We start from the raw sequence: 57671 nt of genomic DNA on the forward strand, positions 1-57671 counted from the left end.
CGGTGTAGATGTAATTACAATCCCAAAAACAGATTACGCCTTTAATGCGGCGCAATTGATTTATGAAAACGTAATGCTTTCTGTTCCAATGAAGAAAATTTCACCTGATATTTCTGAAGAAAACTTAAGAATATTAGAGCAGTTTACTCCAAAAGAAGAAATAAAAGAAGAACCGAAGAGTGATCCCCGGTGGGATGCACTGAAGAATTTAAAAGATAAAAATTAAAATAGTTTAAAATGATGAGATTTGAGCAATCAAAAACTCATCGCTCATCAACAAAATTATAACAAAATGGCACATCCTAAAAGAAGACAATCCTCAACAAGAAGAGATAAAAGAAGAACACACTATAAAGCGGTAGTTCCTCAATTGGCAAAAGATGCAACTTCAGGTGAAATGCATTTGTACCACAGAGCACACTGGTCTGAAGGCAAAATGTATTACAGAGGAAAAGTAGTAATGGAAAAAGCAGTAGAAGCTACCGAAGAAATCTAAAGACTTTCTTTAGAAAAACTTCAATTTTATACCAAAACCACTCAGAATTTACAATTTTGAGTGGTTTTTTGTTATTTTTTAGTGATTTTTAGTATCTTTGACATAATAAATAAATACCCTAATATATGGACATTAAAGACATACAGAACCTCATAAAATTTGTGTCTAAGGCAGAAGTTTCCGAAGTAAAGTATAAAACAAAAGATTTTGAAATCACAATCAAAACTCCACTTGGTGGAAGCGAGATGAATTACGGTCAGCCTACAGTTTACCACACCGCTCCACAGCAGATGTCTGCTCCAGCAGCTCAGACTTCTGCACCAGCAACTGCACCCGCAGTAGAAGAAGCGTCAGATGACAGCAGATATGTAACCATAAAATCTCCAATGATCGGTACTTTTTACAGAAAACCATCACCAGACAAAGAAACTTTTATCAATGTCGGAGATGAGGTAACCGTTGGTAAAGTGGTTTGTGTAATAGAAGCAATGAAGTTATTCAACCAAATAGAATCAGAGGTTTCTGGAAAAATTGTAAAGATTCTTGCAGATGATTCTACACCAGTAGAGTATGATCAACCTTTATTTTTAGTAGACCCTTCTTAGGAATTTTAAATGATAGATTATAAATTTTAGATGAGATTTCTTCATTTAAAATGATTTAAAATTCAGAATTTAAAATTTAAAATTACCTAAATAGATGTTCAAAAAAATATTAATAGCCAACAGAGGCGAAATTGCAATGCGTATTTTACGTACCTGCAAAGAAATGGGAATTAAAACCGTAGCGGTTTATTCTACTGCAGATAAAGACAGCTTGCACGTGCGTTTTGCGGATGAAGCGGTTTGTATCGGTCCACCAATGAGTAAAGATTCTTATTTGAAGATTTCAAGCATTATTGCAGCGGCAGAAATTACCAATGCAGATGCAATTCACCCCGGATATGGTTTTCTTTCAGAAAATTCTAATTTTTCAAGAATTTGTCAAGAAAATGGTATCAAATTTATTGGCGCCACTCCTGATCAGATTGATAGAATGGGAGATAAAGCAAATGCGAAGGCGACCATGAAAGAAGCGGGCGTTCCTTGTGTTCCTGGATCCGAAGGTCTTATTGATGGCTACGAAAGAGCCGCCGTTTTAGCAGAAGAAGTTGGTTATCCCGTGATGATTAAAGCAACTGCTGGAGGTGGTGGAAAAGGAATGAGAGCCGTTTGGAAAGCTGAAGATCTACATGAACTATGGGATTCTGCGGTTCAGGAAGCTACAGCAGCTTTCGGGAATGGTGGAATGTACATGGAAAAGTTAATTGTAGAACCACGTCATATTGAAATTCAGATTGCAGGAGACCAATATGGTAAAGCCTGTCACCTTTCTGAAAGAGATTGCTCTATCCAAAGAAGAAATCAAAAACTTACCGAAGAAACACCGTCGCCATTTATGACGGATCAACTTCGAAAAGATATGGGTGAAGCTGCAGTGAAAGCTGCAGAATATATTGGATATGAAGGAGTAGGGACCATCGAGTTTTTGGTAGACAAAAACAGACGCTTTTATTTTATGGAGATGAATACCAGAATCCAAGTGGAGCATCCGATTACAGAACAAGTAATTGACTATGATTTAATCCGGGAGCAGATTTTATTAGCTGCAGGAGTACCAATTTCTGGAGCCAATCATTATCCAAAACTTCATTCTATAGAATGTAGAATTAATGCAGAAGATCCTTTAAATGATTTTCGTCCTTCACCAGGAAAAATTACGGGGTTAAACATTCCCGGTGGACATGGAATCCGTGTAGACACTCACGTTTATTCAGGTTATACCATTCCTTCTAATTATGATTCTATGATTGCGAAGTTAATCACCACTGCACAATCTAGAGAAGAAGCCATTGCTAAAATGAAGCGTGCTTTAGAAGAATTTTATGTTGAAGGTATTAAGACAACCATTCCATTCCATCGTCAGTTAATGGAAAATGAAGATTACATTGCTGGTAACTACACCACCGCATTTATGGATAGTTTTGTGATGGATAAAAATTTCGATAATTAAAAATAGACCTATAGAAAGAAGATACTGATTTGAAAAAATCAGTATTTTTTTTGTGAAAACTTTCTACTTATTTTAAATTCTGTTCCATCATAAATTGTGGCTTAAGTTGGAAGTATATATTTATTTTAAATCATATCGAACTATTTAAAAGCGTAATGGTTTAAATTTGTCAAATTGATAATTCTTGTTTAAATTTACTGAGGATAATAATTAAAATTGAGGTAAATAGAAATATTGTGATCATATTTTTACGTTAAATTCAGCGGTTGAAATTTTAGACAATTTTACACTAATTAAAAACAACCAAATCAAAAGATAATTTGTTATGAAAAAATTACTATTTCTTTCTGTTTTATTTTTTGGAAATATATTATTTCAAGCTCAAACGAAGCAGCAAACCGTTGATTCTATGGAGTCTCTTTTTAAAAATTCTTATAAACTAGATGATTTTCGAGTTGTGAAATTAGCACTAGATGGAAATACTTTGGTGGCAACATATTCCGATGGCGAAATAAGAAAGAAGGATATTATGCAAGCGGGACCTTTAATTGTTGCAAAGCGCTCAAATAGATTTGAAGTCAAATTTCAGCCTTCAGATTTAATTGTGTTTGGAGTTTTAGAAACAGAATCGGATGCGAATCGTTTAAAAAATTCTTTGGAATATTTGATAAGGTTACTAAAATCTAGTGATGGAGTTGCCTCAAGTAAAATCGCAATCACTTCCTTTAAAAATCAGAAACTCGCTATCATTCAAGATATATTTTTCAATACTACGAGAAATACGGTTGCATCTTTTTTGAAGGAAAAGGGATTTGGCGATGTAAAAATTGAGAAAGAAAGGACTAGTGAAATTTTAATTTTCGAAGCAAAATATTTGGCTTTGGAGATTGAATATCTGCAAAATGGCAGCATTGCAAACATTTTCTGTAATTATTCTGGAGCCCTGAATAATGTTTTTATAGAATCGGAACTGGAGGACGATGGTTTTAAATCTACCACAGAAAAAGTAAAGGCAAGTGACGGATCCGTTTTTGAAATGAAGACTTGGACTAAATCTGGGTCAAAATATTATTATACTTCATCTGCCTTTGAGGAAGATAAAATGGGAGTTTTAGCTTTTGGGATATCAGAATAATTAAGAGGGTAACTTCAAGCGAGTCTAATTTTAATCTCAAGATTCCACCAGAATTATGAAATATATAATTGTACTTTTTACGCTTCTCGGATTTCAAAATTTGATATTTTCACAGGAAAAAAAGATTTTGAAAATTTTGAATGGCCAATTGAAGAAAGAAGTGAGAAATCAATTTCGGTCCCCAAATTTTAATGGCGATACAATTTCCATAGTCAAACCGTATACTATTAGTACAAACAAAATATTATCTTTCGAAATAAAAAAAGCGAGTTCATCTTCTAACGGTGTACAGCTTGTAAAGCAAGAAGTTCCTTTAAAAATGATTCGAAAAATTGGAAAAGATATCAATGTGATTTTTGAAACCGAACATGATGCAGTGACAACAACTTACAGTAATCAAGCGAACGGTGGGAAAGTTGACAAAGTATTGGGATATTTATTTTTCCTCTATTTATCCAGTGACAGACACAATGAAACGGTAGGGATCGAACTTCAAAAAGCTTTCAAAACCGCAGGTTACATCGTAGGAAAGGAATATTGGTATGATTAATAGAATTGGATTAATTTTAAGAAATACATATTCAATCGAACAGTTTTAGTCTCAGTTATTATCATTAAATTTGTAAAAAAGTAAGTTATGTCAGACGTTTTAGTTCAAAAAAACTCCCAAAAGTATATCGATTTAGAAAATGAGCATGGCGCTCACAATTACCATCCACTACCTGTGGTATTAGAAAAAGGGGAAGGCGTTTACGTTTGGGATGTAGAAGGAAAAAGATATTTTGATTTTCTCTCAGCGTATTCGGCAGTCAATCAGGGACATTCTCATCCGAAAATTATAGAAGCATTAATTGCTCAAGCACAAACTTTAGCTCTAACTTCCCGTGCGTTTTATAATAATGTGTTGGGTCCTTATGAAAGATATGTGACTGAATATTTTGGTTTCGACAAAGTTTTACCAATGAATACGGGAGCAGAAGCCGTAGAAACAGCCATTAAATTATGCCGGAAATGGGCGTATGAAAAAAAAGGAATTGCAGAAAACGAAGCGGTAATTGTGGTGTGCAAAGGTAATTTCCACGGAAGAACCACCACTATTATTTCTTTCTCTGATGATGACAATGCGCGTGATAATTTTGGTCCCTACACCAGTGGTTTTATAAGCATTCCTTATGATGATATCAGCGCTTTGGAAGAAGTAGCGAAACAAAAAAATGTTATCGGATTTTTAGTAGAACCTATTCAGGGTGAAGCTGGAGTTTATACGCCGTCTGAAGATTTTATGGCGAAGGCGCAAGCAGTTTGCCATGCAAATGGTATGTTGTTTATCGCAGATGAAGTTCAAACCGGAATCGCTCGCACAGGGAGTCTTTTGGCAGTTTGTGGGAATTGCTCTTGCGAAAATACATGCGAAAAGCAGGCTACTTATACCAAACCAGATATTTTAATTTTGGGTAAAGCTCTTTCTGGAGGCGCTTATCCTGTTTCTGCAGTTTTAGCAGATGATCATGTTATGGAAGTCATTAAACCTGGTCAACATGGTTCTACTTTTGGTGGAAATCCTATTGCAGCCAAAGTTGCTATCGCAGCTTTAGACGTAGTTACTGAAGAACATTTAATTCAAAATGCTCGACGTTTGGGTAATATTTTCCGCGAGGAAATCAATCGAATCATTTCAAAGACAGATTTGATTGTAAAAGTACGTGGAAAAGGATTGTTAAACGCAATTATTATCAATGATACGCCGGAAAGTGATACTGCGTGGAATCTTTGCGTGCAGTTGAAAGAAAACGGATTGCTGGCGAAACCTACACATGGAAATATTATCCGTCTAGCGCCACCTTTGGTGATTACACAGGAACAAATGATGGAGTGTGTTGCTATTATTGAGAAGACAATTATGGAGTTTAAGAAGTAGATTTATTCAAAATCTCTTCATAAAAGTTTAAATAATTATTGGACATTACTTTATAATCATATTGTTTTGTCCAATTTTTTATTTTTGCGGAAAGTTCAGGCTTATTTTCCTCGTAATATTTTATTTTCAGCGTAAAAAATTCTGCCATTTTTTTAGGTTCAAAATTTTCGAAATAAAAAGCTGCATCACCACCAATTTCTGGCAAGCTTGTAAATGTTGAAAGGAAAACAGGCTTCCCGAAAGCCATCGCTTCAATCGGTGGAATGCCGAATCCTTCAGCAATACTCGGATGGCACATGGCACTACAATTTTGGATGAGTGCGTATTTTTCCTCCTCTGTAATATTTTTCAAAATATGAACGCGTTCTTCTAATTGCAGGTCTTTTATTCTTTTTCTAAAATTCTCTGCGTAAGGATTTTTCTCGTCTGAAGCGATCAAAACCAAATCGTCATCGATGAACGGAAGCATTTCTACTAAGGAAAGCTGATTTTTTTTCTCAAAGAGAACTCCAATATTGAGAATGTATTTTTTTTGATTCAAAAACGAAAATTTTCCTAAATCATAGGTTTTATCTGCTGGAAGTTCAATTCCATTATGGATGACCACAATTTCCTTTAATTTTTTAAAAGTGAAAAGATTTCTATTTTCTAAAATATCTTTTTTAGCATATTCCGAGATGCATACTAAGTAATCTGTATTTTTTAGATTATTGTTTACTTTGCGCAGCATCTTTTTTCGCTTTTTTTCCGAAAGATTTTCATGCAGAAAATTGAGATCGTGCAGGGTGACAATTTTAGTAGAATTTCTATAATTTTTCTGAAAATAAGAGGAAAGCTGATGACTTACATGAATAATATCAAATTTAGAACTAAAATTTTCATAAAATTTAAACCATTTTTTCCACTCAATCTTCTTTGAAATTTTAAAATCTAGGGTAGAAAAATCGCCAAAATAAGTAACGTCCAAATTCTTGTTTTCCTCATGAAATCCTTTGGCCAAATTCCGAAAAACATTAGCTATTCCCGAGTAAGGATAGCGTAATCTTTCCAAGTCAAGGAGTATTTTTTTCTTCATTTGAAAATAGTATTCAGTAGTTCTAACTCTAATTCTGGATCGTGATTATTTTTGAAATAAGAAATTGCTTCTCCTTTTGTTTTCGTGTAAAATTCTTCATTTTGGAGAAGGTGCATCATCTTTTCTGCAAATTTTTTCGGATCATCTGTTACGATGCAGCCATTTTCTGTTTTATTAATCAATCCATCTACACCTCTTTTGTTTGTAACCACAGGAATTCCATAAGAAAGTGCTTCTACTACTTTTATTTTAATTCCAGTGCCACTCAACATGGGACAAATTGCAATTTTTGCGCTCCGGTACATTGCAGTTAAATCGTCTACCAATCCATGTTTAATTACATTGTCATAATCGTCAATTTCTTTGCAAATATTTCCCACAATGTGAATTTTCACATCTTGTAAATGAGGTAAAACTTCTTTTAAGAACCATTTAATTCCTGCAATATTATGTGGATTATTACTGGCCACATAAATTACATCATATACAAATGATTTGTCAGTACTTTCAAAATTTAAAGGAAAAGAAACAGGAATTAAAGTTATTTTTCGATCTGTGAACTGTTCAAAAATGTATTGCTCTTCTACTGAATAGGTCCAGATCTCATCGAAGCTTCTTAAAATTTCCATTTCATCTTGAAATAGTTTTCCTATTGAATTATGCTTGTTTTTGCGTTGTCCAGTAATAAAATCATGAGTGTCTAGGATTTTATACGTTTCATAAGGTATTTCATCAATCAGTTTTCCCCATAAGGCGTAGCTTATTACAACTGCATCAAATTTCGTTGCTTTTATAATTTTATTAAAATCTCTTCTGAGAATGAGACTAGTAATATCAATTTTGTTAGACTTAAATAGGTAAGGAATTTTATAGAGAAATAAATATTTTAAAAATGTGCTTTTATACTTTTTATTAAGCAATTGAATTCTTACATTGTTATAGGTTTTTTTAAACGATTTTAAATGCTCATCTGTCCAATTACCCCAATCTTTCAGGGATACAAATTGAACAGAAATATTTTCATTCTCATTAAAATAAGAAAGCATTTGATTTAGCCTTGTAGTATTGCCAGCTTTGCCAGTCATGGGATTATCCGGCATGAAATAGAGTATATTCTTTTTCAATGGTTTAAGTTTCAGAATTAAGAATATGTTTATAAATAGTAAGATGCGTATTTACCGTTTTTTCCCATGAGAACTGTTTTGCCCTTTTTAATGATTTTTCAGATAATTCTCTTCTTAAAGCTTCATTTTGATAAAGATCAAGCATGGTTTTTCTAAGCCCAAATTCGTCTTTTGCATCTAATAATATTCCACTGTCACCTACTACTTCTGGTAGTGATGAATTGTCTGAAACAACTACCGGAACTCCACACTGCATAGCTTCTAAAACCGGTAAGCCAAAACCCTCGTAAAATGACATGTAAAAAAAAGCCTCCGCATTACTATAAACAGTAGCTAATTCATCATCAGGAATTCTTCCGGTGAAGATAATCTTACACTTTAGCTTTTCGCAATTTTCATAGGCTTTAAAAATATTGTCATAATCCCATCCGTTTGACCCCACTAATACTAAACTTAAATCGTCAATATTATTTTCTGTAATGGTTTGCACGAATGATTTTATTACATGATCTATGTTTTTTCTAGGTTCCAATGTGCTAAGTCCTAAAAAGTATCTTTCGGGCAAATTATATTTAAGTTGCAGTTTCTTCAAGTTGGCTTCGTCTTCACAAACGAAAAATTTTTCAGCAGATGCGGCAAGAAGACTAACATAAACATGTGCAGGGTTTATAAAGGGTACAAGTTTTAATAAATCTTTTTTAGTACTCTCCGAAACACAGATTACAAAACCATCTGACCCAATACTTTCGAAAATTTCCTCCATTAAATTTTTATCAGAATTAAGGTGGGGAAAAAGAAATGGGATCAGGTCATGTACGGTAACAACTTTCTTAAGCTCGGTGTGTTTTTGTAATTTTTCTGGAATTGGGAAATAAGGTGAGTGGTAAATTTGCGCATCTTTCAATTCGCAATTATCTACGATTTTGTAGTTTGTAATGCCAAATTGTTTATAAATAAATTTAAAGAGTTTTTCTTTCCGAAAAGGTAAGAAAGCAATCCGTTTTCTCGTATTTACTCCCTTTAGAATACTTCCTTTTTCTTTCAGTATTGCTTCAATGTCTGGTGTACTCGTCTTGCTGCTGGAATGGGCATAAAGAGAATAGCGTAAATCCATATCGGGGTTTTTGGTGAATCTTTTTAATAATTCATCAGCTACTCTATAAAGTCCTGCTTGCGAATGGTGCAAATCGCCGATTAGTCCAATTTCAAATACAATTTTAATTTTCATTATTTTTCAAACGTAAATTTATAATGTAAATTTTTCAATTTTATCGACATTATTATTTTTATAAGATATTTTAGCAGCTAAATAAAGCAATTACAATTGAGAATTTTCTACTATTTTCGTTCGTAATCATCATCTAACCGCACAATATCATCTTCTCCGAAATAAGTTCCGGTCTGAACCTCTACAAACACAACCAATTCTGAACTTCTATTTTCAATTCTATGCTTTGCTCCGAGTGGAATATGAATGCTTTCGCCGTATTTAAGGTAATTTTCGATTTCATCTAAAATTACAACGGCTTCTCCCTGTATAATCGTCCAAAATTCTTGGCGATGATGATGAAATTGGTAAGAAAGTCTTTGACCGGGATCAACTTCAATTCTCTTTAGTTTGTAGTGTGGCTCATCTGCCAAAACAAAGTATTTTCCCCAAGGTCTTTCGCCGATCTCTAACATAGTTTCTTTATTTAGATACAAAAATAAGTATTTTTCTGAAACACGCTTATGACATTTCTTTAACTCTTACATTATTACTTCACTTTAGTATCAACTTATAGGCGAAAACAATAGGAATTAAAAGGCGAGTGGGGGATTTTTTCTTTAAATTTGCACCTTAAAATTTTAAGAAAAATGAGCAAAGTAAGAGTGCGTTTCGCACCAAGTCCAACCGGACCTTTACATTTAGGAGGAGTAAGAACAGCTCTCTATGATTATCTTTTTGCGAAGAATCATGGAGGTGATTTTGTTTTAAGAATTGAAGATACAGATACCGCACGTTTTGTAGAAGGTGCAGAAGAATATATTATGGAAGCATTGGAATGGTGTGGTATTATTCCAGATGAAAGTCCAAAACACGGTGGAAAATTTGCGCCATACCGCCAATCAGAAAGACGTGATATTTATGACAGACATTTAGTTGAATTATTGAAAACTGATTACGCCTACATCGCTTTTGATACTCCAGAAGAATTGGATGAAATTCGAAATGAATTTGAGAAAAATGGGGAAGTATTCGCCTACAATTATATTACAAGAAATCGACTTAAAAATTCTTTAACTTTATCAAAAGAAGAAGTAGAGCAACTTAAGAAAGATAATGTTCCTTATGTTGTTCGGTTTAAAATGCCTATTGATCGAGTTTTAAATCTTGAAGATATTATTCGTGGCAATTCTGCCGTAAATACCAATACCTTAGATGACAAGGTTTTAATCAAAAATGATGGAATGCCAACTTATCATTTTGCCAATGTTGTAGATGATCATGAGATGGAAATTTCCCATGTGATCCGCGGTGAAGAATGGCTTCCTTCTCTTGGTTTGCATTATTTATTATACGAAGCAATGGGCTGGGAAAAACCCGAATTCGCTCATTTATCTTTGATTTTAAAGCCAGAAGGAAAAGGAAAATTAAGCAAAAGAGATGGTGATAAATTTGGATTCCCTGTTTTTCCTTTAGATTTTAAAGATCAGGAAACCGGAGCAATTTCCAAAGGATATCGAGAATCAGGTTATTTTCCGGAAGCTTTTTTAAACATGGTAGCGCTTTTAGGTTGGAGTCCTGCAAATGATCGGGAACTATTAACTTTAAAGGAAATGATTCAAGAATTTGATTTGTACAAAGTTCATAAAGCCGGTGCACGTTTTAGCAAAGACAAGGCAGAATGGTTTAATCAGGAATATTTAAAACTGAAAAGTCCGGAAGAAGTACTTATTATTTTAAAAGAATTGGGAGGCGATAAATTCCAGAATTATTCAGATGAAAAATTACTGAAGATTATTTCTTTGATGAAAGAGCGCGCAACTTTCGTTCAAGACATCTATACCCAAGGGTTGTTTTTCTTCCGAAGTCCAACTGATTATGAAGAAAAAGCCGTAAAAAAAGCTTGGAATGAAAGCGCTGCGGAAATAATTTCTGAGCTTTGTGCACATTTGGACAAAGTTGAAAAATTTGAAGCTGAAGATTTGAAAAATTCAATCCACCATTTCGCCGAAAGTAAATCATTAGGAATGGGAAAAGTGATGATGCCACTGCGTTTAGCCTTAGTTGGTGAATTGAAAGGACCAGATGTTCCGGATATTTTAGAAATTCTGGGAAAAGAAGTAAGCCTTGCTCGTTTACAAAATGCAGTGAATAATATCTCTTAATTTCCTTTATTTTTTAGTAAATTTGAACCTAAATCTGAATTGAAAAAATGGAGTATTTAAATTTTGAACTTCCTGTAAAAGACTTGATGGACCAGTACCAAACCTGTTCTTTAGTGGGAGAAGAAAGTGGGGTAGATGTGAAGTTGGCTTGCTCCCAAATCGAGGATAAAATTATTGAAAAAAAGAAAGAAATATACTTAAACCTTACGCCGTGGCAAAGAGTTCAATTATCGCGTCATCCAGACCGACCCTATACTTTAGATTTTATTAAAGGATTGGTAGATAAAGATAGTTTTCTAGAACTTCATGGAGATCGTAACTTTGCAGATGATCCAGCAATGATTGGTGGATTAGCAACTATTGATGGGGAAAGAGTAATGTTAATAGGCACCCAAAAAGGAAGAACAACTAAAGAAAGACAGCACAGAAGATTTGGGATGAGTAATCCTGAAGGCTATAGAAAAGCTTTGCGGTTAATGAAACTTGCAGAGAAATTTAAGATTCCGGTAATTACTCTAATTGATACTCCAGGAGCGTATCCGGGATTAGAAGCAGAAGAGCGTGGCCAAGGTGAAGCAATTGCCCGTAATATTTTCGAAATGACCATGCTTAAAACTCCAATTTTTTGTTACATCATAGGAGAAGGAGCAAGCGGTGGAGCGTTAGGAATTGGCGTTGGAAATAAAGTTTACATGCTAGAAAACACTTGGTATACCGTAATTGCACCCGAAAGTTGTTCTTCTATACTATGGAGGAATTGGGATCATAAAGAAGATGCAGCTAATGCATTAAAATTAACACCTGATGACGCCTTGAGAGAAAAATTTATTGATGGAATTATTCCTGAACCTTTAGGCGGCGCGCATTATGCACCTAAAGTGGCTTTTGAAAATTTAAAACATTCAATTTTGCAAAATATTAAAGCCTTTTCCAAATTTACCGGAAAAGAATTAGAAACTCAACGGCAAGAAAAATTTATTGCCATGGGTCAATTCAAAGGGTAAGAATTAAAGAGCTTAAAAAGGAAAATCCTGTAAATAATTACAGGATTTCTTATTTTTAAACAACAGCATTTTGAACTATTCGAAAAGCTCTGCAGTGTCCAATACGGTCACTTTACCGTCTTCGCAACGGATTGCTTCCCCAGGAAAGTTTTGGATCATATGGTAATCATGCGTTGCCATCACCACCGCGGAGCCGTTTTCAAAAGCAACCTGTTTTAGCAAAGTCATAATCTCATTCGAGGTTTCTGGATCTAAATTTCCGGTTGGCTCATCTGCTAATATTAATTCGGGATGATTAAGCAATGCTCTTGCAATGGCAATTCTTTGTTGCTCACCGCCTGAAAGCTCATGAGGCATTTTGTGTTTTTTGGATTTCATACCTACACTTGCCAGAACTTCATTGATACGATCATCTATTTTTATTTTTTCTGTCCAACCCGTGGCTTCCAAAACAAATTTCAAGTTTTTCTCCACCGTTCGGTCTGGCAAAAGTTGAAAATCTTGGAACACAATTCCTAATTTTCTTCTAAGATTCGGAATGTCAGACATACTTAAACTTTCTAATTGATATCCAGCAACACTTCCATTACCAGCGGTAAGGGGAATGTGTCCGTAAAGGGTTTTTAGAAGTGAACTCTTTCCAGAACCGGTTTTACCGATGAGGTAGCAGAATCTTCCTTTCTTTATATTGAGATTTACATCATTTAAAACGGTGAAGTTTTTCTGCGCAATCTTGGCATTTTTTAATTGAATAACATCTTGACCTTCATGGGAGGAATGTGGCATACTAGATTGTAATTTTTTGATGAATGATAAGAATCAAATTTACCTTTCAAAAGTAGATAAAAGATTCTTTTTCTAAGACACTTTAGGAAAATTTAACAAACAAAAAATGCCTGAAAATAATTTTCCAAGCATAATTGTATATGATAGATTAGAGATTATCTTTTCGCTCTTTGGCTACTGATTGTTAAGCTCTTTCTGCCTTTCGCTCTTCTCGCAGCTAGAATTCTTCTACCGTTTGGTGTTGACATTCTTAAACGGAAACCGTGCTTGTTTCTTTTCTTTCTTTCAGATGGTTGAAATGTTCTTTTTGGCATTGCGATTATTTTTAGTAAAAACTATATCTTATTTTTCAGATTGCAAAGATAGGAAACTTTTTATTCACTGCAAACAAATTGTTAATTATTTCTCTAAAAAAATCGTCCACTTGGCTAGCCAAATGGACGATTGAGTATTTATGTATTTATCAGTTTTTGATAAATTTATCTTGGTGTACTTTCCCAGCTTTGTCTTTCATTTGAAGGATGTAACTGCCTTTCTGCAATTCTTCTACATTAATTTCATTTTTTGTAGTTTTAATAGCAATTAATTTCCCACTCACATCATAGACATTGGCGTCTTCTACTATCATTCCGTTTACATAAAGCACTTTTTTAACGGGATTTGGATAAATGCTAATCTTATTTATACTGTTATCTATGGCTTTAAGAATACTTGCACAATTTGCGGAAATTACATTGATGGTGAAGTCAGCAGTAAATACAGTATTTGCAGTAGGTTCCATAGCGATAAGGACGATTGTAGTATTGGCTGGAATGGTAATGGCCATTGTTTCAACTTTACCAGTTACAGAACTGTTAACGATATCTCCTAAGTAGTTTTGCGATAAATTAGCTGGGTTAAAACTACCTGTATTGGCGATTAGGTGAACTTGCTTCAATGGATCTGGATCTGTATTTTTTAAAGTCAGAGTTACACAATCTGGAGAGGCGGAAGTGTTTTGAACCGTATAAGTTTTGTAATGGAAATTTCCCCTTCCAAAATTTCCAGAATAAGCTTTCGCGATTCCACAGATAGGATGAACGCCACCTCTTGTAATTCTTGGGGAATGTGTAGAATCCGTAGTCAATATTCTTCCGGTTATTGTTTTACATGGATTTGTTTCGATTCCATCAATAGTGAGAATTAAATCTTTCACTTGCGCAGGTAAGCAGATGGAAGCGGTTTTTCAACCAGTATTGCAACTTGTTGCAAACCCATTCCCTGGATTGATCCAGGCATAAGGTGCATCTAAAGTTCCTGCATCGTCATATGTTCTCCAGAACCATTGACCACCACTTAAATCTAGAACTGCTTGAATGGAAACCTAGTAGGTACCTTCAGTCAAGACAAGAGTTGTTGCTAGAGGTATTGAGGGGCTTTCCGATCCAGCTGCAAGTACTATGTTTTCTGTTCGAATTACAGTTCCGGGTAAATTTGAGAGCTTATTTTGACAGAAAGTTACATTGTAAGAAGTTGGATAGCTTAAGTCATTGGTTTGTCCACGGATAAACACTGCATTTATGTTTCAGAATTTATGTGCAGGAACTGTAAAATCCTCAGCAGCATTTGCAGAATATAGGGTATTTGCAGCATCAAACTGTTGGGACGATATATTGTCAGTTATAAATGGCGTTTGTCCATGTAATTTTGGTGCGATTAAATTTTGCGCATTAAATTCTTGGTAATAATCATTCAAACTTACAAATGCATTTATAGGATACTTAAATGTTATTGGTTTTATGTCAATCTTTGGTGGGATTACATCTGTTGTTCGGTTAGTTTGTGCAAAGGCGAATATACCAAACAGAGTAAGGAATAGTAAATAGATTTTTTTCATTTTTATGGGTTAATGTGTTGCAAAGCTCCGTTTTTGATTGTGCTATTCTCCTAGCCTAATCACCCTTGAACCTTAGGTAAAAACACCCGGAAAATTTTATGAAGAATGGTTTAGATAGTTTTTCCCTTGAAAACAAATCTTATCTTTGTTCCTCCAAAAATTCTAATTAATGTTTGATTCTTTCCAAATTTCTGCCCTTAAAAATCTTTTAGTTCCCCAAAATAAAATAGTTATTATCACTCACTATAATCCAGACGGAGACGCAATTGGTTCTAGTTTGGGACTGAAACATTTTCTTAAACAGAAGGGTTTGGAAGCGGACGTTATTGTACCAAATGATTTCCCTAAGTTTCTAAAGTGGATGCCAGAAGCGAAACAAGTAATCATTGCAGATTATAAAAGAAAGATTGCAGGTGAAGCAATTTACAATGCAGATGTTATTTTCATTTTAGATTTTAACGCGTCCCACAGAAGTGGAAATTTAGTAGGCCCTTGGATAGAAAAAGCGCGCGCAAAGAAAATCTTGATAGATCATCATCAGCAACCAGATAATTTTGATTTTGTTTATTCAGATGTTACCATTCCAGCTACTTCTCAGATGGTTTATCACTTTATAGAAGCATTAGGGGAAGAGGAATTGGTCAATAAGGAAATTGCAGATTGCCTTTATACAGGAATAATGACTGATACGGGAGGATTCAGGTTTAGATCTACCAGTGCTACTACCCATAGAATTACAGCCAAACTCATTGAAAATGGCGCAGATCCAGCACAAATTACATCCAGCACTTGGGACACTAACACCGTTTCAAGACTTCATCTGTTAGCGTTGATTTTAGGAAGAATTGAAGTGGTGAAAGATGGGAAAGTGGCGATTCTGTGGTTAAAGAGAGATGAGCTTAAACAGTATGGCTTTCAAAAAGGAGATACAGAAGGTTTTGTAAATTATGGGTTAAGTATCATGGGAACACAAGTTTCTGCCTTTTTTATGGAGGATTTGTATGAAGATTTTGTCAAGATTTCTTTCCGATCCAAAGATTATGTTGATGTCAATCAATTTTCTAGAAATCATTTTGATGGCGGTGGTCACATTAATGCTGCAGGTGGAAAATACATGAAGTCCATCGAAGAAACCATCGAAGATTTTAAAGTTAAAATTGAAGGGGAAGAGTTTTAATTGCAGAATTACTGATCTATTTAACCCTGTTTTTAAGAAAAAAAAGGAAGACCAAATTAATAATTCTTTGATTATAATGTTCTAAAGGATGAATTTTTTCGGCAGATTGTGCAAAAGCTCAGAGTTGATAATGGAAGCGCAAATTTCTGGTTTTTCCCAATGACCATTATGCCCACAATCCAAAAGATAACTTTTAATGTTAGTTTGGTCAGGCAAAAGTTCCAGAGTTTTCTTGCCATTTACCGCACCGTCATGTTTACCAGCTAAAACTAAAATTTTACCAGAGAAATTTTTCAGGACTTCAAGTTTGTCCGTTCTTTCAATCATGCCTCTCACAGATGCGATAACACCTTCTTTTTTTGTGGAAAGCGCTATTTCTTTCGCGAGATTTATTTTTCCTTCCAAAATATCTTTTTCATTGGGGTTAAAAAGATTAGGAACACCTGCACTAACATAATTTGAAAAAGCTTCTTTAATTAGTCGTAAACTTTTTCTGCGCTGTTCTTTTTTCTCCTCATCATCTGGGAAGTAGGTCGAAAAGAATAAGGTCAAGGATTTTAGCTTTTCCGGATATTTTTCCGCGAAAGCCAAAGTGGTGTAACCGCCCATAGAGTGACCAAGCAGATGAAATTTTGGTAAATCTAAATGAGTGGTAATCTTATGTACTTCTTCGGCCATTGATTCCATGGTCTGAATCTCTCCGTACACATCAGATTTTCCATGTCCAGGTAAATCAATTTTTATGAGTTTAAAATCATCAGAGAGTGTTTTTTCCATGTCCTCCCAAATGGTGTGATTTTCCATAAAACCATGCAAAAGCACTAAATTTTCTTTTCCGTTTCCTGATATTTTGTAATATAGCATCATTTTTTATTTGAGGTATAGGTCAATGTAATCTATAAATCCTTGACTATTTGTCATGTTTTGCAAGCGGAAATAATTCGAATTTCCTTTTTTGGCAAAGCTGGTTTTTTTCTTACGCAAGTCTAATTTACCATTCTCGTTTTCCGCAATACTTTGAGTGATCTGACCCTCAAAGTTTAAATAATCCTGAGAAATCATATTGATTTCTCCTTCAATTTTTACATAGTCTTTGCCAGCTTTGGCCTCACCAGAAATGAAATATAAATCTCTCCCGATTTTTTTTAGCAGTACTTCTCCTGAATTTGAAATTAAATTATGAGTTAAACGATGAGATCCACTTAAATCTCGAAATAAATTTTTTGAATTCAATGCTTTAATCTGCTCATTGTGTTTAATCCGAGCGGCATTTATTGAATCAATGCGCATGTTTTCGCTCAAATCCATTTTTTTCTGCCTGCTATCATCTTTTTTACAAAAAACTAAAGAAAGAAGGGCCAAAACTGGTATTAACTTTTTCAAATTAGAGTATTTATTTTACTCAAAAATATAAAATGACCGTGGATTTACAGTCACATTTCTTTGATCGACTTCAATATTTGCCTGAATTTTTTATAAAGCTAAAGAGAATTGTAATTGATAAACCTAAAGTTTGGTCCTGGAGTCAATCACAATGGTTACCGGTCCATCATTGATCAAATTAACCTTCATATCTGCACCGAAAATTCCACTTTCTATTTTTAGATTTGATTGAGAAAGCAGAACTTTGAAATAATCAAAAAGAGGGATCGCACTTTCTGGTCTGGCTGCCTTAATGAAAGAAGGTCGGTTCCCTTTTTTGTAATCAGCAATTAAAGTAAACTGACTGATGCAGAGAATTTCTCCTCTTATTTCTTGCACTGACAAATTAAGCTTTCCCTCCTCATCGCTGAAAATTCTTAAGTTTATCACTTTTTGAGTCAGCCATTCTGCGTCTGTTTCAGTGTCTTCTTCATCGATGCCAATTAGCAATAATAAACCTGCGGAAATTTGACCCACAATCTTCTTATTGACTTCTACTTTTGCCATACTAACTCTCTGAATTACTGCCTTCATCCTCAAAAATGTTTATCTATTCAAAAATTGATAAAATATTGCTGCTTGCGTCGTAATTGTATCGGTATGTTTTTGGCGCAATTTGAGCGATTTTGGTGGGTTCACCTGTTAGTAAAATCCATTCAGCGCCATCTTTTAGACAAGATATTTTTATATTGCTTTCTACAGTCAGTGTTGTATTATTGTCTGGGCAAATATGCGGTGCGTTTCTATCATAAATTTTGAATCCGTTTGTTGATTTAACTACAATTAGACCGCGCGTTCCAGACTGTTGTTCATCTAGATAAATCCATCCGTTTACACTTTGCAAAGCAAAATATGCGGGCAAATTCAAATTAAGAATAACACTGATGGGTGATCTGGGGAAGCAGGATACGGTTTCTTCTCTTTCTTTGCAAGAAATTAGGTTTAAGGTGCTGAAAATGAGTGGTATTGCTAATAATAGAAGTGAAAATTTTCTTTTCATTTAAAATAAAGTTATATATTTGTAAAACGAATTCACAAAGAAAACATTGTCCGACAAATGTCGGATTATTTTTTTATACTAACGTTAAATATTAGAGACTATGGCAAGTTATGTTACCCAAGCAGGTTTAGATAAAATGAAGGCTGAACTTGAACAACTGGAAACAATTGAACGACCAAAAATTACACAGCAGATTGCTGAAGCTAGAGATAAAGGAGACCTTTCTGAGAATGCTGAATATGATGCAGCGAAAGAAGCACAAGGGATGCTGGAGATGAAAATTTCTAAGCTGAAAGACTTAATAAATAATGGTAAAGTAATTGACGAAACGCAATTAGACAGCTCCAAAGTTTCTATGTTAACTACGGTTACCCTGAAAAATCTTGCGACGAAGGGAGAACAAAAATTTACCATTGTTCCAGATAATGAAAGTGATTTGAAAACCGGTAAAATTTCTCTCAACACTCCAATCGCAAAAGGTCTTATGGGCAAATGCATTGGGGAAACTGCAGAGATTGTGCTGCCAAATGGAAACAAATTAACGTTTGAGATCCTAAATATTACCGTTTAAGTGGATTAATAACGATCTAAGTTTATCACTTCCTTAACATAGAATTTTTTTAATTAATAGTATTTTTGCATTTATAAGATAAAAGTTCGAAAACGTGAATTTCAAACCTATCTTTAAATCGTTTTAATATCAAAATTTAAATCTGATGAGTTCTATATTCACTAAAATTATCGCCGGAGAAATTCCCTCCTTTAAAATTGCTGAAGATGATGAGCACGTGGCTTTTCTGGATGCAATGCCTTTGGCGAAAGGACATACTTTGGTAATTCCAAAAAAAGAAATTGACTTTATATTTGATTTGGAAGATGATGACTTTAAAAATCTTTGGAGTTTTGCACAGTCTGTGGCAAAAAAATTAGAGAATGCCTTCCCGAATCAAAGAATCGCTGTTGCAGTAATCGGATTAGAAGTTCCGCATGCACACATTCATTTAGTTCCGATTAATAGAACTGAAGACCTGAATTTTAAAAACGTGAGATTAAAATTATCCTCGATGGAATACGAAGAAATTCAAAATCTTATTATCAACTCATAAAAATACTTTGTCAAAATATTTGATAAATTTTTTAACTACTAAACGCCACTTAATTATATGAATTCTAACCAATGTTCTTTTTGCGGAAGTAAACGGAGTGAAGTAGAAATGCTTGTCTCTGGAAACGAAGGTTTTATATGTGAAAATTGTATTGAGCAAGCTCACGCTATTGTTAAAGAAAATGCGAATGCTAAAATTGCTCCAGCTGCAGATAAGGTAGAAGACCTTAAAAAACCAAAAGAGATTAAAAAATTCTTAGATCAGTACGTTATCGGACAAGATCAAGCGAAAAAGCAACTTTCAATTGCGGTTTATAATCATTACAAACGCCTGCTTCACGCACAAGATGAAAACAGAGAAGTAGAGATTGAGAAATCCAATATTATCATGATTGGAGAAACGGGTACTGGTAAAACACTTTTGGCAAAATCGATCGCAAAAGAATTAAATGTTCCCTTTTGTATTGTAGATGCTACCATTTTAACAGAAGCGGGATATGTAGGAGAAGACGTAGAAAGTATTTTATCCAGATTGCTGCAAGTAGCAGATTTCGACGTTGAAAAAGCGGAAAAAGGAATTGTATTTATTGATGAAATTGATAAAATCGCGAGAAAATCAGATAATCCGAGCATCACACGCGATGTTTCTGGTGAAGGAGTTCAGCAGGGACTGCTTAAACTTTTAGAAGGAAGTATTGTAAATGTTCCGCCACAAGGCGGGAGAAAACATCCTGATCAAAAGTACATTCAAGTTAACACGCAAAACATATTATTTATCGCCGGTGGCGCCTTTGATGGTATTAAAGATATCATTGAAAAAAGATTAAACAAGCATTCAATTGGATTCAGTGCAGAAAAACTGAGCAAAAATGAAGAGGAGGAATATATCTTAAAACAAATCAATGCGATTGATTTACGAAAATTTGGTCTGATTCCAGAACTTTTAGGAAGATTTCCAATTGTCACTTATTTGGATAAACTTTCCAAAGAAACCATGATCCGCATTATGAAGGAGCCAAAAAATTCCATCGTTAAACAATTTGTAGAATTATTTAAAATGGACGGGGTAGAATTAAAGTTCACAGATGAAGCGATTGATAAGATTGTAGATGAGACGATTGACAAGGGCCTAGGAGCAAGAGGTTTGCGCGGAACTACAGAAAAGGTTTTGGAAGATTATATGTTTAATATTGCCGCAAAGAAAAAGGTGGTTTTAACCCTAAATGATGTCAAGGTCTCCTAATTTTTTTGATTTGCTTTGATATAGAAAAATTTGTAATATATTTGTTGCTGAATTATATTCATTAAAAACACAAATTTTATTAAAATGATAAGAAATCTATTAACGGTGGCTCTTCTCTCGCTTGGCGTTTCAGCAGCCGCACAAAACGTGATAAGTAGTGTCAATTCAGGAGCACTATTTTATGTATCTGAAAACACATTGGTTTACAACGGTGGTGGACTTCAAACAACAGGAACAGGAGTTTTAGATGTAAGAGGAGACGTAATGGTAGTAGGAGCTTCTGGTGATGCATTACAAACATTAAACGCGGCAGGTACAGCTCCGCAACTTTCTGGAGGTAATATTATCCTAAGGATCAATAACCCCGCAAACTATGCTAGTACAACTGCACCATCAACTTATGGGCAGTTATACATCAATGGAATTGCACAATCTACTTTACTTACTGCAATTGTGGATAAGGAATTTAGAACTGCAAAAAATGGTACCTATCAACAGATTGCATTACCTTTTTATCAAAAACAAATTTCCAGTCTATCTGGAACAGGAATTGGCACATTAGGTAAAACTTTTAACAACACCAGGTACTCCAAAAATGAAGTTCTTACTTGGAATAATACAACAGTTGTTTCAGATAATTTCAATGTCAGCTCCACTACGCCAAAAGGAAATACATACTATATGTTGGGATCCAATAATTTGGATACAGGAAATCCACCCGCGTCTATGGCAGCAAACCCTTCTGTACCTGCAATTCCTAATGGTTCAGTTTACACTCTTCGTGGGGTGCCATTTACAAACGGAATTGTAGAATCACTTAGTGGCGCGGGATATACAGGAGTAAACCCGATTAATTTTGGACCCGGAGGAAGCTTTAATAATTCTTATAATGAGAAATACAATACGTATTTACAAGATGATTGGGATTTAGCTACACCTTGGACCGCCAATTTTGGAAGAAATATCTATCAGTTCGGAAATCCATATTTAATTAATTTGGATCTGAGCCAGATAGGGATTGTGGAAGCAACACCAAGCGATGGAAATGCAATTTCAACTATCAAAGGTATCCGTTTTGATCCAGGAACAGTAAAAACTTTACCAGGTGTAGGAACGTATTCTGAAAATGCAAAATTTGTAAATTTTACGAGCGCAAATCCATCTCCTGTTGGTGATGTGGGACTTATAATTCGCCCAATGCAAACTTTTGTTATTAAACTCAATGATAATTTAGGCGCAACCTTAAATTTTGATGGTTTACGAAGATTTAAATATTCTCCTAGGTCAAGTGCTACTCCATATTCTCCAACGGCGAAGCAAGGACAGACTAATTCTTCTGTTAAGCAATTAGGAATAATTGGCTTAGATGCAGATGGTAATGAATTGGCTCGAGCATATTACGCGGTATATCCAAGTGCAACTTCTGGTTACACCACTGGAAATACAGTGCAATCTAGATTAGGAAGTGGTAATATTTTAGGTACGTATGAAGAAGATGCTATCAATGGTGGATACGATAATAATTACATCAATAATTATTGGCTCTACATTAATGAAGCTAATGAAGAAGATTTTAAAGGAAAAGCAATCCCTTTAGCATTATATAGTTCAGCGATTAAATCCTTAAAATTTGAGATTAGAGAAAATGCCCAATTAATAGAAAACGGCGTTCATAATCTATCAACCGGAGTTGGATTTTATTATAAATCACCTACTGGTCAAGTTACAGAAATTGCTCAGAATCAAACAATACCTGTCAACAGCGAAGAATATAATCTGTATTTTGGAAAGCCGAATACCGTATTAAGTACAAATGGTAATGTTAAACCATCTCGTACAGTAGTGGCTTACAATAAGTCCATTGACAAGTTTGTAGTGCGTTTTGATCCACTATGGAAAAATGCAGACATTCAAGTTTATGATATGAGTGGAAAATTAGTGATTACTCAAAAATCTGTAAAAGCAGATAATGATTATGAAATCACTTTATCAAAAGGAAACAGTTCGTACATTGTAACAGCTACATCAGAAACTGGGGAAAAAATCAGTTCCAAAATCATCAGATAATATAAAAATACATGTTATGAAACATATTAATAAAACTTTACTTTTTTTATTCCTAATTTTAGGATTAGCCTACAAAGCCCAAAGTGGCCCACCAAGCCCTCCACCTGGTGGTGGCGGTACAGGTCCAGGAGCACCATCTTCTCCAATAGATTTGTACATTTATGTGCTTGCAATTGTTGCCATGCTGCTTATTCTATATTTTGGGAAAAAGCTACAAAAAAAAGTAGTTTAAAGATAAAATTAAGATCATTTTAAACTCATCGAATTCGGTGAGTTTTTTTATATTTACATCATGAAAAATATTTTTGGTCTTGTGGCAATTCTTGCCTTGCAAACGGTTTCTGCTCAATTTAAAATCAATATAGAAACTACTGCTAATTTTACCCCGAAAGAATTATATCTCTATTCCCTTAATGGTTCCAAAGATATATTAAACACCAAAGAGATAAGAAAAGGAAATAGTTGGCAAATTAATGTAGATAAACCTTACGTGGGAATGATGAAAATTTATTTCCCGGAAAGTAACGTTTCTCTCAATTTTATTTCAGAGAATAAAGACGTTAAAATCAAATTTGATTCAGACAAGAATAAAATTACTACTGTAGAATATTTGGATGAGAGCAATGCGCTCATGAATAGTATTCAAGATGTACAGCAGAAGCAGCAATACATTTTGCCAGCACTTTATCAAATGAAAGAATACTATAAAGGTAAAAATGATTTTGGTTTGGCTTTAGAAAAAGAAATTGCGAGATTATCTTCAAGCGGTCAAGACTTTACCAAAAATTCCTTCATTAACTATTACCGAACTAATTACAGTAAGTTCGTAGAGAAAAAAGCAGGTTCTACTCCAGCAACCCAAGAAGAGACCATCCGATTTCTATCAGGATCCAATGAAATGTTAGAATCATCTTCTCTGATGAGAGAAATTTTAATGGCTTATTTAAATATGGGTCCTAAAGATCGTGTGCAAGCAGATGTTGATAAACTACTTACTGCAGTAAACCTGGAAACGCCGAGAGGTCAAACCGTTTTGTCAGAATTAATAGACATCTTCAACGCTTATGAAATGACGGATCTTAAGACTAAATATCTTACTGAAGCACAAAACTTAAAATGTACCATAAACGATAGATTAGCATCAACCATCGCGACGAACAAAAATACAGAAATTGGAAGTGTATTTCCGAATAACACCTTCAAAGGTGCTACCAATACGAAAGCTAAATCTATTTATGATCTGAAAGCAGATAAGAAAATTGTTGTCTTTTGGTCATCAACCTGTTCCCATTGTGAAGCTGAATTACCTAAACTTATAGAAAAGTATGCTGCTATGAAATCTAAAAACATAGAAGTTATTGCCTTATCTCTAGATAGTGAAAAAGCGGTATACGATGCGAAAGTTAAAAATCTTCCTTGGGTAAATGACTCAGAATTAAGAGGTTGGTACAGTTCCTACGGCGAGACGTATAATGTACATGCAACGCCAACTTATTTCGTTTTAGACAGTGCTAACAAAATTATTGCAAAGCCTGATCATGCCGCAGATGTAATTACTTATTTAAACTTAAATTAATTTTTGCTGCGTTACAAAATATTTATATCTTTGCACCACTCTAATGGCGAGGTAGCTCAGTTGGTTAGAGCGCAGGATTCATAACCCTGAGGTCACGGGTTCAATTCCCGTCTTCGCTACAAAAGCCCATCAATTTGATGGGCTTTTTTTTACGGCTTAATTTTTCGACCGTTCATGAAAAATTCTGGAAAACTTACCAATGTAAATTCAAGTGAAAACTGCAGATTAATTTGTATTAATTACAAAAATTTGTAAATTGTTATACATATAAATCAAACATAAATTATTATAGTTAAAAGTCTTGTAAAATTTTATAGAACTAAATTTTGCTGGATAAAAAAATTGTTATACATTTGGATTGTCTTAATAATGACGTTAGTCATCAAGAAGACAATAAATTTTTTTTCATCATTTGTGTTTAGAATTGCATCGTAAGATGCAATTCTTTTTTCTTGTTTATTTCTTACCCTACAGACGCTCATAGCGAACCACTAAATCAACAAAATAAGAGTAAGTAATGCTGCCTTCCTGCTGATTTCCTTTTAAGAATAAATCGTTGGTATATCCAAATACAAAATCTAATAAACCCTCGTGCTTTTCTCTAAAGTCTTTCTCGGCCAAGCGATCTCTTTTCATCCCTGGAGAATATTGTGTAAGAATTTGTTCTACAAACCGCACATCTTCTTCAGCCAAGGAATTCAAAATCGATTTTAGAACATAATATTCGGTACTATATTTCAAATCTACATTTTCTGCATCTTTGCCGAGAAGATAAGCCATGAAATTGGCTTCCTGCTCTCTTGCATAGCCTAACTGGTGCGCGGATTCATGAGCAAGGGTGAAGGGCAGGTAAATGGCAGGCAATTCCGCATTATACTGGGCTTCTGCAGTGAAGGGATTATAGTATCCCAGAATACCTGTATAACTCATCACGCCGTGAAATAAACTAGGTTTCATCAATAATTCTTCAGTGCTTTTTTTATCATTAATAAAGGTAGGAAGCATTTCTTGCTCCTTTAATATCTGACTTTTGGTTCGTTCTAAATTTTTAATTTGAAAGACTCCATTCGAATCTTCAGAAACCAAATTTCTAGTGACTTTGCATTTTTTCAGATATTGTAATGCTAACTCTTTTCTTTCGATTACAAGCACTTCTTCTTGCGGAAGTTTTTCATTTAGCGGATTTTGGAAATAAAGAACGCCCCAAAAAATTTGATAAAAGAAGTAGAACACATTTGCAAATAGAAGTAAATTGAATATCCATTTATGTCGGGACTTTTTATTAATAATCTTAACAATCGTAAAAAGTAAGAAAACGCAGATGGAAATATAAAATACATCTCCCATGGAAAAAGGGAAGAACGAGAACAATTTTTGATGCATGCTTTTTTGAAATTCAAAAAAACTTTCCATCAAGCTAATAAAGAAAGTAAACTTTGATAAAATCCAAAACAAAAGAAATTGGGCAAGTAAAATACCTGCCCAAAATCTTTTTTTCTTATATAATGATTGGATTTTAATGTCCGCCATCACTTTTAATTTGATCTAAAGTAATTCCTTGTGCTTTTAAAATTCCGGTCACTTTAATTGCGTAGAATGCCAAATATAGGAAACATAAAATTCCGATGATATAGCTGAAATGAATATTCGTTTGATCAGCCAACCAACCTTGTAACCAAGAAATTATTCCACCTCCCATAATCATCATAATTAGGTAACCAGAACCCTGATTGGTGTGTTTTCCTAGACCATTGATTGCAAGAGCGAAAATGCAAGGCCATAATGTAGAACAGAATAGACCCACACTCGTAAAAGCATAGACAGAAAGCATACCGGTAGTCATCATTCCAATCGCGATACAGAGAATTCCCATTCCTGAAAATATTAAAAGCATTCTTGCTGGATTTCCTTTGCTTAAAATATCACATGCAATCATCACTAAAATGACCAGTCCGTAAACGTAGAAATTGGATAAATCATGTTTTGCAATTGCATTTACCAAAAGAAACACTCCAAATGCTAAATAGGGTGCTAAAAATCTTAAAATTTTCTTGGAACCAGCTGTAATATCAAAGGCTTCTACTGCACCAGTCCAACGTCCGATCATTAATGAGGCCCAATATAAAGATACATAAGGTGCGATATCTTTCGTGCTAAAACCCAGAGATTGCTCCATGTAAGCAGGTAAATTACTTGCGGTAGAAACCTCTACACCTACGTAAACAAATATTGCAATCATTCCTAAAACAAGCTGTGGATATTTTAATGCGGAATCGCGATGTTCACCCGGAACTGCATCTGTAGTATCTTCTGTTATAGTGGGAGTAATCTGTGGCAGTGATGAAAATTTTAATAAAATAGCGACTAGTATAAATGCGCCTCCTAAAATCATGTAAGGGATTTTCACGGATTCTATACTCGCTTCCGTATTTGATCCTGTAGCTGAACCGAAGATAGCAAAAGCGACAATTAATGGACCTATGGTAGTTCCTAAATTATTAATCCCCCCCGCCATTGTCAATCGCTGTGATCCAGTTTCCACGGGGCCAACTTCAATGGCTAAAGGATTTGCTACAATTTGCTGTAAAGAAAATCCTAAACCTAAAATGAATAATCCTGTAATCATTAAGGGAAAAGAAGACATGTTTGCAGCAGGATAGAAGAGTAAAGTTCCTGCAGCAGATATCAAAAGTCCCGTAATTAAACCATTTTTGTACCCAATCCTATTTACTAAATCTTGGCGAATCGCTTTGGATATAAACATGTAAATCAGTGATCCAACGGTGTAGGCAACGTAAAATGCAACCGAAACCAATTGGCTTTGACTTTGGGTTAGATTAAAAGCTTTTTTGAATACGGGGATTAAAATATCATTGCTCGCTGCAACAAAACCCCAAAAGAAAAAAACAGTAACCAATGGAATGAATTGACCCCAGTTGGTCTGCTTAGAATAGGTAGTATTAGACATTTATTTATTATTAGTTAAAACAAATATAACTATTTTCCCCCTCACAGAGGATTTTGCAAAGTATTTTTTATTTCGGCATGCGCTCTTGTTTTTAAAGCAGCTACACTTTCAACAGGTTCTAAAATTTCATTAAAATAAACCTGAACTTTTCCTGGATAACCTTTTGAATAATCAAAAGGAAACATTTCCTTCAATCCTACGAAAGTAAATACTAAAATAGGGGAGTGATGCTTGTAAGCGAGCGTAAAAGCTCCGTCTTTAAATTCATCTAACACGATTGAAGTATCATCTGAAACACCGCCTTCTGGAAAAATTACAATGCTGTCTCCTTCTTCCATTCTTTCTGCACATCTTCTGTATACATCAGCACGGCTCTTCGCGGATTTACGATCTACCATGACGCATATTCTCTTATAAATAATTCCAAAAATTGGAATATTCACTAATTCTTTTTTTCCTACATAACATAAAGGATGATGAGGCATCAAGATGCAGGGTAACATCACATCCATAATGGAAGTGTGGTTAGAAATAAAAACATATTGCATGCTTTTATCTATTTTTTTTGCAGTTAAATTTTTCAATTCATACCGAAATCCCATGCCGTAAAACATGCCGAAACACCACATGCGAATGAATTTGTAGGCATATTTATAATGCTCTTTTCGAATAGAAAATAAAAGAACCGGAATTCCCATTACAATGGTGAGCACCGTTCCTAAAATCACCATCCAGCCTCGCCAAATATAATTGAGAATTTTATTCATTGTATCTAGTTTCAGCGGAAATTGTAGAAGTTTTTATCCATTAAATATAACATTTTTCTTTACTGTATAATTTAAAACCGACACCAAAATGATGGCAGAGATTTTACTCAGCATTTCTCGGCTGAAAACGAATATACCCACAAAATCAAAATATTGTAGAAATACCAAACGGAAAAAGAGTTGGAAGATTGTTAAGCTGATGATGGTAGATAAAAATGAAATAAGCATGAAGTAAGTAAATTCCTTTTTTTTAGAATGTTTGCCTCTTTCAAAAACAAACCAGATACTTAAAAAATAGTTGGTCACGATACCACACGTTGTAGAAAAAATATTGCTCAGCGGGAAATGAATTCCCAAAAAATTCTGTTCCTGTGGAAAAAACTGCGGCAATTGTACACTGAAAATCTTAAAAGAACCGATCTCAATTACTGCACTCAGCGCACCGGCAAGTGCGAAAAGAAGGATCTGTTTTTGTTTAAATAAAAGTTCTTTCATATAAGATTGTTGCAAATTTAAAACTATATGTTAAACAATCAGAAAAACTTGTTAAAATATTTTTTTATATCAAATTATTATCTAAATTTAATTTTTAAAATAAACTCAGAGGGTGTTAATTAATTCATTTTCAATTATTTATTGGCAATGTCTTAGAAATTTTAGAACTGATAACGATATATCATTATGAATGAAAATTTAACAAAAAACCATGAAATTGCAAAGATCTTTTAGAAAATTTAGTCCGCAAAAAACGAAGATTGAAGAGTTGGAAAAAAACAGTCCGCGCTTTAAAAGAATTTATTCTGAGTATGAATCCATTTCTAATGACCTTTGGGATTTAGAAAACAAAGAATGTTCTCCTGTTCCCGATGATTTTATTGAAGCTGTAAAACTTCAAGCAGAATATTTAGAAGAAGAAATCGATGTTTGGCTCTTAGATACGCCAGATATTCAGTAAATGTTAAATACACGCTTTACAATTACTACAGCATATTTATCCGAAATTATTAGCAGATCCGTACGGCGTACCAAATACAAGATACAAAGAAGCATGAATTGTTCAATTCATGCTTTCATTTTTTACAAAATAGGCGCAGATAGGCAGCTTCAAATTTCCGTTTCACCATCCTTTCCTTACCTTTGCCAAAACTATAGACGATCATCAACTGATCTCGGACTTTTGCCTTATGAATATCAATATTAATCAGAATAAAAATCTTAAACTTTTTAAAGTAATAGCAAAAGTTGCAGCAGAAAACAAGCAGTCTGCTTTCATCGTGGGTGGTTACGTGCGGGATTTATTGATGAAAAGAGTGAGTTCAACGGATATTGATTTTGTCACAGAAGGAAACGGGATGGGCCTTGCAAAGGCCGTTGCAAATGAAATAGATCCCAATTTAAAAGTTTCTATTTTCAAAAATTATGGCACTGCAATGTTTAAGCATAATGGCCTGGATTTAGAATTTGTAGGTGCCAGAAAAGAAAGCTATGCTGAAGATTCCCGTAAACCTTTTGTAGAAACAGGTACTTTAGAAGATGACCAAAAACGTCGGGATTTTACGATCAATGCGTTGGCTATTTCCTTAAATGAAAATAATTTTGGAGAATTAATTGATCCTTTTGAGGGAATTTCAGACCTGAAAAATAAAATTTTACGCACCCCATTGGCACCTGTTCAAACCTATTCTGACGATCCTCTTCGCATGATGCGTGCCATTAGATTTGCGTCTACTTTAAATTTTACTATTGAAGAAAATTCTTTGGCGGCAATTAAAAGTGAAGCAAAAAGGATACGAATCGTTTCGCTGGAACGCATTATGGTTGAGTTTAATAAAATCATGCTTTCAGAAAAACCTTCAAAAGGGCTGCAGTTGTTAGAGCAAACAGGCTTATTAAAAATGATAATGCCAGAATTAACAGCCTTAAAAGGGGTTGAAGAAATAGAAGGACAGACGCACAAAGATAATTTTTGGCACACGCTGGAAGTGGTAGATAATATATCTCAAAATACAAATAATCTTTGGCTTCGGTGGGCCGCTCTACTTCATGACATTGGAAAAGCGCCTACCAAAAAGTTTGTTGAAGGCAGTGGTTGGACCTTTCACGGGCATGAGTTTTTAGGCTCAAAAATGGTGAAGTCTCTTTTTCATCGTCTGAAATTGCCTTTGGGGGCAGATATGAAATATGTTCAGAAATTAGTCAAACTTTCTTCAAGACCCATTGCTTTAATTGATGACGATACATCTGATTCTGCTCTCCGTCGACTTTTATTCGATGCTGGAGAAGATTTGGAAGATCTGTTTATCTTGAACAAAGCCGATATCACCACGAAAAGTTCAGCCAAGCAGGCGAAATTTAAAAGAAATTTTGAAGAAGTAGCGCTTAAAATCAAAGAGGTAGAAGAAAAAGATCAGGTCCGCAATTTTCAACCGCCCATTTCTGGGGAAGAAATTATGGAAATGTTCAATTTACAACCTGGCCGCGAAATCGGAATCTTAAAGGAAAAAGTAAAGGAAGCTATTTTAGAAGGTGAAATTGCAAATAATAGAGAAGATGCCAGAAATTTCGTTATTCAGGAAGGTCGATCTATCGGTTTGATTTTAGTTTAAAATAAAAGCCCTTTCAAATATAGTTTGAAGGGCTTTCTGTTACCTAGATAAAGGAGTGTTTAATTTTTGTAGAAACCATTGGTTCCTCTTCCTGCGGTAACTGTTTTGAGTAAAGTACCTGCAGTAGAATAAATTTCTACCGTACTGTCTGCCATAAATCCGTTCGCATTAGAAATGTAAATTTTACCATTAATTACGCTGAAACCATACAACGATGACCAAGAAGTATCAGTTAGGGTAAGAATTGGATTGGTTGGCGCTGTCGTGGTGCTCATGTCCATTGAATAAACTTTCGCTCCAGAACTGAAGAAAAATTTCGTTCCATCAGCTTCTAAATTAGTTGCATTAGCAATTCCAGTTAAGGTAATCGTAGAAGAAATTGCGCCAGTAGGACTCAATTTGTAGATGTAAGAATCGGTTGAAGTAGATGCGATGGTATAGACACTCCCACCAGTAGAAATTGTTTTCTGGATGTTTCCATTAGGAACGATTACTTCAGATTCTACCGTGTTGGAAGTTGGGTTGATAATAGTGATTTTTTTACCTGAACCAAATGAAGCATTTTGCACGAATATTTTTCCGCTGGCTTCTAAGATTCTTTCTCCTGCATTAGTCAAATCAATTTTTTTAAGAAAAGTGTTGGTCGTAGCACTGTAAACATTCACATATTTCGAAGTACCAGAACTGTTTGTTACGTAATAATTATTATTTGCAAAGGCAATATATCTTGGCTGGGAAACCTGATCAGATACGGTTGCCACTTTTTTAAAGGTATATCGGTTTACGATTTCAATTTTATTAGAATTATTAAGGATCAAATATGCATTATCGCCATTCACTCCAATATTTTGAAGAACATCTCCCAAAGCAGCACCTCCGTTATTAGTACTAAAAATATTATTTTCTATGGATAAATCATCAGAAATAAAAGAAACCGTTGCAGTTGGTGTGCCGAAATTACCTTCGTTTGAAAGAAAGATTCCGTTTTCATAAGCACCTTTTGGCTGTGGTTCTACAATAGGATCGTCTGTTCTGCATGAAATGGTAAAAAGCAAGGTGGCGGCGAATACTGCAGACAGTAATTTAGAAATTTTCATTTTTATATTTATTTAAAAGTTAATTAAAAGATTGGCGCTGTAATTTCTTTTTGGCAAAGGAAAATAAGCGGTGGTTTCGTAGATTTCATCAAAAATATTATTGATTTTAAATCCGATTTGGTAGTTTTTCAAAAAGGTCAAATTCACCCCGGCATTCATTACAAAATACGGGTTGATGGCGTCACGAATTGCTTCGTCACTCGTGGTATAAGTCAATCCATTATACATTCCCTGAACAAAGATCTCCGCAAAACGATATTTGTAAGTCGCATTTCCGAAAATTTTATGTTGAGGTACATACATTAGAAATAGGTCTGTATCCGTGTCTTTAGAATGAGTGTAGACGTAGCCAATAGATAATTTTGCTTGATGATTTTCAAACGCTTTTTCGAAATCCAGTTGCGATTCTAAACCATAAGATTCCACGTTGTTGGTATTCACCGGAGACCAGTAGCCATTGGGAGTTGGCAACCATCTTATCATATCTTTTATTTGGATATAATAAGGAGTAAGGTTTAATTTAAAATTTTGGTATTTAAAATTGTTTCCTAATTCAGCTTGATGAGAAACTTCTGGTTTTAAATCTAAATTTCCACCAGGTTTCCAGTAAAGATCATTGAAGGAAGGATATCTGAAGTTTTTTGAAATATTTAAGGCAAAAGAATACCAATTGGTAACATTCATCTTTCCAGAAAATGAATAAAGAACTGGAGTTGCGATTTCCTCCACAAAATCCTTTTTAACGCCTGCTTCAAAATTTAACACCTGATTTGGATTCCATCTTAGCAAACCTGCAACTGAACCTGCATTTCTGCTGACACCAGCAATACCAGATTGATAACCTTCTCCTTTGTCGAAGTGGTATTCGGTAATTAAATTGAAGGCCAGTTGATTATTGAAGAAATAATTAAAATCATTTTTAGCGAAATAAGAGTCGCCCGAACCACCACTGCTTTTAGGTTGGTTGATGTTACTAAAATATTGAAAATCATCTTGAAGATAAGCGACTTTGAAACTGTTATTTATTTTTTTTGAAATGAAATCCCAGGCAAGTAAACTCCTAAAAGTATTGCTTAAGTATTTAGTTTTGGTCCCAAATTCAGAAGTAGGATAATGCTGTTCACCGTCATAAATTTGAGTTTGCCAAGACAATCTGTTTTTCGTATTGATTTTATAAGCCGCTCCTAAATTGAAAGTACGGTTATCATATTCCCCATTTAGGTTGACATAATTTTTTTCCGGTACTTCATAGTCATTATCGCTTTTTACAAAATTCCCCGAGATTTTAATAGAAAGTTTATCGTCGCTGTAAGAAGTTTTTAGAAAAGAATTGATGGTATGATAAGAACCACCTTCTAGAAATAAAGTAGAATGAAAACCTTTATCAAAAGAAAGTTCGTTGTTTAAATGAATGGTTCCACCGATGGCACCACTTCCGTAAATTACACTTCCGCCGCCAGATTTTATTTCGAGTTGGTCATAACTAAGAAGGTTTAGATTGTTGACATCACCCTGTCCTAAAAATATTGAATTAATATTAATTCCATTCCAAACAAAAGCAGTTTGTTGGGCTGTAGTTCCACGAAAAGAAGGCGAAGAAACCATTCCGCGACCATTTTCTTTAATATAAACGGGAGATTGAAAACGCAGAACTTCCGAAAGATTCGTCGTGTTTTTCAATAAATCTTCCTGATTTAAAGTCTGGATTTTTTGAAATTTCTTAGAATTTTTTAACTGATTATCGAATATGTAAACAGTGTCAATAGCCTTCTCCTGAGCAAAACTCAACAAAAAACAAAACAGGAACGCAGCAGAAAATTGGTGTCTTATAGTCATTATTCAGGCCTTTCCTCCGAAAGCATTTTTTTATGTTAATGCTTTGTAGTAAGGTCTCCTGACTTTCACAAAACTGCACCTTCCCGATTGCTCAGTGGTTGTATTGCAGTTCCTTTTTGGTGATTTACAGTTGCGGGGACAGCCCATGATTTACACATGATTCCCTTTTCTAAAAGCGTGGCGAAGGTAAGTATTAAATCTGAATGGGCGAAAGTTTAAAGTTTCAATTTTATTTTCCGTGGGAGTAATTTAGAACCACCTTGTTTTTAATGTCAACTTCTCCGAAAGCAACTCCACCAAAACCAGTGCTACTGAATGTTGCTTCAACAAAATAAATACTATCGTTAATTTTTTTGGCTTTCAGAGGTTGTTCTTCTGCCATTGCTTTCTTTCCATAAACTTCCCTCCATTTTTTTTCGGCAATTTGAATGGCCAATTCTTCATCTGTTAGAATTTTATTTGAATTCAGTTTCTCGCTTTTACCGCAAGAAATTATTAACAAAAGGAAAGAAATAGTAAGTCTCATCCTGAGTGTAATCGTAATTATTGGAATCAAACCTATTTAGAATTGGTTAATGTTTACGCTTATGCTTTTCAATTGGTTTTTTAAACTTTTGCCTTCTCTCTTAAATAATGATACGTTTCAATTTGGGACCGGATTTTTTTATCACCAGACTTTACGTAAAAATTGCTCAGTTTTTTATCCAAAATTCTGCCTTTAACATTATCATTGAGCTGAATTTCTAAAATATCTTTAATCTCTTTCTTTAAATTTTTCTGCGTTATTTTAGCCGCAGCCTCAATTCTATAATCCAGATTTCTTGTCATCCAATCGGCGGAAGAAATGTACGTGTCTTCACTCCCTTTGTTATAAAAATACATGACTCTGGCGTGTTCCAAATATTCATCTACAATACTAATTGCCATCAATTTCTCTTTAAAATCTTTCTGATTCACGGCGCAATAAATTCCGCGGATAATTAATTTAACTACTACGCCTGCCGTTGCAGCTTCATACAATTTAGAAATTAAAATGCGGTCACTTAGAGAATTTGATTTAATAATGATGAGGGTTTTGCGCCCTGCTTTGGCTTCCTCAATTTCTTTATCAATGTGATGGATAATTTTCTCCCGCATAGAAGTGGGGCACACCAACAAATTTTTGCAAGATTTTAGGGCAGTTGTGATGTCTTCTTTTGGTTTACGCAGCACCATAAATATTTTGTTGATATCTGCCATAATTGCTCTGTCACTCGTCATCAATAGATGGTCACCATAAATTCTTGCAGTTTTTTCATTAAAATTCCCTGTACTCACAAAACCGTACTGCAAGGTTTTATTTTGAGATCTTTTTTTAATAACGCAGAGTTTTGCGTGCACTTTTTTGTTGGGGATTCCCACTAAAACTTTTACGCCTTCTTGTTCCAAAATTTCCTTCCAGCGCAAATTGCTTTCTTCATCAAATCTGGCGCGAAGTTCCAACATCACCGTCACGTCTTTTCCATTTCGTACCGCATTGATTAGGGCATTAATCACTTTGGAATTGCTTGCCAATCTGTAGGCGGTAATTTGAATTGATTTCACCTCTGGATCCATGGCGGCTTCCCGCAACAAGTCTATTACAGGCGTGAAATGATGGTAGGGAAAATTGAGTAGAATATCGGATTTTTGGATGACGTCTGTAATTCTTTTCCCTACACATTCTGGATGGTCAAAAGAAGTTCTTTCTACCGGTTTTAAATCGGTCTCGAAAACATCTGGAAAGTCCATAAAATGTCGGAAATTATGAATTTTTCCACCTGGAATAATGCTGTCTTTCTTACTGAGGTTTAATTTTCTGATCAAGAATTCTAGCAAGGCCTTATCCATTTCTTTATCAAAAACGAAACGCGTAGGTTTACCTTTTCGGCGGGATTTTATACCTTTTTCTATTTTTTCTGCTAGAGTTGTTTTAATGTCATTATCTAAATCAAATTCGGCATCTTTTGTAACTTTAAAACAATGCGCCTGAAATTCATCATACCCGAAATAAGAAAAAATGTGTGGAAGATTAAAGGCAATTACGTCTTCTAAAAGCATCACATTGTGCGTGATATTGTCCTCATCTGGCAAAGAAACAAATCGTCCTAAAATTTTGGAGGGAACTTCTATGATGGCAAATTTACTTTCATATTGAAACTTTTTTTTGCGCATCGCAATTCCCATATAGAGGGATTTATCACGCAGATAAGGCATGGGGGAATTTTCATTGAGCAATATGGGAATCACATTACTTTCTACCATTTCATCAAAATACTTCGTCACAAACTCCTGATGATTTTTGGACAAGTTTTTAGCATTCCGAATAAAAATATGGTGATCCGCCATATCGACCTGGATTTTCTTCCAGGTTTTATCAAAGTTTTGTTGCTGCTGAATCACAATATCATTAATGTTCTGCAAGATTTTGGTAGGCGGTTGGTAAAAAGATTCCGTGATAAATTTATCTTTAAAATCCATGGCGCGTTTTAAACCTGCAACGCGTACCCGAAAGAATTCATCTAGGTTATTGGAGAAAATTCCAAGGAAGCGAATTCTTAAATGCAGCGGCACTTCTTCATCCATCGCTTCCTGAAGAACGCGTTCATTAAAAGACAACCAGGTAATATCTCTTGGATTAAATTGATTTGACATTATAAAGCTTTAGATTTTCTCAAAAATAGGTAATTTCTCGCGTTTTTACTTGGTTTTTAGGCCGTTTAAAAGGTTAAATTTTCTTAAATTTGAGGGAAATGCTCACCATGTTTTCAAAAGAAATTTTAGTAAAAAATAAAATTCCCGTTCATCACTTGAAGAAGAAAGATTTTCTCTTTCGGGAAGATCAAAAAGCCACACAACTTCATTATCTACTGGTGGGAGAAATCACCATTTATAACACTGATTCTGAGGGAAAAGAATTTTTGATTTCTAAAGTAATCGATCGGCATTTTTTGGGGGAACCCCCGTTTCTGCTAGGAGAAAGGTATCCCGCAAATGCGGTAATCACAAGTGATAGTGCAGAAATTTTTAGTTTCAGCCCAGATCTTTTTCAAAAATTCATGGTGGATCACCCCGATGTGCTGCTACAATTTACGAAAGAAATCGCGAGAAAAGCGTACGATAAGACATTGAAGCTGAAATCTATCGCTCATTTAAATCCTTGTGAAAGAATTATTAATTTTTTAAAAATTCATAAACGAAGCATCGGAATTGAGCTGGAGGATAAAATAATCATACATGTTACCCGAAAAGAAATGGCCAATTCCACAGGTTTAGCTGTAGAAACAGTGATCCGCACGGTAAAGAAAATGGAAAAAGATGGAAAATTAGAACTCATAAATCATAAAATTCACTACTAATGCAAAAGACTTTCTGGCTTAAATTTTCGGTTTTTAATTTTCTTATTGTGGCTGTTCTAGGCGTAATTATGCGCTATAAAATAATGTTCTCCCTGCCTTTTGTAGATCAAAAACATTTGCAAGAAGCGCATTCTCATTTTGCGTTTTATGGTTGGATTACCAATGCGCTTTATGTTTTAATCGTAATTTATCTAGGGAAAATAAATGCGAGCATTAACTTAAAAAAATACCAGGGATTAATCATTGTAAATTTAGTGGCGTCCTTTGCTATGCTTTTCAGCTTTATTTATGGCGGATATTTTTGGGGTTCCATTGCTGCTTCTACTGCCGCATTGCTTTGTAGTTTTATTTTCTTTTATTTCTTTTTGCGTGATTCTTCAAAAATCTCAGATTCCTCTAAAATTTGGTTTTTAGCAGGATTGTTTTTCGCGGTGATTTCATCAGTCGGAGTTTTTTCACTCGGTTATATGAAGATTTCGGGATTGGTTTCGCGGGACTATTTTCTGGCTGCAGAATATTACTATCTTCACTTTCAGTACAATGGTTTTTTTATATTTTCTTGTATTGGGTTGCTGCTTTTTTCTTTAAAGGAAATAAATGCACCCATTGATGAACGGCAGAATAAACTCCTATTTTGGCTTTCGTTCTTCGGATGTTTGGTAGGTTACGGACTTTCTGTACTCTGGATGAAAATACCGGTTGCAATTTTTACCGTCATTGTGATAGCCGCCATTGCACAAACTGTAGGCGCATTCATGCTCTTAAAGTTCGTAAGGAAAAACTGGATTAATTTGGTTTTAAAATGGTCACCGATGCAACGATTCGTGCTCTTATTTGCAGCTCTCGCATTTGCGGTGAAGATTATTTTGCAATTAGGATCAACCATTCCGGTGGTCAATCAATTTGCTTTTGGATTTAGAAATGTGGTGATTGCTTATCTTCATTTGGTTTTACTTATGTGCATTGCAACGTTCATCATTAATCAGATTTTAGCCACTAATTTTTTCATTATCTCTAAATCACTTCTTCTCGGGTTGAAACTTTTGCTTCTCGGTATATTTCTGAATGAATTTACGCTCGGTTTAATGGGTGTTTTTTCTATCAAATATATTTCAATTCCCTTCGCGAACCTCTTTCTTTTGGTATTCTCTGTATTGATGATGGTTTCTATTTTTATCCTCTTTATCAACATGAAGGAGAAGAAATTGCTATAAGTGATTTTAAAAACAAGGCAAAAAAATAGCTTTTCAAACTAATGAAAAGCCATTCCAAACACTAAATTTAATAAACTACTTATTTATTTTATTCGGGAAGTAAGACCTCATCAATCACATAAACAATTCCGTTTGACGCGGGAACCGTTTGTACAATTTTAGCTTTCCCATTGATAAGAGGTTTTCCGTCTACCATGGTGATTTTTATATTTTTACCACTAACCATTCCTAAAGATTGGCCATCACTCATTTGATCTTCTTTGATGACCCCCACATAAGTGTGATATCCCAAAATATCTGATAAATCATCTACTTTATCTGGTTTCAATAATCCTTCTACCGTACCTTCTGGCAGTTTGTCAAAGGCCGAATTTAGTGGAGCAAAAACTGTAAACGGTCCTGCATTACTTAGAGAAGTTGCTAATCCCGCAGCTTTCACGGCTGTAACCAAGGTTGATAGTTCTGGAGTTTTTGCGGCTAGTTGAACTACGTTTGGATTGGAGTCATCATCTTGAATTCCATCTTGACCATGACCAACACTCTCTGTAGAGGTAGAAGATTCACTGGTTGTTGCTTCCGATTTATTGCAGGAAACAAGGGCAAATCCAATCATGCCGAGAATAAGTAGAGACCTTTTCATCTGTTTTAATTTTGAATAAATTTACGCAGACTTTAGAAGTTTGTGTATGACCGCGGTCATAGTAAATAGATTTGATATGGTGATAAATATCAGATTTTCTTAGTAGTAAATTAACGGAAGAACGGCGAAATTACTTCGCTTAAAGAGAAAGAATTCTACAAATCTTTTTTGTTGAATTTTATCAAAGAGAGCACAAATGGGACAGTGGCCCAAATTAGTAAAACCAGCATAGAAATTCCCATGCCGCCGCCTGAACCGAATACCTGTTGAAAAATTGCACCTGCATAACCTAACATGGCGGAGATATTTAATTGGAGCAGAACGAAAATCCTGGCTAAACCGACGGGATTTAAACCAGCCAACGTTGCCATAATTCCTTCTATGGGGTAATCTGCAAACTGAAACATCAACATCAACAATACGCCATCATAAATAATACTGAAAAAGAGCCAAATGAAAATAGAAATTCCAATTCCTTTTGCGCGATCTCGGCTAGAAATGGCAGATAGCATTGCAAAGGCAGTAAATATGATGGAGAGTAAAACACCGCTGATAATAAGGGAAAAACCAGTTTCAATGGAGGAATAGAGTAGAATTGGGACGCCGCAACCCAAAAGAAAGGCGAATACTAAGGCCGTAGAAAGTCCTAAAAAAATATTGAACCAAACTTTTACCCGCGCCACAGGTTGACTGAGGAGCAACTCTATAAATTGGCTGCTGTTATAGACATAAATGGTAGAAAAAATAATGCTTACCAAAGGAACTACAAGCAGTACCACATTTAATAAACTTAAAGTAGCCTTCGTATAATTATTTTCTAAGCCCAAAACGGACCAAGAAATAATGAATAGCAAAATAGTATAAAAAATGACAATTTTATTTTTTAGAATATCGAATAAAATAAAGCGCGCAATCTTGTTCATAATCTGATTTTTGGCCGGAACCAAAGCAATTTTTAACTTAACGAATACCGAAGGAAGAAGATAGAAGAAATTTAGTTTTTCATTTCCTTCAAAATGCTGATGATGGATTCTGATATTTTTTCAGTTTTTCTCTCCGTCATTAAATCTTCCACCGACTGATGAATGATCATTTTTCCTTCATTCAAAAACACAATTTCACTAATCATATCATCTAATTCACTTAAGAGGTGAGAGGTGATGATGATTAATTTTCCTTTAGCAATCTCCTTAATTATTTTATTTTTTAAAATTTCTGAAGCTAATGGATCCAGTCCTGCGGTAGGTTCATCCAGAATAATAATTTTCGGGTTGAACATGAAGGCTAAAACTGCACTTACCTTTTGAGTGGTTCCACCAGAAAGTGTGCCCATTTTTTTTGGATACAATTTCTCCAGCTCGAAAGCTTCTAAAAGTTCTGTATCCAGTAAATCATCAGCAATATTCCGCGTGTCCTTAATCATTTTGAGGGTTTGCTTAATGGTCATGTTTTCCGGATATCGCCCAATTTGAGGCATGTAACCAATATTATTTCTGTAGAGATAATCATCTTTTACACTTTTGCCTTCTACCAAAATATCGCCATCTTCTACCACATTAAGACCCAAAATACATTTAATAAGCGTTGTTTTTCCGCAACCATTGGGACCAATCAGAGCGATGGATTTCCCATCAGTAAAGTTGAGGTTCAAATCATCCAACGCTTTGAACTTGCCAAATGTTTTCGTTAAGTTTCTTACTTCTATCATATCACTTTCCCAGAATATTAAACTTTCGTAAAAATTCCTTTTTCTTTTTTAAAGGTTCACTTTTTTCATCAGTGGATGCTCATCAACAAAACTTGCAGGCGTTAAACTCGGAATAATTTTCTCCGTTTTATCCAAAAGGTCTACAAAGAAAGTTTTAAAAAGGAGCATTACGGCAGGATTTCGTTCTACCAAAACGGCGTACAAACTTAAAGGGTGAAAGGGAATATCCCCAATTTGATCTTTATTCAAATCATAACCTTCATATTTGTCCCAATAATTTTTTTTGAAATCATTCATCGCCATGGAGCCACTCGTGCTCACATCAAAGGTATTATTGATAAAATTATTCTCAATCACCCGATTTTCCATACAGTTAGAATTGATTTTCATTCCCCAACCGTTGCTTTGAAAATCATTTTTAAACAAATCAATTTTTGTAGCACCATCCAGAAAGATAGCAACAGTATTGCTGTGAAATCTGTTGTGTTTTATTTTGCTGAAACTAATGTCTTTTAGCAGTAATCCATAATTGCCATCGCCCCAATTATTGATAAAGCTATTGCCCGTCATTCCTACATTATTGCTGTACATCACGGCAACTCCAGCGTTATTATTGTCGAAGGTGTTTTCTACATAAACATTATCATCTGCAAACATAAAATGCAAACCATATCTGAGATTCTTTTTGGAATAATTGCGGTAGATGTAGGATTTGGTCACTTTTTCCAGATAAATTCCATCTTTTTGACCTTCAATATAGTTGTTTTTGATCCAGATTTCGTCACTCACCCAAGCATGAATTCCATCCCCAACTCCTTCTTGAGATCTGGATCGATGAGAGGTGATCTTATTATTTTGAATCAAACATTTATAGCCTCTCTGAATGTAGATTCCAAAGTAATTATTTTCGAAAATATTATTTTCAATGGTAGAATAATGACTGTCATACAAACGTACAGCGCCAATATTTTCAATTTCGTCTTCTCCAGAGTTGATAATTTTAAAACCTTTTAAGTTGATGTGATTGGCGCGGAAAGACAAAATCTCATATTTCATCTGCCCATCTAATACAGGTCTGCCAATACCGATTAAAGAAAGTGGTTTATCAATGCTGATATTTCCCTCCTTATAAATGCCTGATTCTACAAAAATACGGTCGCCACTTTTAGCAGCAGAGACCGCATGTTTTATGGTTTTAAACTGTTCTTTTTTACCGACTTTTAAATCATTGCAGAAAAAGAAGAGGGGTAAAAAGAGAAACACAAGTCTGAACATGAATTTTTTATTTAATTACAGCAGCACCTAACTCAGCTGCCGCTTTTTCTGCCACCGAAATATTTTCGAAAGCTTGTGTGTTTCCACCCATGGGGGATTTTATGGCTCCACCTTGAACAAGAGTAGCATTGGCTTTTTCTACAAATTTTTCTGAAGGGAAATCAATAACATAAAACTGGGCATTTTTGGCTTTTTCTACTTCGGAGCTTTCGTACATAGTCATACAGCTGAGGTCATCAAATTTATAGATACGGCCTTTTTCTGTAATCATTTCTGTAGCATATTTTATGTCAGTAATGGTCATCTTGCAATTATCGCACTGGTCTTGCCCGAGAAGAAAATCTTGCGGACCACTATCTTGACAAGCCATTAAAGTAATTACGAAGGAAAGTAGGAGAGACGTTTTTGAAAATTTCATAGAAAAGTTTTTTAATTACGAGTTTAAATCTACTGTGTCCACAGGTCTTTTAAATTCAATAATGGCTAAGATAACCAAAATAGCTGCAACGCCCATCATAATTCCACCGCCAATATTGGGATAAGAATACGCGCCAAAATTCAGCAATTGTTTAAATCCGATTAAGGGAGGTTGGTAAGACATGCCTGGAACAATAATGGCCGCATGTGGATCTAAATTGTGTCCATAATCATACTCCCACATGTAGAAATCCACCATAAACGCAACTCCGAATATTAAGAATAAGACTGTAGCTGCATAGAGTAAAGCTTTTTTATTGAGGTAGGCGACCAAAAAGCATAGGAGTGCGAAAAACCCTAAAGCATAAGGAAGTATTTTAAATTCCCAGAAATCTTCTTGATGAATCGTCTTCATGCCGATATAATGGTTTAAGCCGTTAATAATTTCGTAATCGCCGGAGATTTTATAAGACCAGAGGAACATAGAAAGTCCTTCTGGGTATTGTGGAGCCTCCAGATAAATGGACCACATAGGAACAAAAATAGAAACAACAAGACAGATCCCAAGGAAAATGAGTGTCATTCTGGAATATTGATGTAATGTTTTTTTCTTCATTTTTTTAGTATTTAAATACGTTTTTTTACGATGAGTTTGCTAGGTAAAGGTCGGTTCTTTAAATGGTTCTTAAAGCAACCTTTTGCACAAAGTGATTGATATCATCAAAAAGAAAAAGGGCAGTAAAACTGCCCTTTATGTAATAAAATTTATTTGGTTTCTGCGACTTTCACGGGACTTTGCGCGTTGTCTTTTTTGTTATTGAGAGAGTAGATCAGCGGCGTATTACTTCCGGCTGGAGAAACTCTTACATAACCCTGCATTTCTTGGTGAAGGGCACTACAGAAATCGGTACAATACATTGGATACATTCCTGGTTTTTTCGGCACCCATTTCAGTGTACATGTTTCACCTGGCATGATGAGCAGTTCTGCATTTTGGTTTCCTTTGATGGCAAATCCATGTGGCACATCCCAATCTTGTTCAAGATTTGTTACGTGGAAATAAACTTCATCACCAACTTTTACGCCTTCAATATTATCTGGTGCAAAGTGAGATCTGATGGAGGTCATGTAGACATGTATTTTGTTGCCTTCTCTTACTACCCTACTTTCCTTTTCTCCTTTCGTTACATAAGGGTGTTTATTGTCTTCTATTTTAAAGAATTTTACAGAAGTTTTAGAGAGCATTTCCCCTGGTAAAGCTTGTGCGTAATGCGGCTCGCCAAAGAGTGGGAAATCTAGAAGGAGTTTCATTTTGTCTCCTGTAATGTCAAATAATTGAGCAGACTGTGCCAATTCTGGACCTGTTGGAAGATATCTGTCTTTCGTAATTTTATTGTAGGCTACCACATATTTCCCGAAAGGTTTTTTGGAGTCTCCACCTGGAATCATTAAGTGACCTGTAGAGTAAAAAGTAGGAACTCTATCAATTACTTTTAGATCTTTTATATTCCATCTCACCAATTCAGATGACACGAACATGGAAGTAATAGCGTTTCCTTGACCATCAAATTCTGTATGCAAAGGTCCTAAACCTGGTTTCTGAACTTCACCATAAAGTGCTGCTTCATATTTAATGACTTTCACACCATCATATTCTCCGCTGAAAGCTTTGTCTGCAATCGCTTTTTGAATTTTATCAAAACTGAAAACCGGTATTAAGGCAGCTAGTTTACCAGATCCTACAATGTATTCTCCTGTTGGGTCAACATCACATCCGTGTGGAGATTTCGGGCAAGGAATAAAATACATTGCATCTTTCATATCTTCTACAGAAAGAACCAAGACTTCTTTTTTCATGGTAGAAGTTGCTGAATGCGTGCTTTCATCCCATTTATTGTGAACATATTCTGTAGCCACTTTTCTACCTTTACCTGCTCTCGCCATTTCTGCAGCTTTTTTCCAGTTCACCGCCATAATGAAATCTTTATCATTTTGGGAGGCGTTAACTTCTAATAGGGTGTTGGCTTTTTCAGAATTGTAACAGGAGAAGAAGAACCAGTCTGCTGATTTTCCCTTACCTGCATGAGAAAGGTCAAAGTTAATTCCCGGTGCTTCTATCTGGAAATCAATATCCATTTCCCCACTTTCTTTGTCAATTCCGATAAAAGAGATTACACCTTTAAAGTTTTCTTTGAATGTGCTGATTGGAACGTCACCGTTTTGGTCATCTGTAGGAACGGCAAATCTGGTACCTGCAACTACGTACTCCGTATTTTCTGTAAGGAATGGAGAGGAATGATTACCCGCGGAATTAGGGATTTCTATTATCTCTACCGTTTTAAAAGTTTTAAGATCTAATCTTGCAACACGTGGAGTATTATTAGCATTGGCGAAGAGCCATCTTCCGTCTACTTCACCATTAGTCTGGGAAAGTGAAAGGTGATGCTGATCATCCCAAGGAATAAATCCGTGAGAAGTTTCTAACATGGGTTTCGTTTCTTCACTGTAACCATACCCGTTTTCTGGGTTAACAGAGAAAACAGGAAGAACTTTCAGCAATCTTCCACTTGGCAAACCGTAGACACTCACCTGTCCATTAAAACCACCGCTGACAAAGTTGTAAAACTCGTCATATTTTCCGGGAGCTACATAAACTCTCTCAGCAGCATCACCACTTACAGCAGTTTCTGTTCCTTTCGGCTTACAACTGGTTAGAGCACTTACGGCAATAATGGTAGAGAGTCCGAATAATTTTAGACTTTTCATTTTATATTTGATTATTAATTTTTGAATTTTGATCCTTACTTCGCTCCGTCAATTTCCCGCATATACTCTAGGATTTCGCGAGCTTCATTGTCTGCAAGACCTTGGTTTGGCATTCTAACCAAACACAATTCTAATTGTTTTTGTAATTCTGGATCCACATCGATCATTGGGTCTGGATTAGAGATAAAGTTCATAATCCATTCAGGAGTTTGTCTGGTGGTCACTCCTTTCCAACCTGGACCTACTAATTTTTCTTCTGTTGGTTTGTGGCAAGAGGTACACTTCACTTCCGCTATTCCTTTGCCGGCAGCAGCTAAAGCGGGATCAAAACTACTCACGTCAATTTTGTCATGCTTCCCTAAGCCTCTATTTGGATCGTAGGATGATGCATCGGCTGTAGTTTCTGCAGTGGCAGTGGTTTCCGTTCCTGATGCAGTAGGAACAGAATCTGTTTTTTTGTCTCCCTCGCAAGAAAGGAATGCAAAAGTGATTGTAGCAAGACCTAGTGTTTTTAAGAGTTTCATATGTTTATTGTTTAAATTTATAGGTCAAAAGTACCATCATTAACAGTTCTCCTCGTATGACTACAGTCATACGCTTAGTATGATATTTATCGCCATATTTGTGGAGCAAATTTTTACTAAATTTGTTAAAAATTAGAAAGATGAATAAATACATTGCGCTTTTTGCCTTATTATCGATATTTTCTTGCAATAAAAATTTGGAATCTGATAAAGAATCCAACGTAATGCTAGAAGAGCCAGCCTTTAAAGTTTTAGATTCAGCTGCAGCTAATAAACATGAAGGTCTTGCATTAATTGAAGGTGCAGATTGTCTTACATGTCATAAAATTGATTCCCGCGTGGTTGGACCGTCTTATCAGGAAGTTGCAGATAAATATACAGATGCAGATATTGATATGTTAGCAACCAAAATTATTGAGGGTGGTAAAGGAGTTTGGGGAGAAATCCCGATGAGTGCACACAAAGGAATGAGTGAAGCCAATGCAAAAAAAATGGTAGAATATATATTGACCTTGAAAAAATAACTGTTATTTTAATTGTTTAAAGAGGAGCACTTTGTTTTTAGAAATAGGGTGCTTTTTTATGCCCAAAATCCCCGATGAACCCTCTTGTATCTTTCATCTTGGGACACTATGATCCCCTATTTTCAGGTTATGAAAATCAAAATAGATGACCACTTATGATACGAATCTGTCAATATGTCACACTTTGTTCTATGGTACAAAATTGGAGAATTGGAACGTAACTAAAATAAGAACATAAAATATTGATACTATGAGTAAGATAATTGGAATTGATTTAGGAACAACCAACTCTTGTGTTGCCGTAATGGAGGGTAAAGACCCTGTTGTAATCCCTAATGCAGAAGGTAAAAGAACTACACCTTCCATCGTAGCTTTTACAGAAGATGGAGAAAGAAAAGTAGGTGATCCTGCAAAAAGACAAGCAGTAACGAACCCTACCAAGACAGTTTATTCAATCAAAAGATTTATTGGTACACACTTTAAGGATGATGCGAAAGAAGTTTCCCGTGTTCCCTATAAAGTGGTGAGCGGACCAAATGATACGGTTAAAGTAAAAATCGATGATAGAGAATATACACCTCAAGAAATTTCGGCAATGATTCTTCAGAAAATGAAGAAAACTGCGGAGGATTATTTAGGTCAAGAAGTAACAAGAGCCGTAATTACTGTTCCTGCATACTTCAATGATGCACAAAGACAAGCTACAAAAGAAGCTGGAGAAATCGCAGGTTTGACGGTAGAAAGAATTATTAATGAGCCTACTGCAGCAGCATTAGCTTATGGTTTAGATCAAAGTCATAAAGACCAAAAAATTGCAGTTTACGATTTAGGTGGTGGTACCTTTGATATTTCTATCCTTGATTTAGGAGATGGAGTATTTGAAGTATTATCTACAAATGGAGATACACACTTAGGAGGTGATGATTTTGATGATGTGATCATTAATTGGTTAGCAGACGAATTCAAAGCTGAAGAAGGCGTAGAATTAAAAGGTGATCCAATTGCTTTACAGAGATTAAAGGAAGCAGCAGAAAAAGCGAAAATTGAATTATCGTCTTCTGCACAAACGGAAATTAATCTTCCCTATATCACCGCAACTGCAACAGGCCCAAAACACTTGGTTAAACCTTTGACAAGAGCGAAATTTGAGCAATTGGCGGCAGATTTAGTGAAGAGATCAATGGATCCTTGTAAAAAAGCATTATCTGATGCTGGTCTTCAGATTACAGATATTGACGAAGTTATTTTAGTAGGTGGTTCTACCAGAATCCCAATTATCCAGGAAGAAGTAGAGAAATTCTTCGGTAAAAAACCGTCCAAAGGAGTAAATCCTGATGAGGTAGTCGCTTTAGGAGCTGCGATTCAGGGTGGAGTTTTGAGCGGCGATGTGAAAGACGTTCTATTATTAGACGTTACGCCACTTTCTTTAGGAATTGAAACAATGGGTTCAGTATTCACCAAATTAATTGATGCGAATACTACTATTCCAACTAAAAAATCAGAAACATTCTCTACGGCAAGTGATAACCAACCTGCCGTTTCCATTAGAGTTGGACAAGGTGAAAGACCAATGTTCAATGACAACAAAGAAATCGGACGTTTTGATTTATCAGACATTCCACCGGCTCCAAGAGGAACGCCTCAAATTGAAGTAACCTTCGATATTGATGCCAACGGAATCTTAAGTGTTTCTGCCAAAGATAAAGGAACAGGAAAAGAACAAACCATCAAAATTCAGGCAAGTTCGGGACTTTCAGATGATGAAATCCAAAGAATGAAAAGAGAAGCAGAAGAAAATGCTTCCTCTGATGCGAAGAAAAAAGAAGAGGTTGAAGTAATCAACAAAGCAGACGGTTTAATTTTCTCTACAGAAAAACAACTGAAAGAGTTTGGCGATAAACTATCTGCAGATAAAAAAGCAGCCGTAGAAGCAGCACATGCAGAATTGGTTACTGCTTTTGAAGCAAAAGATTTAGAAGCAATTAAAACCAAAACTGAAGCCTTAGATGCAGCTTGGATGGCAGCTTCGGAAGAAATGTACGCCAATACTGCACAACAAGGACAGCCACAAGATGGCGCTCAAGGAAATGCAGGCGCAAATTCTGGAGCAGAAGATGTTCAGGATGCTGATTTTGAAGAAGTGAAGTAATTCATTTTCCATAAGTTTGTTAAACTAAATTCCCCGAGTGAAAACTTGGGGAATTTTTTTGTTCAAAATCTGAAATCAAGAGTATTTATGAAAATTAGTTCAAATACCATTAAGGCAAATTTTGAAGAATGTGATAGCTCCTGCAAATTATTTTTATAATTCTGGGTGATGATTTGCGCTGAATATAAATATCTTTGCACTCATAAAAAGTACAAATATGCTCTCCAAAATAATCGTCCATAAAGTAGGAAACAAAATCAATCAGGAACATCTTTTTCTTTCGGAAACTGAACTTCAGGTAGAAGATGAAATGAAAGAATTGCTGACTGATTATTTCATCAATGCCTTTAAATCTGAAGAGCAATTTCAGTTTTACAGTGATTCCTATTTATCCTTAAATCCGATATATTCTTCTGTAGCAGAAATCTTTGAAGACAGAGATAAATTCCGTTTCGAGTCTGAAAATATTGCGAAACATCTATTTGAAATAACACAAAACACCCGCGTTCAAGGTGGTGAGGTTTTCGTGGTTTATTTTGAAGGTGGTTTAATGGAAGATGGTTCTCAAATCGATTCCATTGGAATTTTTAAAACAGAAGATAAAAAGCCTTTTTTAAAAATTAATTTAAAGGAGGAAAACTATGAAATCGATAAAGATTACGGAATTTCCCTGGCAAAATTGGACAAAGGTTGCCTCATTTACAACACGGATAAGGAAACAGGTTACGCCATTTCTGTGGTAGACAATAATAAGAATGGAGATCAATATTATTGGTTTGAAGATTTTTTAAAAATTCGGCAGCGAGATGATGAATATTTTCACACGCAAGAAACGCTTTCCGTTTTTAAAGATTTCGTCATCAAACAATTGCCCCAAGAATTTGATGTGAACAAGCCTGATCAAGCAGATTTTCTCACCAAGTCGCTCAATTTTTTTAAAGAAAAGGAAACTTTTGACTTTGAAGAATTTACCACTGAAGTTTTGGCGGATAAAAACGTTATCGAAAGTTTTGTGAATTATAAAACGGATTACGAACAAGAAATGCAGGTTTCTATTTCAGAAGAATTCCCGATTAACCAAACCGCAGTGAAAAAAAACCAGCGCTATTTTAAAAGCATCATCAAACTGGATAAAAATTTTTCTATTTACGTTCACGGCGACCGAAAAAAAATTGAGCAAGGTCAAGACGAGCATGGAAAATATTACCGTTTATACTTCGAAGAAGAGAAATAAGTTGTTTAGAAAGGTTAGAAATTTCATTTTCTGCGCTGAAAAACGGTTTCGCATCTGAATGAAAGGTGAGAAATTTGACTTTAATTTTTTCAAAACAGATGTTGATCAATTCCCAGTTTTAGCAGTTTAATACCGTTTAAATCAATGTATGATTATTCAAGCATTTAAGAATTACTATAGGAGTTTATCTCCGAAAATAATTATTTCTTTACTCTTTTTTATTGCTTCTTTGTTTGTACTCTTTGTGATTACTGATGAAATTGTGATAGAGAAAGAAGAGGATATTGATTTTCAAGTTTTCAAGTTTTTTAAAACCTACATCGTAAAAGCGAATCTCACAGATTTCATGGCCACGGTTACCAACTTCGCTTCTGTTAGTTTTATGATGGGTGCAACTGCTTTACTAATAATCATTTTGCTTTTCACTAAAAATCATAAAAAAGCCAATTTTACCGCGTTTACTCTGCTCGGTGGATTACTGCTCATTGCAACAATGAAATTTGGGTTTGTAAGACCCAGACCACCTTATCCTTTACTGCACAAAGAAGAAACATTCAGTTTTCCCAGTGGTCATGCTACATTCAGCTTTATATTTTATGGAACATTAGCCTACTTTGTTTGGTTAACAGACCTTTTGAAGAGTTGGAAATACATCATCATGACACTTTTAATTTGTCTATCTCTGCTTATTGGATTAAGCAGGATTTATCTACGCGTTCATTATGCAAGTGATGTCCTAGGCGGATTTTGTCTGGGTTATTCTTGGCTTTTTTTAATGATTTATGTTTATAGAAAATGGTGGCCATTGACTTAATTGCATAATTAAGAATCCGATGTTAATTTTATACAGGTATATTTGTAAATAAGAGTAAAATATTAATATATATTGTACTATATCCAAATCCTTCAAACGGAGAATTTAACATTAAGTTTGACGCTGAAGTAGGAAGCCAAGTTGTAGTACAGCTCTATGATATGTCAGGAAAACTGATTGGAGATTACAGCAATAAAGTTGCAAGAAATGGCAATAAAGCCACTTTAAATGTAAACAATTATAATCTTTCCGGTGGTTTATATCTAGTTAAAGTTAAAACTTCAACTACAGAAAAAACCATTAAACTGATTATTAAAAAATAAAATACAAATCAATAAAATGAAGACTGTCTAACAAGGCAGTCTTTTTTTTTGATATTTTTAGCGGGAGTAACGTCTCTCGCTTGTCTGGAACCAAGACAAATCGTAAATTTGAAATTTACAGTAAAAATTTCTAGAATCTTAAAAAAAACAGAAGTTCAGTATACTTAAAACTACGTTAATTAAGATTTTCAAAAAACAGAATGCAATGCCAGAAGGTCCTTCCATATTATTTTTAAAAAATAAATTATCCCGTTATAAAAGCAAGACAGTTTCCGAAGCGTCGGGATACGGCGACATGGATAAGTCTGAAATCACCAATCTAAAATTGGTAGATATCGATACCTATGGCAAAAATCTGCTTTTTGTTTTTAAAGATTTTTTTGTGGGCGTTCATTTAGGACTTTTCGGGAGTATGCTCGTGAATAAGAGGAAAAAGGTCAACGCGAGTTTCGCTCTACATTTTTCTGATGCTGAAATTAATTTTTATGTCGCGAAAACGAAGCTACATCGAGGTGCTCCGAAAGATTTATATAACTTCAAAACCGATATTTTAAAACCAGAGTTTGATTCAGAATTCATCATCAATGAATTGAAATTGCCAAAATATGCAGATCAAATGATTGGAGATGTGATGATGGACCAAAATGTGTTCACGGGAGTGGGAAACATTATTCGCGTAGAAGTCCTGTATCGCGCAAAAATCCATCCAGAAAGCATCGTGAGGGAAATTCCTGAAAAGAAATTACAATTCTTAATGAAAGCCGTGGTCGCTTATGCAGAAGAGTTTTTAGATTTAATGAAAACAGACGAAGTAAAAGAATTGGCTTGGGCCTATGGTAAAAAAATCTGCCCAAAAGATAAAAAAGAATTGCTGATTGCAGAGATGGGAAAGGTAAAACGAAAAACCTATGTCTGCGAGAAATGCCAGAAATTATACAAATAGAAAAATCCTGCAGCAATGCAGGATTTTTATTTTTAAGGTCGATATGATTCCCTTTAGTCTTAAAGATTTTATTTTTAAGGCGTATAGATATTTTCTTCAAAAAGTCCTTCTACTGACCAATATCTTTCTCCAGTATCGTAATTGAAAGTTAAAATCACGGCTCCTTTTGGAAGGTCTCCCAATTTTTGTTGAACTGCGGCTACGGAAGTTCCTGTGGAAATTCCGGCTAAAATTCCTTCTTCAGCCGCTAATCTTTTCGTGAATTCAAAAGCTTCTGCTTTTTCAACTTGAATGGTTCCATCTAAAAGATCGGTGTTCAAATTTTTCGGAATAAATCCAGCGCCAATTCCTTGTAACGGATGCGGTCCAGGTTTTCCGCCACTGATCACATTAGAATCTTTCGGCTCTACCGCGAAACTTTTCATGTTCGGGAATTTTTTCTTTAAAACTTCCGTCACACCCGTAATGTGACCACCTGTTCCAACTCCTGTAATCAAATAATCAAACCCATCTGGAAAGTCATTTAAAATTTCCTGAGCAGTTACGGCCGCATGAACGTCAGGGTTTGCAGAATTTTCAAACTGTTGCGGAATCCAAGAATTTTCAATTTCAGCTGCCATTTCTGTGGCTTTTTTAATCGCGCCACTTGTTCCTTCTTCTTTCGGAGTTAAAACAAAGGAAGCTCCGTAAGAACTCATCAATTTTCTGCGTTCTACACTCATACTTTCTGGCATCACCAAAACGAGTTTGTACCCTTTTACCGCACAAACCATGGCTAAACCAACTCCAGTATTTCCAGAAGTAGGTTCTATAATAAGCGTGTCTTTATTTATTTTTCCTTCTTTTTCGGCTTTTTCAATCATGGCCAAAGCAATTCGGTCTTTCAAACTTCCGCCTGGATTTTGTTTTTCTAATTTCATCCAAACTTCGTGATCTGGAAATATTTTATTGATTTTTACCGAGGGAGTATTTCCGATGGCTTCTAATATATTGTTCAATTTCATAATATAAATTTTTAAGATTATTAATTATTTGGGCAGCTTTTTCCGCCCTCCATTCCCGCTTTTTTTATGGTAATCTTCGGCAAGCTCATCTCACCATAAAAAAGAGCTCCATTCAGGTCGGGCTGCAAAAGAATACTTCTTTTAAATACTGAAAATAATCGGCTCATTTCCGGGGAATTTATTTTTCACCGTTACTTGACCTTTGTGAAAGACTACCGAATTGGAAGCCACACTGCTCGTAATCCAAACATTTCCACCTATTAAAGCATTCTCTCCGATGGTTGTTTCTCCTCCCAAAATCGTGGCATTTGCATAAATCACGACGCCATTTTCTATGGTTGGATGTCTTTTAATATTCTGCAAATTTTTCGCCACAGACAATGCGCCTAAAGTGACGCCTTGATAAATTTTCACGTGATCACCGATTACCGTGGTTTCCCCAATCACAATTCCTGTGCCGTGATCAATAAAAAAATGGGCTCCAATTTTGGCTCCGGGATTAATATCGATTCCGGTTTTGCTGTGCGCAAATTCCGTCCAAATTCTTGGAATTAAGGGAATGTTATTTTCGTAAAGTTCGTGAGCAAAGCGATATACCGCAATTGCAAAAAATCCAGGATAAGAAAACATGATTTCTTCCAGACTCTTTGCAGCTGGATCATTATCCAAAATTGCTTGTGCGTCATTTTCCAGCATTTCATAAATCATCGGGAAACTAGCAAAGAAAGAATCGGTTTTCAGGGTTTCATGATCTTCCGTAACCGAACATAAAATTTCTTTAAATTCTTCTTTGAATTCATTGAGTCTGCTTTCAATATTGCTCAATTCCGAACATCTTTGATATTCCAGAAAAAAAATAAAACGAAAAAATCGATCAATAAAATCCTCGATTTTCTTCTTGTCAATGTCGTATTTTCGGTTGGAATAACCTTCATGAAGTTTCTTAGCAAATCCCATTTACTTCTGTAATTTTGAACAAATTTAGTTTATAATTTACTGCCTAATCTTGATTTAAGGTAAGAATTAACAATACGAACAATGCATCGAATAAATGAAAACCATGTTTAAAGTCAGCGGAAAAACTTTAGTAAGAACAAAAATTGCTCAAAACTTTAACATTTCGTAAATTTGAATTCTAAATAAAATGAGAGTCAAAAGGAAACGACAGATTCTAAATTACCTTTAAAAATAAATAATAAAAATATGAAAACGCAAGTTTCCATATTTCCATTAAAAATAAATAAATAAATAAATTAATATGAAAGTTACCGTAGTTGGAGCAGGAGCAGTTGGTGCAAGTTGCGCAGAATACATCGCGATGAAAGATTTCGCCGCAGAAGTTGTTTTAGTAGATATTAAAGAAGGTTTTGCCGAAGGTAAAGCGATGGATTTAATGCAAACCGCTTCTCTAAATGGTTTCGATACCAAAATTACCGGAACAACTGGAGATTACAGCAAAACTGCAGGTTCCAAAGTTGCCGTAATTACTTCCGGAATTCCACGTAAACCAGGAATGACACGTGAAGAACTCATCGGAATCAACGCTGGAATCGTGAAAGAGGTGACTGCAAACTTGGTAAAACATTCGCCAGACGTAATCATCATCGTGGTTTCAAATCCGATGGACACGATGGCTTACTTGGTTCACAAAACTTCTGGACTTCCAAAAAATCAGATTATCGGAATGGGTGGAGCTTTAGATTCTGCACGTTTTAAATACCGATTAGCAGAAGCTTTAGAATGTCCGATTTCCGACGTAGATGGAATGGTAATCGCAGCTCACAGTGATACAGGAATGCTTCCTTTGATGAGTAAAGCAACCAGAAATGGAGTTCCAGTTACCGAATTTCTAGGTGCGGATAAACAAGCTTTCGTAGAAGAAGAAACTAAAGTTGGAGGTGCAACTCTTACAAAATTATTGGGAACTTCCGCTTGGTACGCTCCAGGAGCCGCAGTTTCTGTGATGGTTCAAGCAATTCTTTGCGACCACAAAAAAATGATTCCTTGTTCCTTAATGTTGGACGGAGAATATGGCGAAAGCGATATTTGTTTAGGAGTTCCTGCAATTATCGGCGCAAATGGCGTGGAGAAAATTGTTGAAATTTCTCTAACAGACGCAGAAAAAGAAAAATTTGCTACGGCTGCAAAAGCAGTAAGAGAAGTTAATGGTGATTTGAAATTCTAAGAAAATCATCATTTAATATAGAAACGCATCTTTTCGAAGGTGCGTTTTCTCTTTTTTGTCATTGCCAGGAATGAAGCAATATCAAATAAATCATTCAATTTTTCTTTCATCTATTTCTCAAAATTCATGAAAAGTTCATTCTGTTCTTCAGTTTTAAACCCTTAAATTTGACCTTTAAATTCAACATTTATAAATCTCTTCTTATGTTAAAAAATATCGGTATTCTATTTTTAACCGTTCTTTCAACTGGCTTCAATGCTCAAAAAAACAAATCATCTCAAATCGAAAGGCCAAAACTCGTTGTTGGATTGGTCGTGGATCAAATGAGATGGGATTATTTGTATCGATACTATGAAAAATACCAGAATGATGGTTTCAAACGCCTTTTAAATCAGGGCTATTCGCTCAATAATGTTCATATTAATTATATTCCAACCTATACTGCAATTGGTCACACCACCATTTACACAGGTTCCGTTCCTGCGATTCATGGAATTGCCGGAAATGATTGGTTTGATAAGACCACGGGAAAAAACATTTATTGTACAGAAGATAATACGGTAAAATCTGTGGGTACAATGAACGCGAAAATTGGTAATCAATCACCACGTAATTTATGGTCGACTACCATTACAGACGAACTTCGGTTAGCAACCAACATGCAGGCAAAAGTAGTCGGAGTTTCTTTAAAAGACCGCGCTTCAATTCTTCCAGCGGGACATAATCCAACCGGAGCTTTTTGGTTTGATGATACCACGGGAGATTTTGTGACCAGTACTTATTATATGGAAGCTTTGCCGAAATGGGTGAAAGATTTTAATGATTTAAAAGTAGGAGAGGGCTTGGTAAAAGATGGATGGAATACATTATTGCCAATTAATCAATACACAGAAAGTTCCCCAGATAATTCTCCGTGGGAAGGTTTACTTGGAAGTGCGAAAACGCCAGTTTTTCCTTACAGCAATCTCGCGGCTGATTATAAAAGTAAGAAAGGCGAAATTAAATACACACCTTTTGGAAATACTTTAACGCTTGCCATTGCCAAAGCAGCAATTAAAGGAGAACAATTAGGAGCAGATGCGGTTACGGATTTCCTCGCGGTAAATTTAGCTTCTCCAGATTACGCTGGACATAAATTTGGACCTAACTCCATTGAAGTCCAAGATATTTATTTGCGTTTAGATCGAGATTTGGCGGAGTTTTTTAAGCATTTAGACAGCACGGTAGGAAAAGATCAATACACTGTTTTTCTCTCTGCAGATCATGGTGGTGCTCATGCAAAAGGTTTTATGGATGAAATGAAAATGCCCACTGGATTTTACGGAGAAACTTCTGAAAAAGATTATAATCAATTGTTGAAAGATAAATTAGGAATTGACAAATTAGTTTCCGAAGTGACTAATAATCAAGTCTATCTTGATGATAAATTAATGATAAGTAATAAAATAGATGGTAATGAAGCTAAACAGTTTTTGATAGATTATATCAATTTAGATCCTTCAGTTTTATTTGCGGTAGACATGAAAAAAGCGGGTGCGTCTTCTATTCCAGAACCAATTAGAAGTAGAATTGTAAATGGTTATACTTGGCAAAGAAGTGGTGATATCCAAATAATTTTCCATGATTCATGGTTGCCGAGTTATTCAAAATTGGGAACAACACATGGTTCTTGGAATTCTTACGATTCTCATATTCCCTTAGTTTTTATGGGATGGGGAATTAAAGCTGGGGAAAGCAATAAAGAATATAGCATGACGGACATTGCACCTACATTATCAGCTTTACTACACATTCAATTTCCAAGCGGAAATATTGGAAACCCGATTACAGAAGCCATCGGAAAATAATTTAATGATAATATTTAAAAGCCGCTTTCGAGTGGCTTTTTTTTTTGGGAATTTTAAAAACGAATTATATAAATCTTGCATGAATTTCACAAATTCAACTTCAAAAATTTTTGCTTAGAACTTGTGTGTACTTTGAATTTCAATAGAAAGAACTTCTGTGACTTATGAGTTAGCTAATTACTTATGAGGTCAAAAAAAAGACCGCATTTCTGCAGTCTTCAATATTTTCTAAAAAATTATTTCATTCTATTCGGCGGATAGTTCGCCATAATTTCCGCTACAATTTCCGGAATTTGTTTTTGTTTTGATTTTGGAGAATCTACGGAAATACCGCTTCCGACACCTTGCCAAACTAATTTTTGCGTTCTGGCATCAATTAAATCTAAGATTAATGCGCCTTGATTGTAATTAGAGGTCCAGGTTCTGTTCATGCCAACTCCCCAACCGAAAGGTCCGCCCCAACCGTACATTCCATAAGGTCTGTTACTTTGGATGTCCTGAACTTTTTTATGATTGGCTTTTACGTTGACGATAAGATCTGGAGTTTCAGAAACACTCATGCCTTTCATTTGAAGCTGTTTAGAAACTTCATTCAAAACGCGGTCTTGATCAATATCATTCATTTTCAAATCGTCAATCCGCAATTTATACGTTTTGTATTCATTGAAGTTTGCAGTTTCTGCATAGTCAGATTTCACTTGAAAAGGGCTGCAAGAAGCGAGACCCAAAGTAGCCGAAGCCAATAAAAGGATGATATATTTTTTATTCATGATTTGGTAAATTATATTGTTGTGGGTATTTAAATGCTCAATTATTTGTCTTTTAATCCATCATTTATCCTTCTGCATTTGGTTTGGCCTCCTTTCTCACTGGTTTTTTAAAAGTGTCTGTCTTTTTATCGTACCCGAAAGGACAATGTTTGCAACCACTTTTGCAGCAATAACCGCGTTTCAAGTGATATGCTTCTGTAAAAACTTTGTAACCTTGTTCGTTAAAGTAAAAGTCTTCGTTTTCTTTGATGATTT

The 57671-nt window shown here is 35.1% G+C and carries 60 protein-coding genes, 1 tRNA gene and 1 riboswitch (2 of these 62 cut by a window edge); of the genes, 29 read left to right on the plus strand and 32 right to left on the minus strand.

All coding sequences use genetic code 11. From position 1 onward, the window contains the following. From RCH13_RS09355 to rocD, 7 genes are all read left to right on the plus strand, one after another. On the plus strand, positions 1-226 hold the end of the coding sequence (locus RCH13_RS09355) for a YceD family protein (protein ID WP_326986972.1). It extends 296 nt beyond the left edge of the window; only the last 226 of its 522 coding nucleotides appear in the window; the start codon falls outside the window, past its left edge; it ends in the stop codon at positions 224-226. A 66-nt stretch (positions 227-292) separates the two neighbouring features. After that, the gene (gene rpmF / locus RCH13_RS09360) at positions 293-496 is read left to right on the plus strand and encodes a 50S ribosomal protein L32 (RefSeq protein WP_326987055.1); all 204 of its coding nucleotides are present in this window, start codon (positions 293-295) and stop codon (positions 494-496) included. A 125-nt stretch (positions 497-621) separates the two neighbouring features. Beyond that, on the plus strand, positions 622-1101 hold the full coding sequence (gene accB, locus RCH13_RS09365) for an acetyl-CoA carboxylase biotin carboxyl carrier protein (RefSeq protein WP_326986973.1): 480 nt from the start codon (positions 622-624) through the stop codon (positions 1099-1101). Positions 1102-1195: 94 nt separating this feature from the next. Then, positions 1196-2548 (plus strand): acetyl-CoA carboxylase biotin carboxylase subunit, encoded by a 1353-nt coding sequence (gene accC, locus RCH13_RS09370; protein WP_326986974.1) that lies wholly within the window; start codon positions 1196-1198, stop codon positions 2546-2548. A 325-nt stretch (positions 2549-2873) separates the two neighbouring features. Further along, positions 2874-3683 (plus strand): hypothetical protein, encoded by an 810-nt coding sequence (locus RCH13_RS09375; protein ID WP_326986975.1) that lies wholly within the window; start codon positions 2874-2876, stop codon positions 3681-3683. A 55-nt stretch (positions 3684-3738) separates the two neighbouring features. Continuing rightward, positions 3739-4233, plus strand: a complete 495-nt coding sequence (locus RCH13_RS09380) for a hypothetical protein (RefSeq protein ID WP_326986976.1) — start codon at positions 3739-3741, stop codon at positions 4231-4233. An 87-nt stretch (positions 4234-4320) separates the two neighbouring features. Beyond that, positions 4321-5601 carry an ornithine--oxo-acid transaminase gene (gene rocD / locus RCH13_RS09385; RefSeq protein WP_326986977.1) on the plus strand — a complete coding sequence of 427 codons (1281 nt, stop codon included), beginning with the start codon at positions 4321-4323 and terminating at the stop codon, positions 5599-5601. Here rocD and RCH13_RS09390 read toward each other — a convergent pair. The 4 genes from RCH13_RS09390 to RCH13_RS09405 all read right to left on the minus strand — a co-directional run bounded on the left by RCH13_RS09390 (position 5591) and on the right by RCH13_RS09405 (position 9483). Next, positions 5591-6676, minus strand: coding sequence for a glycosyltransferase family 4 protein (locus tag RCH13_RS09390; protein ID WP_326986978.1), 1086 nt, complete (start codon positions 6674-6676; stop codon positions 5591-5593). The genes rocD and RCH13_RS09390 overlap by 11 nt on opposite strands. Next, positions 6673-7800, minus strand: a complete 1128-nt coding sequence (locus RCH13_RS09395) for a glycosyltransferase (protein WP_326986979.1) — start codon at positions 7798-7800, stop codon at positions 6673-6675. Before RCH13_RS09395 ends, RCH13_RS09390 begins: the two co-directional genes overlap by 4 nt. Positions 7801-7804: 4 nt before the next feature. Then, positions 7805-9028: a glycosyltransferase family 4 protein gene (locus tag RCH13_RS09400; RefSeq protein WP_326986980.1), complete on the minus strand. Its 1224-nt coding sequence runs from the start codon at positions 9026-9028 to the stop codon at positions 7805-7807. Between the two features lie 110 nt (positions 9029-9138). Further along, the gene (locus RCH13_RS09405) at positions 9139-9483 is read right to left on the minus strand and encodes a phosphomannose isomerase type II C-terminal cupin domain (protein ID WP_326986981.1); all 345 of its coding nucleotides are present in this window, start codon (positions 9481-9483) and stop codon (positions 9139-9141) included. 174 nt (positions 9484-9657) lie between these two features. Here RCH13_RS09405 and gltX point away from each other — a divergent pair, with 174 nt between their 5' ends. Together gltX and RCH13_RS09415 are read left to right on the plus strand one after the other, a co-directional pair. Continuing rightward, the gene (gene gltX / locus RCH13_RS09410) at positions 9658-11172 is read left to right on the plus strand and encodes a glutamate--tRNA ligase (RefSeq protein ID WP_326986982.1); all 1515 of its coding nucleotides are present in this window, start codon (positions 9658-9660) and stop codon (positions 11170-11172) included. 47 nt (positions 11173-11219) lie between these two features. After that, the gene (locus tag RCH13_RS09415) at positions 11220-12176 is read left to right on the plus strand and encodes an acetyl-CoA carboxylase carboxyltransferase subunit alpha (protein WP_326986983.1); all 957 of its coding nucleotides are present in this window, start codon (positions 11220-11222) and stop codon (positions 12174-12176) included. A 75-nt stretch (positions 12177-12251) separates the two neighbouring features. Here RCH13_RS09415 and RCH13_RS09420 read toward each other — a convergent pair whose 3' ends face one another. The 4 genes from RCH13_RS09420 to RCH13_RS09435 all read right to left on the minus strand — a co-directional run bounded on the left by RCH13_RS09420 (position 12252) and on the right by RCH13_RS09435 (position 14838). Then, entirely contained in the window at positions 12252-12962 is a 711-nt protein-coding gene (locus tag RCH13_RS09420; protein WP_326986984.1) for a cell division ATP-binding protein FtsE, read from the minus strand. Between the two features lie 155 nt (positions 12963-13117). Then, positions 13118-13276 carry a 50S ribosomal protein L34 gene (gene rpmH / locus RCH13_RS09425; RefSeq protein WP_326986985.1) on the minus strand — a complete coding sequence of 53 codons (159 nt, stop codon included), beginning with the start codon at positions 13274-13276 and terminating at the stop codon, positions 13118-13120. Between the two features lie 149 nt (positions 13277-13425). Beyond that, positions 13426-14157 (minus strand): T9SS type A sorting domain-containing protein, encoded by a 732-nt coding sequence (locus tag RCH13_RS09430; RefSeq protein ID WP_326986986.1) that lies wholly within the window; start codon positions 14155-14157, stop codon positions 13426-13428. Positions 14158-14526: 369 nt separating this feature from the next. Next, positions 14527-14838: a hypothetical protein gene (locus RCH13_RS09435; RefSeq protein WP_326986987.1), complete on the minus strand. Its 312-nt coding sequence runs from the start codon at positions 14836-14838 to the stop codon at positions 14527-14529. 169 nt (positions 14839-15007) lie between these two features. On the opposite strand from RCH13_RS09435, the gene RCH13_RS09440 reads away from it, so the two are divergent. Continuing rightward, positions 15008-16015, plus strand: a complete 1008-nt coding sequence (locus tag RCH13_RS09440; RefSeq protein WP_326986988.1) for a DHH family phosphoesterase — start codon at positions 15008-15010, stop codon at positions 16013-16015. A gap of 81 nt (positions 16016-16096) precedes the next feature. Here the strand turns inward: RCH13_RS09440 and RCH13_RS09445 are convergent, their stop codons facing one another. From RCH13_RS09445 to RCH13_RS09460, 4 genes are all read right to left on the minus strand, one after another. After that, positions 16097-16879, minus strand: coding sequence for an alpha/beta fold hydrolase (locus RCH13_RS09445; protein WP_326987056.1), 783 nt, complete (start codon positions 16877-16879; stop codon positions 16097-16099). Between the two features lie 6 nt (positions 16880-16885). Further along, a complete protein-coding gene (locus tag RCH13_RS09450) occupies positions 16886-17398 on the minus strand; it encodes a hypothetical protein (RefSeq protein ID WP_326986989.1) in 513 nt (170 codons plus the stop codon). A gap of 123 nt (positions 17399-17521) precedes the next feature. Continuing rightward, on the minus strand, positions 17522-17971 hold the full coding sequence (gene dtd / locus RCH13_RS09455) for a D-aminoacyl-tRNA deacylase (RefSeq protein ID WP_326986990.1): 450 nt from the start codon (positions 17969-17971) through the stop codon (positions 17522-17524). 16 nt (positions 17972-17987) lie between these two features. Next, positions 17988-18437: a hypothetical protein gene (locus RCH13_RS09460; RefSeq protein WP_326986991.1), complete on the minus strand. Its 450-nt coding sequence runs from the start codon at positions 18435-18437 to the stop codon at positions 17988-17990. Positions 18438-18537: 100 nt separating this feature from the next. Here RCH13_RS09460 and greA point away from each other — a divergent pair, with 100 nt between their 5' ends. The 7 genes from greA to RCH13_RS09495 all read left to right on the plus strand — a co-directional run bounded on the left by greA (position 18538) and on the right by RCH13_RS09495 (position 24547). Then, positions 18538-19008: a transcription elongation factor GreA gene (gene greA, locus RCH13_RS09465; protein ID WP_326986992.1), complete on the plus strand. Its 471-nt coding sequence runs from the start codon at positions 18538-18540 to the stop codon at positions 19006-19008. A gap of 145 nt (positions 19009-19153) precedes the next feature. Next, positions 19154-19543: an HIT family protein gene (locus tag RCH13_RS09470; protein ID WP_326986993.1), complete on the plus strand. Its 390-nt coding sequence runs from the start codon at positions 19154-19156 to the stop codon at positions 19541-19543. A gap of 57 nt (positions 19544-19600) precedes the next feature. Continuing rightward, a complete protein-coding gene (clpX, locus tag RCH13_RS09475) occupies positions 19601-20785 on the plus strand; it encodes an ATP-dependent Clp protease ATP-binding subunit ClpX (RefSeq protein ID WP_326986994.1) in 1185 nt (394 codons plus the stop codon). Between the two features lie 84 nt (positions 20786-20869). Continuing rightward, positions 20870-22852, plus strand: a complete 1983-nt coding sequence (locus RCH13_RS09480) for a T9SS type A sorting domain-containing protein (protein WP_326986995.1) — start codon at positions 20870-20872, stop codon at positions 22850-22852. A 16-nt stretch (positions 22853-22868) separates the two neighbouring features. Further along, the gene (locus RCH13_RS09485) at positions 22869-23084 is read left to right on the plus strand and encodes a signal peptidase (protein WP_326986996.1); all 216 of its coding nucleotides are present in this window, start codon (positions 22869-22871) and stop codon (positions 23082-23084) included. A 60-nt stretch (positions 23085-23144) separates the two neighbouring features. Further along, positions 23145-24428: a peroxiredoxin family protein gene (locus RCH13_RS09490; RefSeq protein WP_326986997.1), complete on the plus strand. Its 1284-nt coding sequence runs from the start codon at positions 23145-23147 to the stop codon at positions 24426-24428. Positions 24429-24473: 45 nt separating this feature from the next. After that, positions 24474-24547: transfer RNA gene (locus tag RCH13_RS09495), tRNA-Met, on the plus strand. Between the two features lie 349 nt (positions 24548-24896). On the opposite strand, the gene RCH13_RS09500 is transcribed toward RCH13_RS09495, so the two are convergent. From RCH13_RS09500 to RCH13_RS09515, 4 genes are read right to left on the minus strand one after another with little or no spacing between them, the layout of a single operon-like run. Beyond that, positions 24897-25958, minus strand: coding sequence for a DUF3810 domain-containing protein (locus RCH13_RS09500; RefSeq protein WP_326986998.1), 1062 nt, complete (start codon positions 25956-25958; stop codon positions 24897-24899). After that, positions 25945-27396, minus strand: a complete 1452-nt coding sequence (locus RCH13_RS09505; RefSeq protein WP_326986999.1) for an MFS transporter — start codon at positions 27394-27396, stop codon at positions 25945-25947. Before RCH13_RS09505 ends, RCH13_RS09500 begins: the two co-directional genes overlap by 14 nt. A 41-nt stretch (positions 27397-27437) precedes the next feature. After that, positions 27438-28163, minus strand: a complete 726-nt coding sequence (locus RCH13_RS09510) for a lysophospholipid acyltransferase family protein (RefSeq protein WP_326987000.1) — start codon at positions 28161-28163, stop codon at positions 27438-27440. Positions 28164-28196: 33 nt separating this feature from the next. Beyond that, positions 28197-28658 carry a GtrA family protein gene (locus RCH13_RS09515; protein ID WP_326987001.1) on the minus strand — a complete coding sequence of 154 codons (462 nt, stop codon included), beginning with the start codon at positions 28656-28658 and terminating at the stop codon, positions 28197-28199. A 211-nt stretch (positions 28659-28869) separates the two neighbouring features. On the opposite strand from RCH13_RS09515, the gene RCH13_RS09520 reads away from it, so the two are divergent. Both RCH13_RS09520 and RCH13_RS09525 read left to right on the plus strand, forming a co-directional pair. Further along, positions 28870-29118: a hypothetical protein gene (locus RCH13_RS09520; RefSeq protein WP_326987002.1), complete on the plus strand. Its 249-nt coding sequence runs from the start codon at positions 28870-28872 to the stop codon at positions 29116-29118. Between the two features lie 229 nt (positions 29119-29347). Further along, entirely contained in the window at positions 29348-30769 is a 1422-nt protein-coding gene (locus RCH13_RS09525; protein ID WP_326987003.1) for a CCA tRNA nucleotidyltransferase, read from the plus strand. A gap of 59 nt (positions 30770-30828) precedes the next feature. Here RCH13_RS09525 and RCH13_RS09530 read toward each other — a convergent pair whose 3' ends face one another. From RCH13_RS09530 to ppk1, 4 genes are all read right to left on the minus strand, one after another. Continuing rightward, complete coding sequence (locus RCH13_RS09530; protein WP_326987004.1) at positions 30829-31866, minus strand: YncE family protein; 1038 nt, start codon at positions 31864-31866, stop codon at positions 30829-30831. Positions 31867-31878: 12 nt separating this feature from the next. After that, positions 31879-33702 (minus strand): TonB-dependent receptor plug domain-containing protein, encoded by a 1824-nt coding sequence (locus tag RCH13_RS09535; RefSeq protein ID WP_326987005.1) that lies wholly within the window; start codon positions 33700-33702, stop codon positions 31879-31881. A gap of 29 nt (positions 33703-33731) precedes the next feature. Further along, positions 33732-33906: riboswitch (cobalamin riboswitch) on the minus strand. Positions 33907-33931: 25 nt separating this feature from the next. Next, positions 33932-34258, minus strand: a complete 327-nt coding sequence (locus tag RCH13_RS09540; protein ID WP_326987006.1) for an NTF2 fold immunity protein — start codon at positions 34256-34258, stop codon at positions 33932-33934. Positions 34259-34308: 50 nt separating this feature from the next. Then, positions 34309-36375 carry a polyphosphate kinase 1 gene (ppk1, locus tag RCH13_RS09545; RefSeq protein ID WP_326987007.1) on the minus strand — a complete coding sequence of 689 codons (2067 nt, stop codon included), beginning with the start codon at positions 36373-36375 and terminating at the stop codon, positions 34309-34311. A 107-nt stretch (positions 36376-36482) separates the two neighbouring features. Between ppk1 and RCH13_RS09550 the strand changes: the two genes are divergently transcribed. Together RCH13_RS09550 and RCH13_RS09555 are read left to right on the plus strand one after the other, a co-directional pair. Continuing rightward, positions 36483-37079, plus strand: coding sequence for a Crp/Fnr family transcriptional regulator (locus RCH13_RS09550; RefSeq protein ID WP_326987008.1), 597 nt, complete (start codon positions 36483-36485; stop codon positions 37077-37079). Then, positions 37079-38293, plus strand: a complete 1215-nt coding sequence (locus RCH13_RS09555) for a hypothetical protein (RefSeq protein ID WP_326987009.1) — start codon at positions 37079-37081, stop codon at positions 38291-38293. The genes RCH13_RS09550 and RCH13_RS09555 overlap by 1 nt, the downstream gene beginning before the upstream one ends. 88 nt (positions 38294-38381) lie before the next feature. Here RCH13_RS09555 and RCH13_RS09560 read toward each other — a convergent pair whose 3' ends face one another. The 8 genes from RCH13_RS09560 to RCH13_RS09595 all read right to left on the minus strand — a co-directional run bounded on the left by RCH13_RS09560 (position 38382) and on the right by RCH13_RS09595 (position 45623). Next, a complete protein-coding gene (locus RCH13_RS09560; RefSeq protein WP_326987010.1) occupies positions 38382-38933 on the minus strand; it encodes a fasciclin domain-containing protein in 552 nt (183 codons plus the stop codon). 155 nt (positions 38934-39088) lie between these two features. Further along, complete coding sequence (locus tag RCH13_RS09565; RefSeq protein ID WP_326987011.1) at positions 39089-39856, minus strand: ABC transporter permease subunit; 768 nt, start codon at positions 39854-39856, stop codon at positions 39089-39091. Positions 39857-39927: 71 nt separating this feature from the next. Next, positions 39928-40641, minus strand: a complete 714-nt coding sequence (locus RCH13_RS09570; protein WP_326987012.1) for an ABC transporter ATP-binding protein — start codon at positions 40639-40641, stop codon at positions 39928-39930. A 48-nt stretch (positions 40642-40689) separates the two neighbouring features. Then, positions 40690-41916: a nitrous oxide reductase family maturation protein NosD gene (locus tag RCH13_RS09575; RefSeq protein ID WP_326987013.1), complete on the minus strand. Its 1227-nt coding sequence runs from the start codon at positions 41914-41916 to the stop codon at positions 40690-40692. Between the two features lie 7 nt (positions 41917-41923). Beyond that, positions 41924-42334, minus strand: coding sequence for a nitrous oxide reductase accessory protein NosL (locus RCH13_RS09580; RefSeq protein ID WP_326987014.1), 411 nt, complete (start codon positions 42332-42334; stop codon positions 41924-41926). A gap of 15 nt (positions 42335-42349) precedes the next feature. Beyond that, entirely contained in the window at positions 42350-42949 is a 600-nt protein-coding gene (locus RCH13_RS09585) for a hypothetical protein (protein ID WP_326987015.1), read from the minus strand. Between the two features lie 149 nt (positions 42950-43098). Then, a complete protein-coding gene (gene nosZ / locus RCH13_RS09590; RefSeq protein WP_326987016.1) occupies positions 43099-45099 on the minus strand; it encodes a Sec-dependent nitrous-oxide reductase in 2001 nt (666 codons plus the stop codon). 35 nt (positions 45100-45134) lie between these two features. Next, complete coding sequence (locus tag RCH13_RS09595) at positions 45135-45623, minus strand: c-type cytochrome (protein WP_326987017.1); 489 nt, start codon at positions 45621-45623, stop codon at positions 45135-45137. A gap of 140 nt (positions 45624-45763) precedes the next feature. Here RCH13_RS09595 and RCH13_RS09600 point away from each other — a divergent pair, with 140 nt between their 5' ends. The 6 genes from RCH13_RS09600 (at position 45764) to RCH13_RS09625 (ending at position 51610) form a co-directional block, all read left to right on the plus strand. After that, positions 45764-46147 (plus strand): c-type cytochrome, encoded by a 384-nt coding sequence (locus tag RCH13_RS09600; RefSeq protein ID WP_326987018.1) that lies wholly within the window; start codon positions 45764-45766, stop codon positions 46145-46147. 250 nt (positions 46148-46397) lie between these two features. After that, positions 46398-48296, plus strand: coding sequence for a molecular chaperone DnaK (gene dnaK / locus RCH13_RS09605; protein ID WP_326987019.1), 1899 nt, complete (start codon positions 46398-46400; stop codon positions 48294-48296). Positions 48297-48513: 217 nt separating this feature from the next. Further along, positions 48514-49530 (plus strand): nucleoid-associated protein, encoded by a 1017-nt coding sequence (locus RCH13_RS09610; protein ID WP_326987020.1) that lies wholly within the window; start codon positions 48514-48516, stop codon positions 49528-49530. Positions 49531-49678: 148 nt separating this feature from the next. Next, complete coding sequence (locus tag RCH13_RS09615) at positions 49679-50344, plus strand: phosphatase PAP2 family protein (protein ID WP_326987021.1); 666 nt, start codon at positions 49679-49681, stop codon at positions 50342-50344. Positions 50345-50415: 71 nt separating this feature from the next. Further along, positions 50416-50667: a T9SS type A sorting domain-containing protein gene (locus RCH13_RS09620; RefSeq protein ID WP_326987057.1), complete on the plus strand. Its 252-nt coding sequence runs from the start codon at positions 50416-50418 to the stop codon at positions 50665-50667. 205 nt (positions 50668-50872) lie between these two features. After that, a complete protein-coding gene (locus tag RCH13_RS09625) occupies positions 50873-51610 on the plus strand; it encodes a hypothetical protein (protein ID WP_326987022.1) in 738 nt (245 codons plus the stop codon). A gap of 74 nt (positions 51611-51684) precedes the next feature. On the opposite strand, the gene cysK is transcribed toward RCH13_RS09625, so the two are convergent. Both cysK and epsC read right to left on the minus strand, forming a co-directional pair. Further along, on the minus strand, positions 51685-52614 hold the full coding sequence (cysK, locus tag RCH13_RS09630) for a cysteine synthase A (RefSeq protein ID WP_326987023.1): 930 nt from the start codon (positions 52612-52614) through the stop codon (positions 51685-51687). A gap of 141 nt (positions 52615-52755) precedes the next feature. Continuing rightward, complete coding sequence (gene epsC, locus RCH13_RS09635; protein ID WP_326987024.1) at positions 52756-53571, minus strand: serine O-acetyltransferase EpsC; 816 nt, start codon at positions 53569-53571, stop codon at positions 52756-52758. Between the two features lie 301 nt (positions 53572-53872). Here epsC and RCH13_RS09640 point away from each other — a divergent pair, with 301 nt between their 5' ends. Together RCH13_RS09640 and pafA are read left to right on the plus strand one after the other, a co-directional pair. Continuing rightward, positions 53873-54799, plus strand: a complete 927-nt coding sequence (locus RCH13_RS09640; protein ID WP_326987025.1) for a malate dehydrogenase — start codon at positions 53873-53875, stop codon at positions 54797-54799. Positions 54800-55002: 203 nt separating this feature from the next. Continuing rightward, complete coding sequence (pafA, locus tag RCH13_RS09645; protein WP_326987026.1) at positions 55003-56646, plus strand: alkaline phosphatase PafA; 1644 nt, start codon at positions 55003-55005, stop codon at positions 56644-56646. 236 nt (positions 56647-56882) lie between these two features. Here the strand turns inward: pafA and RCH13_RS09650 are convergent, their stop codons facing one another. Both RCH13_RS09650 and RCH13_RS09655 read right to left on the minus strand, forming a co-directional pair. Then, on the minus strand, positions 56883-57416 hold the full coding sequence (locus RCH13_RS09650) for a DUF4136 domain-containing protein (protein WP_326987027.1): 534 nt from the start codon (positions 57414-57416) through the stop codon (positions 56883-56885). Between the two features lie 64 nt (positions 57417-57480). Beyond that, on the minus strand, positions 57481-57671 hold the 3' portion of the coding sequence (locus RCH13_RS09655; RefSeq protein WP_326987028.1) for a DUF5522 domain-containing protein. 10 nt of this gene lie beyond the right edge of the window; the window shows 191 of its 201 coding nt (coding positions 11-201); its start codon lies beyond the right edge, outside the window; its stop codon occupies positions 57481-57483.

Origin of the sequence: Chryseobacterium sp. MP_3.2 (genome assembly GCF_035984805.1) — a bacterium.
Classification (GTDB): Bacteria; Bacteroidota; Bacteroidia; order Flavobacteriales; family Weeksellaceae; genus Kaistella.

Excerpts from the sequence above, each read along its gene's own strand:
- RCH13_RS09505 (WP_326986999.1), bottom strand. The coding sequence starts at position 27,396 with ATGTCTAATACTACCTATTCTAAGCAGACCAACTGGGGTCAATTCATT.
- RCH13_RS09500 (WP_326986998.1), bottom strand. The coding sequence starts at position 25,958 with ATGGCGGACATTAAAATCCAATCATTATATAAGAAAAAAAGATTTTGG.
- RCH13_RS09575 (WP_326987013.1), bottom strand. The coding sequence starts at position 41,916 with ATGTTCAGACTTGTGTTTCTCTTTTTACCCCTCTTCTTTTTCTGCAAT.
- RCH13_RS09595 (WP_326987017.1), bottom strand. The coding sequence starts at position 45,623 with ATGAAACTCTTAAAAACACTAGGTCTTGCTACAATCACTTTTGCATTC.
- RCH13_RS09530 (WP_326987004.1), bottom strand. The coding sequence starts at position 31,866 with ATGAAAATTTCTAAATTACTGTCTGCAGTATTCGCCGCCACCTTGCTT.
- accB (WP_326986973.1), top strand. The coding sequence starts at position 622 with ATGGACATTAAAGACATACAGAACCTCATAAAATTTGTGTCTAAGGCA.
- clpX (WP_326986994.1), top strand. The coding sequence starts at position 19,601 with ATGAATTCTAACCAATGTTCTTTTTGCGGAAGTAAACGGAGTGAAGTA.
- RCH13_RS09400 (WP_326986980.1), bottom strand. The coding sequence starts at position 9,028 with ATGAAAATTAAAATTGTATTTGAAATTGGACTAATCGGCGATTTGCAC.
- RCH13_RS09560 (WP_326987010.1), bottom strand. The coding sequence starts at position 38,933 with ATGAAAAGGTCTCTACTTATTCTCGGCATGATTGGATTTGCCCTTGTT.
- rpmH (WP_326986985.1), bottom strand. The coding sequence starts at position 13,276 with ATGCCAAAAAGAACATTTCAACCATCTGAAAGAAAGAAAAGAAACAAG.
- RCH13_RS09600 (WP_326987018.1), top strand. The coding sequence starts at position 45,764 with ATGAATAAATACATTGCGCTTTTTGCCTTATTATCGATATTTTCTTGC.
- RCH13_RS09435 (WP_326986987.1), bottom strand. The coding sequence starts at position 14,838 with ATGAAAAAAATCTATTTACTATTCCTTACTCTGTTTGGTATATTCGCC.
- RCH13_RS09420 (WP_326986984.1), bottom strand. The coding sequence starts at position 12,962 with ATGCCACATTCCTCCCATGAAGGTCAAGATGTTATTCAATTAAAAAAT.
- pafA (WP_326987026.1), top strand. The coding sequence starts at position 55,003 with ATGTTAAAAAATATCGGTATTCTATTTTTAACCGTTCTTTCAACTGGC.
- RCH13_RS09650 (WP_326987027.1), bottom strand. The coding sequence starts at position 57,416 with ATGAATAAAAAATATATCATCCTTTTATTGGCTTCGGCTACTTTGGGT.
- RCH13_RS09405 (WP_326986981.1), bottom strand. The coding sequence starts at position 9,483 with ATGTTAGAGATCGGCGAAAGACCTTGGGGAAAATACTTTGTTTTGGCA.
- RCH13_RS09390 (WP_326986978.1), bottom strand. The coding sequence starts at position 6,676 with ATGAAGAAAAAAATACTCCTTGACTTGGAAAGATTACGCTATCCTTAC.
- RCH13_RS09470 (WP_326986993.1), top strand. The coding sequence starts at position 19,154 with ATGAGTTCTATATTCACTAAAATTATCGCCGGAGAAATTCCCTCCTTT.
- RCH13_RS09460 (WP_326986991.1), bottom strand. The coding sequence starts at position 18,437 with ATGAAAAGAAAATTTTCACTTCTATTATTAGCAATACCACTCATTTTC.
- RCH13_RS09580 (WP_326987014.1), bottom strand. The coding sequence starts at position 42,334 with ATGAAATTTTCAAAAACGTCTCTCCTACTTTCCTTCGTAATTACTTTA.
- RCH13_RS09640 (WP_326987025.1), top strand. The coding sequence starts at position 53,873 with ATGAAAGTTACCGTAGTTGGAGCAGGAGCAGTTGGTGCAAGTTGCGCA.
- cysK (WP_326987023.1), bottom strand. The coding sequence starts at position 52,614 with ATGAAATTGAACAATATATTAGAAGCCATCGGAAATACTCCCTCGGTA.
- RCH13_RS09490 (WP_326986997.1), top strand. The coding sequence starts at position 23,145 with ATGAAAAATATTTTTGGTCTTGTGGCAATTCTTGCCTTGCAAACGGTT.
- RCH13_RS09585 (WP_326987015.1), bottom strand. The coding sequence starts at position 42,949 with ATGAAGAAAAAAACATTACATCAATATTCCAGAATGACACTCATTTTC.
- RCH13_RS09570 (WP_326987012.1), bottom strand. The coding sequence starts at position 40,641 with ATGATAGAAGTAAGAAACTTAACGAAAACATTTGGCAAGTTCAAAGCG.
- RCH13_RS09550 (WP_326987008.1), top strand. The coding sequence starts at position 36,483 with ATGTTTTCAAAAGAAATTTTAGTAAAAAATAAAATTCCCGTTCATCAC.
- RCH13_RS09440 (WP_326986988.1), top strand. The coding sequence starts at position 15,008 with ATGTTTGATTCTTTCCAAATTTCTGCCCTTAAAAATCTTTTAGTTCCC.
- RCH13_RS09515 (WP_326987001.1), bottom strand. The coding sequence starts at position 28,658 with ATGAAAGAACTTTTATTTAAACAAAAACAGATCCTTCTTTTCGCACTT.
- epsC (WP_326987024.1), bottom strand. The coding sequence starts at position 53,571 with ATGGGATTTGCTAAGAAACTTCATGAAGGTTATTCCAACCGAAAATAC.
- RCH13_RS09380 (WP_326986976.1), top strand. The coding sequence starts at position 3,739 with ATGAAATATATAATTGTACTTTTTACGCTTCTCGGATTTCAAAATTTG.
- RCH13_RS09415 (WP_326986983.1), top strand. The coding sequence starts at position 11,220 with ATGGAGTATTTAAATTTTGAACTTCCTGTAAAAGACTTGATGGACCAG.
- RCH13_RS09615 (WP_326987021.1), top strand. The coding sequence starts at position 49,679 with ATGATTATTCAAGCATTTAAGAATTACTATAGGAGTTTATCTCCGAAA.
- rocD (WP_326986977.1), top strand. The coding sequence starts at position 4,321 with ATGTCAGACGTTTTAGTTCAAAAAAACTCCCAAAAGTATATCGATTTA.
- RCH13_RS09510 (WP_326987000.1), bottom strand. The coding sequence starts at position 28,163 with ATGAATAAAATTCTCAATTATATTTGGCGAGGCTGGATGGTGATTTTA.
- gltX (WP_326986982.1), top strand. The coding sequence starts at position 9,658 with ATGAGCAAAGTAAGAGTGCGTTTCGCACCAAGTCCAACCGGACCTTTA.
- RCH13_RS09445 (WP_326987056.1), bottom strand. The coding sequence starts at position 16,879 with ATGCTATATTACAAAATATCAGGAAACGGAAAAGAAAATTTAGTGCTT.
- RCH13_RS09375 (WP_326986975.1), top strand. The coding sequence starts at position 2,874 with ATGAAAAAATTACTATTTCTTTCTGTTTTATTTTTTGGAAATATATTA.
- nosZ (WP_326987016.1), bottom strand. The coding sequence starts at position 45,099 with ATGAAAAGTCTAAAATTATTCGGACTCTCTACCATTATTGCCGTAAGT.
- accC (WP_326986974.1), top strand. The coding sequence starts at position 1,196 with ATGTTCAAAAAAATATTAATAGCCAACAGAGGCGAAATTGCAATGCGT.
- RCH13_RS09610 (WP_326987020.1), top strand. The coding sequence starts at position 48,514 with ATGCTCTCCAAAATAATCGTCCATAAAGTAGGAAACAAAATCAATCAG.
- greA (WP_326986992.1), top strand. The coding sequence starts at position 18,538 with ATGGCAAGTTATGTTACCCAAGCAGGTTTAGATAAAATGAAGGCTGAA.
- dnaK (WP_326987019.1), top strand. The coding sequence starts at position 46,398 with ATGAGTAAGATAATTGGAATTGATTTAGGAACAACCAACTCTTGTGTT.
- ppk1 (WP_326987007.1), bottom strand. The coding sequence starts at position 36,375 with ATGTCAAATCAATTTAATCCAAGAGATATTACCTGGTTGTCTTTTAAT.
- RCH13_RS09535 (WP_326987005.1), bottom strand. The coding sequence starts at position 33,702 with ATGACTATAAGACACCAATTTTCTGCTGCGTTCCTGTTTTGTTTTTTG.
- RCH13_RS09555 (WP_326987009.1), top strand. The coding sequence starts at position 37,079 with ATGCAAAAGACTTTCTGGCTTAAATTTTCGGTTTTTAATTTTCTTATT.
- dtd (WP_326986990.1), bottom strand. The coding sequence starts at position 17,971 with ATGAAGGCAGTAATTCAGAGAGTTAGTATGGCAAAAGTAGAAGTCAAT.
- rpmF (WP_326987055.1), top strand. The coding sequence starts at position 293 with ATGGCACATCCTAAAAGAAGACAATCCTCAACAAGAAGAGATAAAAGA.
- RCH13_RS09480 (WP_326986995.1), top strand. The coding sequence starts at position 20,870 with ATGATAAGAAATCTATTAACGGTGGCTCTTCTCTCGCTTGGCGTTTCA.
- RCH13_RS09525 (WP_326987003.1), top strand. The coding sequence starts at position 29,348 with ATGAATATCAATATTAATCAGAATAAAAATCTTAAACTTTTTAAAGTA.
- RCH13_RS09520 (WP_326987002.1), top strand. The coding sequence starts at position 28,870 with ATGAAATTGCAAAGATCTTTTAGAAAATTTAGTCCGCAAAAAACGAAG.
- RCH13_RS09485 (WP_326986996.1), top strand. The coding sequence starts at position 22,869 with ATGAAACATATTAATAAAACTTTACTTTTTTTATTCCTAATTTTAGGA.
- RCH13_RS09565 (WP_326987011.1), bottom strand. The coding sequence starts at position 39,856 with ATGAACAAGATTGCGCGCTTTATTTTATTCGATATTCTAAAAAATAAA.
- RCH13_RS09625 (WP_326987022.1), top strand. The coding sequence starts at position 50,873 with ATGCCAGAAGGTCCTTCCATATTATTTTTAAAAAATAAATTATCCCGT.